This is a genomic window from Geobacillus thermocatenulatus (assembly GCF_002217655.1).
Classification (GTDB): Bacteria; Bacillota; Bacilli; order Bacillales; family Anoxybacillaceae; genus Geobacillus; species Geobacillus thermocatenulatus.
Map to the genome: position 1 here is coordinate 239,999 of NZ_NEWK01000001.1, position 57,671 is coordinate 297,669.

Below are 57,671 nucleotides of genomic sequence, written 5' to 3' on the forward strand. Positions count from 1 at the left end.
GGAATGCGCGTCATTGAATGGTTCCAGCGCGACAAAGGACACCGTCTCCCGTTGGAGCACGGAGCGCTTTTGGCGCTTCTGCGTGTTTCTTCATGGGGACGGCTTATCCATTCGGACATCGGTTAGAGAAGCGATGGTGGTATGTCGGCCGTAGCTGGATGGTTCGACTGGGTTGCGCGTTGTGGCTGCTGTCGTGTGAAGAGGCATCATGCAGAAAAAGGAGAGCTATTGTCGGTTGATGGATGCCGCCCCGCTAGTTTTGTCGAGCGGTTTTCCCAAGTGACAGACAGGAAATTCCCCGTTGTGCGCGAACGATATAGTAGACAAATTGGAGACAACGGGGGAGGGAATGCGCATGAGGCGAGGAATATGGCTCGCCCTGTTGTTTTGTTTGCTATGGCTGGCTGCGGCTGCTTGGCCGGTGGGGGCGAAAGGGGAGAGTGGGAAAACCGCTCAGTTGGCGGTGGTGACGGCGGATCAGGTGAACGTCCGCCAAGGGCCGGGGGTGCCATACCGTCCATTGGCGAACGTTCACCGCGGCGAGGCGTATCGGCTGATCGAGGTCAAGGATGGATGGGTGAACATCGAGTGGAAACCGAATCGAACCGGGTGGATCGCCGCGCGGTACGTCGCGTTGGCAAAAGAGACGGCCATCGTGCAAGAAAACCGACTCCGCCTTCGACAAGAGCCGAGCCGAGATGGGCGAATTATCGGGCATTTGGCGCGGGGAGAAACGGTATGGGTCATCAAGGAAGATGGGGAATGGACGGAAGTGATCGCAGACGGTGCGATCGGCTGGGTGTCTTCAGCATACCTCACTGCAGCTCGGGAGTCATCGATTTCGCATCAAACCGGAATCGTCAACGCCAGTTCGCTCAACGTTCGGGCTGAGCCGTCATTGAAGGCAGCGCGCGTCGGCCGCCTTGTCCGGGGCGAAGAGGTCGAGATTGTGGAAAAGAAACCGGGATGGTACAAAATTGCCTCCCAAACAGGGCTTGATGGGTGGGTGTCATCCGCATATGTGCAGGTAAAGGGTGGACAAGCCAATGAAAAGGAAGCGGAAGCGCCCCAGTCGGCTGACCGCTCGCTGCTTTCAGCCATCGCGCCTAGCGACTCCCGCCTTTATGTAGACAGCTGGACGCGCGGTCCTGTTCAGGCGCTGGCCGGAAAAACGATCGTTCTTGACGCTGGCCACGGAGGCAAAGACGGCGGGGCCCAAAGTGTCGATGGCATCAAGGAAAAGGAGTTGACGTTGGAAACCGCCAAGCTTTTGAAAAACAAGCTGCAATCTTACGGCGCCCGCGTCGTGCTGACGCGCTCTAGCGATGAGTATGTGCCGCTGTCGGCGCGTGTTGCCGCCGCCCGCCTGTATCAGGCGGACGCGTTTATTAGCTTGCATTACGACAGCGCCGCTGATCCAGATGCGTCCGGCATCACCATTTACTATTACGATCGGTTTGCGGACTACGAATTGGCGCAATCGTTCCAAGGGCTGTTCAGGCAACTTTCCGCATTGCCGTTTCGCGGCATCGCCTTTGGCGACTATTACGTGTTGCGAGAAAACGAGAAGCCGTCCGTGTTGCTTGAGCTCGGCTATTTAAGCAATCGGTCGGACGCTGCGGTTGTGGCGACAAACGGTTATCAAGAAGCGGTGACGACGGCCATCGTGAACGCCGTGCGCCATTATTTTCAATAGTACGCCCCTTTTCTAAAAAGTGGATAACGGATCTACTGCGGCATGACAAAAAGCGCCCCGGATTTTCGGGGCGCTTTTTGTCGCCTCGCCTTGTTTGGATCACCGCTGGCTGACTATAGAGGGCCATTAGCTTTTCAAGGCGTTTTCCTGAGGGCTGCAAGGGCGAAAGGGTGGAAGTTGGTTGACACAATAGTTAAAAAAGTATAATATTTACCCGTGGTGCTAGATAAACTTGAGCAAGCATAAAAATAGCCCTTGCTGGCGGATCTCCTGTAGAATGAAAGTGCGACCTGCCATTCGAAAGGAGAATCCCCATGCAAGAGCACTTTCATTTTACTACAGATCGAGCCAAGATTCAAAAGCAATATGCCGCCATTTTCGTTTTTGTTTCTGCTCAACTTTCATGCATTCAGGTGCATCTTCATCGTCGAAATCGCCATTTGGTCAAGCAAGAGGACGCTGTCATCATCGCCATTCATCTTTTAGGAAAGCTGCTCGGTTTTACATCCGAACGGGCATGGCATCGTTTTGTCACGGGAAATTTGTTCACAAACGGCTCGTTTCTTGAACGCTCCCGATACAACCGCCGTTGCCGGGCGCTTGGTTTCGCCATCAAATGGATCCGTCATGAGCTGGCAAAACGCGGTCAACATCATGCCTATGCCGTCGTGGACAGCTTGCCGCTCCCGTTGTGCCATACGGCAAGAATGCATCGCGTCAAACGGTTTCAAGAGATCGCCGACATCGGGTATTGCGCTTCCAAAAAGCAATGGTACTACGGGTTGAAGCTGCACCTTCAAGTGACCGATCAAGGGCTGCCAATGGGATATGTTGTCACCGAAGCGTCTTGTCACGACCGGGTGGCCGCTGAAACCGTCATGACGCAAATTCCACATCCGTATAACTTCGGTGACAAAGGGTATATCAGCCAAACGCTGCGAAAGAAGCTGTACGAAGAGCACCGAGTCGCGTTTTGGACGCCCGTCCGAAACAATCAGCGAATTCGCCAATCGGATGCATGGAAACAATGGATGAAGCGAAAACGTAAAGTGGTGGAAACCGTGTTTTCGATTTTAGTCGATTCGTATCGGATCACCAAGATTCGCGCGAACTCGGTTTCTGGATTTGAAACGGCACTGGATGGTATTTTACTGGCTTACTCACTTGTTGTTCTCGGGCTAGTTGAGCGCTAAAGCTCAACTAGCACCACGGGTTTATTTTTCTTTTTTCCTTCGTATAATTCAGCGTCGACGAGGTAACTTTATTTTTCGAGATATATCAAACGGTGTAAAGCCATCACATCTTTTGTACATATGACTGACTTCTATTTTTTCGTGTTAGAATTGTCAAACGACGAGACATCATGATCTAGGGCAACTCACGATGGATCGCCAATCGTCAAGCAAGCAGTCGCTCGTTCCTTTCGCTTGCTAATAGGTGCGTTGGTTCTTCTTACAAGACCACTCGATGTATGTTGAAACAAACATCTCATCATTTCGATATGGTTAAAATCAGTTTCTCCTTTTGCGGGTAAACCGATGAAAGAATGAATGACATCATTGATACTCACTTATTCTTTGAAGATGGATAATGTTCGTTTAGTACCATCATGTCAACGATTTAAGTGAATTGTAAAGATGATTGTTTCGAGGATTCGGGAGCCTTAATAAAATTTACATCAATGTTTTAAGGGGGATGATGATAATGGAGAAAAAGAAAAGTGAGTTTTTGGGATGGATGAAGGCGATCATTATTGCAATTTTATTAGCTGCTTTTGTTCGACACTTCATATTTGCGCCGATTATAGTAGAAGGAGAATCCATGATGCCTACACTACACGATCAAGATCGTATGATTGTAAACAAAATAAAATATTCTTTTGTAAAACCGAAAAGGTTTGATATTATTGTGTTCCATACAAAAGAAAAAAAGGATTACATAAAACGCATAATTGGGTTACCTGGAGATCGTATCGAGTATAAAAATGATATTTTATATATAAACGGGAAAGCGTATAAAGAACCTTATCTAGATGAATACAAAAAACAAAACAAGTTTGATGGTCCCCTTACGGAATCGTTTACTCTAAAGGATACTCCAATCGGTAGAAACACTGTTCCTGAAGGCTATTTATTTGTAATGGGTGATAATAGAAGATATAGTAAAGACAGTCGTCATATTGGGGCCATTCCGATGAATGATGTTGTTGGCCAGGCAAACATAATTTATTGGCCTTTTAAACATATCCGAATAGTAAAATAAGCATTTCAAAAAGGCTTTACGGCTTTTCAGTAAAACAACTGAAAAGTACCAATAAATTTATTTTAAAATTAAATCGTAGTTATCAACACTGATAGCCTCACATTTCGCACCCTCCCAACGAAAATCGGGAGGATTTTTTCGTTCCGATGTCGAATGAATCCTTGACACACAAGGAAAGTGAAGGAGTTTTTCTCTCATGAACGTTCAAGTCAAAAAGGTCTATCGTAATGATTATTTGAATATAATAAGTGCCCTATTCAAGAAACTGGGCCTGCCCCAATTGATTGACCATCTCGTTCCCGTTGATCCACAGTGCCAGACTCGAGTCAGCGATGCCGTTCAGGCCATCCTCTACAATCTGTTTGACGGCCGGCAAGCCCTCGTTCACGTGGAACGATGGGCTCAGGAGATCGATCTAGAGAAACTCATCCGTCCCGGTCTCCATCCTTCCTGGTTGAACGACGATGCCTTGGCTCGTCATCTCGACCGCTTGTATGAGGCCGACATTCACAAGGTGATCAGCACTTGCTTGATTCACATTTATCGCAAAGAAGGCCTTTCCCTCCGAGCCTTTCACGCCGATACGACGGACAAGACGGTTTACGGCGCGTATGAATCGGCCTCATTAGAGGCTTTGCAGATCACACATGGCTATAACCGCCATCATCGTTGGCAAAAACAGATCGGCTTCGGACTGGTCGGCAACGAGGACGGCATCCCGTTTTACGGCGATGTGCACGACGGCAACCTGCCTGACAAAACGTGGAATCCGGAGGTGCTGTCCCGTGTCCACGAACAGCTCAAACAAGCCAAGATGGAAGACGAATGGATTTACGTGGCCGATTCCGCCGCGATGACAAAAGACACTCTGGCGCAAACCAAAGCGGCCAACGCCTTTTTGATCACCCGAGGCCCTTCGTCGCTTCGGATCGTGAAACGGGCATTAGCGGAGGCCGATTCGCCTCACATCCCGTGGAGCGAACCCTTTACCCTGGCGGAGAGAAACGGCGCCACGTACCGGGTATGGGAAACATCCTCCACCTATGAAGGCCACCCCGTTCGGCTGATCGTCGTCGAATCGAGTGCGCTCGACCAGCGAAAAGGAAAGACGCTCGAAAAAGAACGAACCAAAGAAGCGGAGCTTCTTCGCGAGGAACAAGCCCATTGGGAGCGCCACCCTTTCTCCTGCCGGGAAGATGCCGAACAAGCCTTGGCGTCCCTCAAGGCGTCCCTTCGCCCCCGGTTTCATCGGGTTGAGGCCGCGGTCGAAGAGATCGTACGCCCGAAAAAACGGCGCGGACGGCCGACGGCGATGCTTCTCGGGACGGCGAAAATTTTCTCCCAGCTGCGCGATGACATTCGCGGTGAAATCCGCTTTTTGTTCCAACACGCGGAAGAATTGTTCCCCGGCGGGGCGGAGGAGATGGTGCAAGCTGGTGTCATGGACGGGGTGGACGTCGTCATCGGCACTCACCTTTGGTCGCCGCTCGAGCGCGGAAAAATCGGCATTGTGTATGGGCCGATGATGGCCGCACCCGACCGCTTTTTCATCCGCATCATCGGCAAAGGCGGCCACGGGGCGATGCCGCACCAAACGATCGATGCGATCGCCATCGGAGCGCAAGTCGTGACGAACTTGCAGCACATTGTCTCGCGCTATGTCGACCCGCTCGAGCCGCTTGTTCTGTCCGTGACGCAATTTGTGGCGGGTACGGCGCATAATGTCCTGCCTGGGGAGGTCGAAATCCAAGGGACAGTGCGCACGTTCGATGAGACGCTGCGGCGCACGGTGCCGCAATGGATGGAGCGCATTGTCAAAGGGATCACCGAAGCGCACGGCGCCTCGTATGAGTTTCGATTTGACTACGGCTACCGCCCGGTCATCAACTACGATGAAGTGACCCGCGTCATGGAGGAAACGGCGTGCGAGCTGTTCGGCGAAGAGGCAGTGGCCCGCTTGAAACCGAACATGGGCGGCGAAGATTTCTCCGCCTTTTTGCAAAAAGCGCCCGGCAGCTTTTTCTACGTCGGCGCGGGCAATGTAGAAAAAGGCATCGTTTACCCGCACCACCACCCGCGCTTTACGATTGACGAAGACGCGCTTGAGATTGGCGTGCAAATGTTTGTCGCGGCGACGTTGAAACTGTTGGCGGGGGCGGAATAGCTGTTTTCGCTTGACATATCCAAGATTGTCAGTTCAAACGTTTGATCCTTGGGTGGCGGGATTGATTGGCGCCGCTGGGTTGCTCACTGCCATGGTGCCAGGGTCGATGATTTTAGTGACAGCATCAACGTTGTGGTGAGTTGGATTCCGTTTGGCCCAGTTACGGTGAAAGAAGGAAAGCGGGCGATGTAGGAGGAAAAGTTGGCGATTGGACATCGTGCTTATCAATGGACGGGGAAAGCAAAGAAGGCATGGAATGCATCCGTGCCTTCTTACATGCTTTATGGTTGTCTAACGTGCATTGAATCGCAACTTTTCATTTAATGTAACATGAGCTTCATCCAAAGTTCGCTTGTTTGGTGAATAAATGATAAATAGCATTTCATCATGATGAATCGGACAGTCGCCGCTGGCTTGACAAAATTTTATCAAGCTGAAGGCAGCCTGCATACGAATGTCCTCTTGAAAATCCGTGTGAATCCCTTCCTCCAGTCCGAATGGATCTTGAAAGTTCGTCATGTTGTTCGACCCCTTTTTCCAATTAGTAGATGGATCACGCTACGTTTACGATGATCGGTCAGCATTGGCCGCTGTTGTGTTTGACTGCGCGGAATAGTTTGCTGCAAGGTGCATTGCATGAACCTTTTTAAATGGCATATGCAATCGATAAGAAAATTAACCAAGGCACCCCAAATTGTTTTACACGATGTAACCCATGTCGTCCAACGCCTGAAACAGCGGATTCGACAACTGACGAATCCCAACTAGATCCTCTCCATGCAGGAGCACATCCAGCGAGTAAATCAATACATCATGGGATGGATCGGATATTTTCAACTCATAAACACCCAATGCTCCGTCTCTTATTGCATCGAGGGTCGAGAGGCATTTTGTTTGCCTAGTCACTGTCGAACTCGGGTGCTTGAAAATAGATGAAAAATAAAGAATAAATTAGTTAGCTTATGAAAAAATAAATGTAAAACGCTTTCTTGATGATTTTTCCGTTTATTTTCAAAAAAATAGCTAATTTTAGCTGTTTGACGGTATGGTGGACCAAGAGTATAATGAGCCTCAAATTAAATAACCATTCATTCCCTAAAGATCGCTGAATCCGAATAGGAGCGGGGGAACCAACCGTGGCTTTGTGCGCCACATGGGGTGAATCCTGTTCAGGACGCCTGTTCTGAACGGGTAGGGTGACTCTCATCACCCGAATCCGTCAGCTAACCTCGTAAGCGTGTTGAGAGAAGGGGGGTATTTCCTATGGCTTGACATAGGCAGCCAGATACCCTCTGGCTGTCTTTTTTTGTTCTTTTTTATAAAAAATATGTAATTTATGTAAAAAATAATAAATTTGGTTTGTTGAGAAATCTTCGTGTATGTATAAGTCAATGTTTCCGAACTTTAAGCGGAAAGATGACAAAAGGCGGAGGGATCACTGATGTGGGATGTGATGATGGTTGTTTTGCTTGTCGTGAGCTTTATTCTCTTTTATGAATTTTCTGTTTGGTGTGATTCCGTGGTGAATGGAGGAGAAGAACAATGATCTGGATAGTAGGGATGGTGATATTGGGGGTATTTTGCTATCTCGTATACGCACTTATTTACCCGGAAAAATTTTGAACTGACGGTCAGATAAATTCAGTTATGAATTGGAATATGAGTGATCACGCGTGAGGGGGAAGAAACATGTGGCATGTCTTTTCGCAATATACACTTATTTTCTTGTTGTTGATCGTTATCGCGGTGCCATTGGGAAAATATTTATATGTGGCTTTCTTTGAAAAAGGAAAGATCGATCGTTTCTTTTCGCCCATTGAAGCGGTGATTTATCGATTATCAGGTATTCGCTCACTAGAAGAGATGACTTGGAAGTCGTATTGTACAGCATTGTTGATCGTGAATGCGGCATTGTTAGGTATATCCTATGGGCTTTTGCGTATTCAACATTATTTGCCGCTTAATGGGGCCAAAGTGGAAAATATGGAGCCGACTCTTACGTTTAACACTGTGGTTAGTTTTATGACAAATACAAACCTGCAGCATTATAGCGGAGAATCTGGATTATCCATTTTATCACAGATGTTATTTGTGACGATGATGATGTTCACGTCAGCCGCCACGGGACTGACTGTTGCTACTGCTTTAATTCGCGCGTTGTCTAAAAAAGGAAAAACGATAGGGAATTTTTATCAAGATTTTGTGCGCGCGAATGTGCGTGTATTGCTCCCGCTATCTGTCATCGTAACGATCTTGTTAGTGGCCTTTGGGGTTCCGCAAACCTTCTTGGCCCGCATGGCTGTATCAACATTAGAGGGAGGCACACAAACGTTAGCGCTGGGACCTGTCGCTTCGCTTGAGTCCATCAAACACCTCGGGACAAACGGAGGGGGATTTTTCGGAGCGAACTCGTCTCATCCGTTTGAAAATCCTCATCCGTTTACGAACGTAATCGAGATGTTATCGATGTGGTGCATTCCAGCGGCTCTGCCTTTTACGTATGGTCATGCTGTAAAAAATCGCAAACAGGGGTGGGTATTGTTTGCGACAATGTTCGTTTTGTTCGTCATGATGCTTGGGGTTGTGTACAATGCGGAACAATCTGGGAATCCCCTTGTGGGCAAATCAGGATTTGCAGCTGACCAAGGAAATATGGAAGGCAAGGAAGTACGTTTCGGCATTCCGCTGTCCAGTTTATTTACGGCGATCACGACAGCGGCCACAACCGGGTCAGTCAACAATATGCACGATAGTTTGACTCCGATTGGGGGGCTCGTTCCGCTGGCATTAATGATGTTAAATAACGTGTTTGGCGGCGATGGGGTAGGGTTTGTGAACATCATGATGTATGCGATGATTGCCGTTTTTTTATCAGGCTTGATGGTCGGGCGTACACCTGAATTTTTAGGGCGCAAGATCGAGCCAAAGGAAATGAAGCTGATCGTCATCGCGTTGTTGCTTCATCCTCTCATTATTTTGGCGCCGTCAGCCATAGCGTTAATGACGCACATGGGGACCGAGGCAATCAGCAATCCTGGCTTCCACGGCATTTCGCAAGTGGTGTATGAATATACATCTTCGGCGGCGAACAATGGGTCAGGATTTGAGGGATTGAAGGATAATACGGCATTTTGGAACATTTCGACTGGTGTTGTCATGCTTTTGGGGAGATATGTTTCCATTATTGCGATGCTTGCGGTCGCTGGGTCTTTGGTCGGAAAACAGCCAGTGCCCGAAACCATTGGAACATTCCGTACCGATACAGCCACATTCGGCGTCATTTTATTTGGGACAGTGTTCATTATCGGAGCACTTACCTTTTTCCCTGTTCTGATCCTGGGTCCGGTGGCGGAATATTTAACCATTCGCTAAGGAGGAAACGTCGAGATGAGAGGGAATGACAATCGCCAATCACTGTTTCAGCCAGAGCTTGTGCGGCAAGCGGCAATAGAGAGCGTCAAAAAGTTAAATCCTCTTGTGATGATGCGCAACCCAGTAATGTTTGTCGTCGAGATTGGAACATTGATCGTGTTGCTTATGCTTTTGTTTCCTCGCTTTTTTAGAATAGAGGATTGGAAATATGAATTAGCGGTATTCGTCATTCTTTTGCTCACGATTTTATTCGCTAATTTTGCTGAGGCTTTGGCGGAAGGACGAGGAAAGGCACAAGCGGAATCGCTCAAGAAAACGAAAGCGGATACGATCGCCAAGCGGATCAGCGCAAAAGGGGAAATAGAACTGGTTGCGTCCACACAGTTGCGAAAAGGGGATATTGTTCTCGTCGAAGCCGGTGATCTCATTCCAGGTGACGGCGAAATCATAGAAGGGTTGGCGTCCATTGATGAATCGGCCATTACTGGGGAATCCGCCCCTGTTATTAAGGAGGCAGGGGGAGATTTCAGTTCGGTGACAGGCGGCACAAAAGTCGTCAGCGATTGGATTAAAGTAAAAATCACAGCCGACCCCGGCGAGTCTTTTTTGGATAAAATGATCTCTCTTGTTGAAGGAGCAACGAGGCAAAAAACGCCGAACGAGTTGGCGCTGAACATTTTGCTTGTGACTCTCACGCTCATCTTTTTGATTGTCGTTGTCACATTAGTTCCGATTGCCCGTTATGTCGGCATCCATTTGTCGATAACAACCTTGATCATCTTGCTTGTTTGTTTGATTCCGACGACCATTGGCGGCTTATTATCGGCCATTGGAATCGCCGGGATGAACCGCTTGACACAATTCAACGTGTTGGCGATGTCCGGAAAAGCGGTGGAAGCGGCAGGGGACGTTACAACTATCGTGCTTGATAAGACGGGAACGATTACGTTTGGAAATCGAATGGCCGCCCAGTTTATTCCTGTTGGCGGGACTACAGAGGAGCAAGTACGGGAAGCAGCCGTTTTGTCTTCGATTAAGGATGAGACACCTGAGGGGCGTTCTGTTCTTGAATTGGCGAAACAGCAAGGATGGAAAGCAGATGTTGCTGAGTATGAACACGAGGAGTTTGTCCCGTTTACTGCCGAGACAAGAATGAGCGGCATGAACGTTCAAGGCATTCCGTATCGCAAGGGAGCGGTGGATGCCATTTCCCGTCATGTCAAACAGCTGGGCGGCCGCATTCCAAGCGATTTGAAAGAAAAAAGCGAACAAATCGCTAAACAGGGGGGCACGCCGTTGGCTGTCTCCGTTGGAGCAGACATCGTGGGCATCATCTATTTGAAAGATACCGTAAAACCGGGAATGCGCCAACGATTTGATGAATTGAGAAAAATGGGGATCAAAACGATCATGTGCACAGGAGACAACCCACTGACCGCTGCAACGATTGCCAACGAGGCAGGAGTGGATGAGTTTATTGCGGAAAGCAAGCCGGAAGACAAGATTCGTGTTATTCGGGAAGAACAAGCGAAAGGGAATTTGGTTGCTATGACGGGGGATGGTACGAATGACGCGCCGGCTTTGGCGCAGGCGGATGTCGGATTGGCCATGAATAGCGGTACGATGGCGGCAAAAGAAGCGGCGAATATGATTGATTTAGACTCCGATCCGACGAAAATTATTGAAGTGATATCCATCGGGAAGCAACTGCTGATGACCCGGGGGGCATTGACCACATTTAGCATTGCCAATGATATTGCCAAATATTTTGCTATTTTGCCGGCTGTGTTTGTGGCCAGCATTCCGCAGATGAAATCGATCGATATTTTGCATCTGCATTCGCCAGCGAGCGCCATTTTATCCGCGTTAATTTTCAATGCGGTGATCATCCCTCTGTTGATTCCGTTGGCGATGAGAGGGGTGCGCTATCAACCGATGTCATCGGAAAAACTTTTGCGTAGAAATATGTTGATTTATGGAGGCGGAGGAGTCATTGCTCCATTCATTGGCATAAAGGTCATTGATCTTGCCCTAGGCCTGTTTATGTAAAAGAGAGGAGGATTTGGCATGAGAAATATTCGCCTTGCTTTGCTCATGATCGTTTTGCTTGGGCTCGGGTATCCGGCAGCGATGACGGGCCTTGCCCAGTTGTTATTTCCTCATCAAGCGAAAGGAAGCATTATTTATGAGAAGGGAAGAGCCATCGGTTCGGAATTGATTGGACAATCATTTCAGGGGGACTCCTATTTTCACGGCCGCCCTTCGTCGATTCAATATGATGCAAGTGCATCAGGTTCACCAAATTATGGGCCTTCCAGCAAAGAAATGATGGAACGGATGGAGAAAGATGCAGAGCAATGGTTGAAAAAAGTTCCTGGAAAGACGAAAAAAGATATCCCTATCGATTTAATCACCAATTCAGGATCTGGACTCGACCCTCATATTAGCCCGGCTGCCGCATTGTTCCAAGTGCCGATGGTAGCAAAGGCAACGGGATTATCGGAGCAACAATTGACCCGTTTGGTCAAGCAGCACATTGAAGGAAGAGCGATGGGCGTTTTTGGTGAACCGCGGGTCAACGTTGTGCGCTTAAATATGGCTGTTCAAAAATTAGTGGAGGAGCGTTCCAAACGGAATGAATCATAAATATAGACGAATGACTCCGGAAGAGATATTGAAGAAAATCGAAAATATGAAGAAAGGCCGCCTCAAAATTTATATTGGGGCGGCCCCTGGTGTCGGGAAAACATTTCATATGTTGAGGGATGCTCACGATGTGAGAGAAAAAGGGATCGATATCGTCATCGGAATTGTTGAAACACACGGACGGGCTGAGACAGAGGCAGAAATCAAAGACTTGGAAATCATTCCTCGCAAGAAAATCCATTATAAAGGAAAAGAATTTGCGGAATTGGATGTCGACGCGGTGATTCGACGCAACCCGGATGTGGTGATTGTGGACGAATTGGCCCATACCAACGCCCCGGGCAGTAAAAACAAAAAGCGCTATCAGGATGTACAAGAAATTTTGCAGGCGGGAATTCATGTTTGGACGGCAATGAATATTCAACATCTAGAAAGTGTTCATGATATCGTTGAGCAAGTAACAGGGGTCCAAGTGAATGAACGCGTGCCAGATTTTATGCTTAGGGAAGCCGATGAAATCGAAGTGATTGATATCACGCCGGAAGCGTTGCGCGAGCGCATTAAAGAAGGGAAAGTATATGGGAAAGAAAAAATTGATCAGGCGCTCAATCATTTTTTTCGCAAGGGCAATCTCGTTGCCTTGCGGGAGTTGACGTTAAGAGAAGTGGCCGATGATATTGAGATGCGTTTGGAGAAAGAGAGAGAAGAACAGGGAATTGAAGAACCGACCGGCATTCATGAAAAAATTCTAGTGTGTGTCAACTATCGGCCAAACGCTGAAAAATTGATTCGACGTGGATGGCGGATCGCTCAACGATTAAACGCCGAGTTATACATTTTGCACATTAAGCAGAAAAGACAATCGCCAGAAAGGACGATAGCAGAATGGGAGAAAATGGCTAAGCAATTTGGCGCCACTTTTCTCGTTCGAGAGGCTGCCTCGCGCCGTGTTGCCCATCAAATCGTGGATGTATGTCGAGAATATAAAATCACCCAGATTGTGATGGGGATGTCTGCTCGGACGAGATGGGAGGAAATATGGAAAGGATCGCTCATTAATGTAATTATGCAGCAACTTAAACATGTTGATGTGCTTGTTGTATCTGACAGATAGAGAAGAGGGGCATCTTTGATCATAGTTCCAAAAGAAGACTCCCGTTCGCAATTCAAGCAATAAGCGGAAGATGAATGTCGGCTGGCGCCAGCCAAAACGTATGATAAAATCAATGTGCATTGCGTACAGGCTGTTGACGGACTTAAGCGGCTAAGCAGCGCACGAGACGAGAGGAAATTCAAAGTGCACGCTGTGCATAGCATTGTCGTCGACCTCCAATCGTGCAAAAACCCCGGGGGATCGACGACAATCTTTTTACACACTTCAAGCCTACAGCCATCGTACATGAACACGATTGACAGAATTTTTGGATTATGGTATTCTGAAAATAACTTTGGAGCAAAAAGATTGATATATCAAGTGCTTTCTGGGGTTTTTATCGTACCTATGAGGGATTGAAACAAGAACAAAACGAATTGTATGCACAAGGTCGCACGAAGTTTTTATCGTACCTATGAGGGATTGAAACTGGCAATAGGTTTTTCCGCCGACGACTCCCCATCCGTGTTTTTATCGTACCTATGAGGGATTGAAACGTATTGTGTTTCGCTGCAATTTGTGACAACGTATCGCCTGTTTTTATCGTACCTATGAGGGATTGAAACGACGGCATCTGAACCACCTCTCTTTGACTAAAAAATGTTTTTATCGTACCTATGAGGGATTGAAACGTAGGTGGAGGATGAGAGGATGCAGACTCCGGCTGTCCAGTTTTTATCGTACCTATGAGGGATTGAAACTCAACCCCACAGTCTGTCTAAAAAGTCATCGGTCGGTTTTTATCGTACCTATGAGGGATTGAAACTATTCTCTCGCTGTCTTGGCGATTGGCTGGCTTCCGTTTTTATCGTACCTATGAGGGATTGAAACGCTACATTTGAAAGCTCTTGAGTAATTTTCAACTTGTTTGTTTTTATCGTACCTATGAGGGATTGAAACTATTCTCTCGCTGTCTTGGCGATTGGCTGGCTTCCGTTTTTATCGTACCTATGAGGGATTGAAACGCTACATTTGAAAGCTCTTGAGTAATTTTCAACTTGTTTGTTTTTATCGTACCTATGAGGGATTGAAACGCTGCATTTGAAAGCTCTTGAGTAATTTTCAACTTGTTTGTTTTTATCGTACCTATGAGGGATTGAAACTATCCGCTCATTGATGACCCACATTCCGGACATTTGAGTTTTTATCGTACCTGTGAGAGATTGAAACCTTCGTGTTTTGTGCGAACGATCGTCGCAATAAACGCTTTTCATCACACCGTAAGCAACTCCATGGAGCGCACATAGGTTTAAATCTGTGCGGTGGAGAGAGGTTAAGAGTTGGCGAAGATGACTGAAAGAGATGAATCAGCATTCGCGGGCTATGTCTGTGCGATACCGGCGATCCGCTTCTGCCGTTTGTTTTAGGCAGGAGTTTTTTATTGTTATACAGCCGCTTTATGTCCATCCCGAATTGTCGTTCCAGGAAGAGAAAACGGCGCAATTTGTGTACGAGACGCTGCAATCATTCGGCCATCTTGAGTTGTCGCGGCCGACGAAAACGAGCGTCATGGCGCGGCTCATTGGCCAACAGCCAGGCCGGGTCGTCGCCATTCGCGCTGATATGGACGCATTGCCGATTCAAGAGGAAAACACGTTTGAGTTTGCCTCAACTCAAGATGAGGGATGAGAGTCCGAAAGCGCTTACGATATCAATTCCTGAAAATGGTTCGCTAACTAGTGATTGACAACACCCGTAGTGAACCGAAAAAATGTTCTCCACAAAGTCTTGACTGACTCCATTATTATGATTTCCTTGTAACTATAATAAAAAACATGCTATCCTTTCTGTAAAGAAACCATAACTCCTTATATTCACGACCTAAGCTTTGTTTGATGATTAAATTGACATCTGCGCTTTCAGTCAGATATGAATGTTGGCTTGCGTATTGTTGTCACCATCTATGCGAATGAGTAATCGGTAATCCATCAGCGTTTGGTACATCTAAAGACAGTGTGTAGGGATGAAGACATATGTCTTGGACATATTTATTTTTACCCGTGGTGCTAGTTGAGCTTTAGCGCTCAACTAGCACCACGGGTTAATATTTATAAAGGATTAGGATAATAATAATCGACTGTTATCCTAAATTGATACTATTGTTTTGTTATATATCAGAATATTTAATTCATTTTCAAAATAATAGAAATGAGGGATACAATGAAAACGAGAGATGTGCTGTTTACTGGATTGATGCTCTTTTCCCTCTTTTTCGGCGCGGGCAACTTGATTTTTCCTCCGTATTTAGGGATGGAAGCGGGAACGGCCGTATGGCCGGCGGTTCTTGGATTTATCGTCACCGGTGTTGGGCTGCCGCTGTTGTCGGTCGCGGCGGTGGCGTTCGCCAAAGACGGCATCCGTTCGCTCGGCAACGCTGTTCATCCGCTGTTCAGCCTTTGCTTTTCACTCGCTGTGTATTTGGCGATCGGCCCGTTTTTCGGCATTCCGCGCGCGGCTAGCGTCGCCTATGAAATCGGAGCGAAGCCGTTTTTCCCTGAGAGCGGATCTTTGGTGATGTGGCTGTTTACGGGTCTCTTTTTCGCCCTTGTGTACTGGCTCAGCTTAAACCCCTCGAAGCTTGTGGATCGAATCGGCCAGCTGTTGACGCCGATGTTGCTGCTTTCCATTGCTGTGCTTTGCCTTACCGGTTTAATCCGGCTTGACGACCCACAGGCGCTGCCGGCTGAGAAGTATGCCTCGGCGCCGTTTGTGAAAGGGATGCTGGAAGGGTATTTAACGATGGATACGATCGCGGCCCTTGCCTTTGGCATCGTCGTCATTCATGCGCTCCGTGACCGCGGGGTGGACCGGCCGGCGTTGCAGGCAAAAGCCACGGTGCAAGCCGGATTGATCGCTGGATTGGGACTCGCGCTCGTTTATGGCGGCATTGCCATCATTGGTGCTAGAATGGCTGGTGTCGGCTCATTTGCCAACGGAGCCGAGCTATTGTCATACGTGTCATCGCTGCTGTTTGGCAGCGGGGGGAAGTTGCTGTTGGGCGTGATCGTGGCGCTTGCCTGCTTAACAACGGCGGTTGGTCTAGTCGCTGCTTGTGCGCAATACTTTCAAGAGCTCACCCCGACTGTTTCGTACCGAACGTATGTCATTGTATTAACCTTATTTAGCTTTTTGATGTCAAACCTCGGCTTAAATGCGTTGATCGCTGTTTCCGTTCCAGTGTTGACGATGCTGTATCCATTGGCGATCGTGCTCGTCGCCCTGTCGTTTTTCCGCCGCTTTTACCGTGGTTCGGCGAAAGTGTACGGGATGGCGTTGCTCTTTACCGGCATGTTCAGCCTGTATGACGGTTTGAAAACGATCGGGCTGGAGACGGCATGGTTAGAACCGCTCCTCTCATGGGCGCCGCTGTTTTCAGTCGGGCTCGGCTGGGTTGTCCCTGCGCTGATCGGCGCTGCGCTTGGCTTGATGATCGATCGGCCGTCCGCAACGAAACGGAAACATGCGGCGTAAAGGGCTGACTCAAAAGGTCATGTACGCCCGGTCGGGGGAATAATATGAATGTGAACTACCCCCACTTAATTTTCTAGCGAAAATTTGAAGTGGGGGCTTCCAAAGAAGTTTGACTGCTTCAAGCAATCCTTATTCTTTGAGGCGTGTCCACTTCGCCGCTAGAGCATAAGACACTCAGGTCTACAGCTTTACTTTTCTTTAAGATGTTTAATGCGCCATTGACATCAGCATTAATTAGTTTGCCAGACTTTGTTCGATACAAGCCGCGCTTAATACGTTTGCCGCTGAACTTATATTCTTTTGGATTGTCGGCATTATATTCAGGAATCTCATCGCCGTCAAAAAAGCTGGCTTGAGACGTATAGGATTCTTCCTGTTTCAAGAATTCAATGCCGTAAAATTCACAAAGATATTCTAGTTTTTCTTTTATGTTACCGAGAGGAATATTGACAAAGTTTTGATTTGTCTTTTTTCCTAGATTAATATTGCGTTGCCATGTTTCCGCATAGCCAATGACAAGTTTGCCAATTTACAATCCGACGTTGTACATGTTCTTGGCAATATGGCACAGTTCTCGAAGAGTCAAGTATTCTTCTTTGGTCAAACCATTTAGCTGTTGTTTGATACAAAAATACATGTTTTCACCTCCCATCTAACTATATGATACTATATTTTACTGAATCTATCCTATTTTCAGCAAAATATAGTTAAGGCGATTCATCTCCCACTTACTCCGCTTCGCTTCGTTGAAGTGGGAGTCTTCTCGCCTAATTAAGATAAAATCCGTCTGATGTATATATATGGAAGAAGGGAGGATGCCTCGTTGCTTTTGGGGCATTCTCTTTTTTGTGTGGAAAATAGTTTTTTGTTCGAGCAACGGGGCGGAACCCGTGAAAACCGGCAGGCGATTCGATATAATGAGGACAAGCGACGATCGCCGCAATGGATGAAAAGGTGTGAGGAATCGTGAAGATAGCGATTGCGGGAACGGGATATGTTGGACTTGTGACCGCGGCTTGTCTGGCCGATAAAGGGCATGATGTGACATGCGTCGATGTGAACGAAGAGAAAATTCGCCTATTAAATGAAGGGATCGTCCCGATTTATGAGCCGGGGCTTGACTCGCTTATTCAGCGAAACGGCGTTCGCCTTCGCTTTACGACCAACGATGTGGAAGCGTATCAACGGGCGGAAGTGATCATGATCGCCGTCGGCACGCCGCCGCAGCCGGACGGGTCTGTGCGGCTTGATGATGTATGGGGCGCATTGCGACGCATCGCCGGGGCGGCCGAACGCGATTGCCTTGTCGTTATCAAGTCGACCGTGCCCGTCGGCACTGGCGATGAAGCCGCCCGTTTTTTGGCGGAAAACGGACGGCCGGAGGTGAAATTCGACGTCGTATCCAACCCGGAGTTTTTGTCGCAAGGAACGGCAGTGCGCGATACACTGCAGGCGCCGCGCATTGTATTGGGAGTGGATTCGGACCGGGCTGAACGGGTGATGAAGGAGCTGTACGCCCCGTTTGCCCTCCCGTACGTCGTGACGGACCGGAGAAGCGCTGAGATGATCAAGTATGCGGCCAATGTGTTTTTGGCGTTGAAAATTTCGTACATCAACGAGATCGCCAATGTATGCGAGTTGGTAGGCGCTGATATTCAGGCGGTGGCGGAAGGAATCGGCATGGATCCGCGCATCGGCCGCCGCTTTTTGCGCGCCGGCGTCGGGTATGGAGGCTCATGCCTGCCGAAAGATGCAAATGCCCTCTATTCCTTGGCGGCTTCCCACGGCTATTCGCTCAAAACGGTATGGGCGGCGATCGACGTCAATGAGAAACAAAAATGGAAACTTCTTGACAAAGCGCGTCTGCACATTGGGGATTTCCGCAACCGGACGGTCGCCGTGCTTGGCGCCGCATTCAAGCCCGGCACTGACGATGTGCGCGAATCGCCGGCATTGGCGAACATCGAACGGCTCATTGCCGAAGGAGCCGACGTGCGCGTCTGGGACCCGGCCGCCCTCGGTCATGTCTCGCGCCGTTTTGGCGATGCGGTTGTTTGTTGCGAGACGATCGAGGAAGCCATTCGCGGCGCGGATGTTTGTTTCATTTTCACCGAATGGCCGGCTGTGTTGCAATTTGACCTTCACTGCTACAAGACGCTGATGAAAACACCGCTTGTGGTGGATGGACGGAATTGCTACGACCCGAAGGCGGCCGAAGCCGCCGGCTTAATCTACGAGTCGATTGGGCGGCCGGTGGGGCATAGACAGCTGAAAGTGGATCGGGCTGTTGACGTTCTCCAGTGCGCCTCAGCTGCCTTTTTCCACAAACAAAGTGAATAGGGATGCCGCTTAATTGTCCCGTTCGCATCGCCACGACGGCTTTTTTGTAAAAAAGGGAATAAGGCGGTCTGTCCGTTCGATGGAAGTGGGATAGTAGACATGCCGGCGGGCGCGGGGCATCAATCGCCGTTTCAAAGAAAGAGAAGGTTATGTTTCCAGTGGTTTTATGGGAAAACGTGGGGTCGTGGCCCGCCACTTTGAAAGCGGAGACAGGCGGGGAAGAGAGCGGCTGAAGAAGCCGTCTTTTCCCACCGCTATGGGCAGGCGGCAAAAGGAGGGATGTATCATCCGCATTCGCTTAGGTCTGTTTGGTGCGGACGATTCGCTGTCAATTATTCAGGCGGTGGCGCAAGAGTACAAAGAGCTTGTTTGCGTTCCCGTTGTGTATTGGGATGAAAGTGAAGTGATCGATTTGATCCGCCCGCTCGCGTCAGAAGTTGATATGTGGCTGTTTTCCGGACAAGTGCCGTATTCGATCGTCAAGCAGTCCAGTGAGGTCGATGCGCCGCTGTTTTATGTGCCACATATTGGTGCCAGCTTGTACCGCACACTGCTGCAGGCGCACTATACGGAGCAGATTCCGGTCAGCCGGCTTAGTTTTGACACGTACGAGCGCCGCGAAATCGAACGGCTGCTCGAAGAGGCGGGCATCGAGGAGCCGATTCCATACGTCAAGCATTACGAGGGAGGCATTTCGGCCCAGGAACTGTCCGACTATCATTACACCCTTTGGAAACAAGGGAAAACGGAAGCAGCGGTCACCTGTTTGCGGACAGCCCATCTCGAACTGGAGAAACTCGGAATGCCGGTGTATCGGGTATTGCCTGCCCGCTCGGCGGTGGAAGCGGTCATCCAAACCATCATTCGCACCGGACAGATGCTGCAGGTGCAAGATGCGCAAATCGCCGTGCAAATGATTGAAGTCGATGCGATGCAGGCGGCCTCCCCAGAGACATTTTCGACCGATGACATATATCGTCTGGAGATGAAGACAACGGAAAAATTGCTACGGTATGCAAAAAAAGTCCAAGGGTCGCTGAAAAGCGCCGGGCCGGGCCGCTATGTCATTTTTACGACAAGGGGCGCATTAAAAGAGATCACCGATGGCTATAAAACGGTCCCCTCGGCGGAGGAGACGGAGCTCTTGTACAGCGAGGTCATCGCGTGCGGAATCGGCATCGGCCGAACGGCGTATGAGGCCGAAATTCAGGCTGGGAAGGCGTTTTTGCATGCGAAACAAAGCGGACGGGGTGCGTGGATGGTGGTGTTTGATGACGGAACGATCTCGGGTCCGTTAGGAAAAAGTGTGCACCTCCGCTATTCGCTCGGCGGCGGAGAACTGCGGCAGCTGGCGGAGCGGACGGGATTAAGCGCCGCGACGCTCTGCAAATTGAAAGCAATATTGCAAAAACGAGGAACCAACGAGATCGAAGCGCATGAGTTGGCCTCTTACATGGGGATTGTGCCGCGCAGCGCCCGCCGGATTTTAAACCAATTGGAGACCGTGGGCCTTGCCGAAGTGGCCGGGGAAACAAACCCGTATCCGCGCGGGCGTCCGCGCAAAGTATACCGCATTTTCTTATAATTGCTCGATCAGCTTCTGCCTTTAGCGACAGGCAGAAGTTTTTTGTTGTCTTGAAGGCGTTTGTATTATTTGTATTATTTGAAAATTTCATCTGTTTCCATTATAATTAAGGACATATCCGAAAATTATCCGTAATTGGCGTGAGGGGAGGATAGCTTGATTCAAGGGGAACGTCTTTGGCAACGGCTCATGGAACTAGGGGAGGTCGGCAAGCAACCAAGCGGCGGCGTCACGCGCCTCTCGTTCACTGCTGAAGAGCGGCGGGCCAAAGATCTCGTCGCTTCCTACATGCGCGAAGCCGGGCTTTTCGTATATGAAGACGCGGCTGGCAACTTGATCGGACGGAAAGAAGGGACGAATCCGGATGCCACGGTCGTCCTTGTTGGATCTCATCTCGATTCGGTTTACAACGGCGGCTGCTTTGATGGACCGCTCGGGGTGTTGGCCGGCGTGGAAGTCGTTCAGACGATGAACGAGCACGGTGTTGTGACGCACCACCCAATTGAAGTAGTGGCGTTCACTGACGAAGAGGGAGCGCGCTTTCGTTTCGGCATGATCGGCAGCCGCGCCATGGCCGGAACACTGCCGCCGGAAGCGCTCGAGTGCCGCGACGCGGAAGGGATTTCCCTCGCTGAAGCGATGAAACAGGCGGGGCTTGACCCGGACCGCTTGCCGCAGGCAGCGCGAAAACCAGGAACGGTGAAAGCCTATGTCGAATTGCATATCGAACAAGGACGGGTGCTTGAGGAGACAGGACTTCCAGTTGGCATCGTCACTGGCATCGCCGGTCTGATTTGGGTGAAATTTACCATCGAAGGAAAGGCGGAACATGCCGGCGCCACGCCGATGTCATTGCGGCGCGACCCGATGGCGGCGGCCGCCCAGATCATCATAGTGATCGAAGAGGAAGCAAGACGAACAGGGACAACGGTCGGTACTGTAGGACAGTTGCATGTATATCCGGGCGGTATTAATGTCATTCCGGAACGGGTCGAATTTGTGCTCGATTTGCGCGACTTGAAGGCTGAGGTGCGCGATCAAGTATGGAAAGCCATAGCCGTGCGGGCAGAGACGATCGCCAAGGAGCGGAACGTCCGCGTCACGACCGAGCGGCTGCAAGAAATGCCGCCGGTGCTATGTTCCGATGAGGTGAAGCGCGCGGCGGAGGCGGCGTGCCAAAAGCTTGGCTACCCGTCGTTTTGGCTGCCGAGCGGCGCAGCCCATGACAGCGTACAGTTGGCTCCGATTTGCCCAATCGGGATGATTTTTGTCCGCTCCCAAGACGGAGTGAGTCATAGTCCGGCGGAATGGAGTACTAAAGAAGACTGCGCCGCTGGAGCAGAGGTGCTTTATCATACAGTGTGGCAACTGGCCCAAGGGGAATAACGAAAAAGACAAACGAACAGGGGGAGACCATGGATGACAAGTGAAGAAATCAAACGACTCGTCGATGAAGTGAAAACGGACGTCATCGCCTGGCGCCGTCATTTGCATGCCCATCCGGAATTGTCGTTCCAAGAAGAGAAAACAGCGCAGTTTGTCTATGAGACGCTGCAATCATTCGGTCATCTTGAACTTTCGCGGCCGACGAAAACGAGCGTCATGGCGCGGCTCATTGGCCAACAGCCAGGCCGGGTCGTCGCCATTCGCGCTGATATGGACGCATTGCCGATTCAAGAGGAAAACACGTTTGAGTTTGCCTCAAAAAACCCAGGCGTGATGCATGCGTGCGGACATGACGGCCATACGGCGATGCTTCTCGGGACGGCGAAAATTTTCTCCCAGCTGCGCGATGACATTCGCGGTGAAATCCGCTTTTTGTTCCAACACGCGGAAGAATTGTTCCCCGGCGGGGCGGAGGAGATGGTGCAAGCCGGCGTCATGGACGGGGTGGACGTCGTCATCGGCACTCACCTTTGGTCGCCGCTTGAGCGCGGAAAAATCGGCATTGTGTATGGGCCGATGATGGCCGCACCCGACCGCTTTTTCATCCGCATCATCGGCAAAGGCGGCCATGGAGCGATGCCGCACCAAACGATCGATGCGATCGCCATCGGAGCGCAAGTCGTGACGAACTTGCAGCACATCGTCTCGCGCTATGTCGACCCGCTCGAGCCGCTTGTTCTGTCCGTGACGCAATTTGTGGCGGGTACGGCGCATAATGTCCTGCCTGGGGAGGTCGAAATCCAAGGGACAGTGCGCACGTTTGATGAGACGCTGCGGCGCACGGTGCCGCAATGGATGGAGCGCATTGTCAAAGGAATCACCGAAGCGCACGGCGCCTCGTATGAGTTTCAATTTGACTACGGCTACCGCCCGGTCATCAACTACGATGAAGTGACCCACGTCATTGAGGAAACAGCGCGTGAACTATTGGGCGAAGAAGCCGTCGCCCGCTTGAAACCGAACATGGGCGGCGAAGATTTCTCCGCCTTTTTGCAAAAAGCGCCGGGCAGCTTCTTTTACGTCGGCGCCCGAAACGAAGAAAAGGGGATCGTGTACCCGCATCACCATCCGCGCTTTACGATCGACGAAGACGCGCTTGAGATTGGCGTGCAAATGTTTGTCGCCGCGACGTTGAAACTGTTGGCGGGGGCGGAATAGCTGTTTTCGCTTGACATATCCAAGGAGGGAGAGAAGATGAAAAGCATCCGTTGGTTAATGATTGTCCCATTTATCGGCATGCTCGGCGGCGTTCCTTTTGTGAATCAAGTGACTCCGTACGTGTTTGGCATGCCGTTGCTTCTCTTTTGGCTGGTCGCTTGGGTGATCGCCACTTCGGTTATCATGGCCATCGTGTATCGTTTTGACCCTGCGGTGAAGGAGGATGAGCAGACATGAACTCGGCCTTAGTGATGATTTTTGCTTTCTTGTTGCTGTCTCTTTATCTAGGGGTGCAGGCGCGAAAAGGAAAAGACATGAATTTGGAGCAATGGACCGTCGGTGGCCGCGGGTTCGGAACGATTTTTGTGTTTCTCTTGATGGCCGGCGAGATTTATACAACGTTTACCTTCCTTGGTGGGAGCGGTTGGGCCTATGGAAAAGGGGGGCCGACGTTTTACATCATTGCCTACGGCTGCCTGGCCTATGTGTTATCGTATTGGATGCTTCCCCCGAGTTCGACAGTTTTGAGGTCATTTTAGGCAAATGGAAATGACCAAAATGCTGTTATATCAAGGGTTTCGTGATGCGGATCCTAGGAAAAAATACCGAATTTCATAGGCACACGATTTATTAATTTTTTCTTTTAAAAATAAATTTTATACGTTATAACTCACATTTCGCACCCTAACAAGGTCAAAACAAAGGATTTTTTATTTAGTTTTTCAGAATAACTTTTTGACCAACACAACGAGCGATGGCAATCCTTTTTTTACCATCGCTGGTCGTTCCGTATCACGTTACACGTAGATGCTCTCATCCATGCCCAATCCCTGCAGAATCCTTCGCTGATCAGGGGTAAGGGAGCGATCCAGTGAGCGTTGGATGCGCCCATCCGGCAGCTTGAACAGGACGACGTTCACATATTGAAACAGCTGAAAAATCGCCTGTCCCGTCGTCGGCCGTCCGCGCCGTTTTTTCGGGCGTACGATCTCTTCGACCGCGGCCTCAACCCGATGAAACCGGGGGCGAAGGGACGCCTTGAGGGACGCCAAGGCTTGTTCGGCATCTTCCCGGCAGGAGAAGGGGTGACGCTCCCAACGGGCTTGTTCCTCGCGAAGAAGCTCCGCTTCTTTGGTTCGTTCTTTTTCAAGCGTCTTTCCTTTTCGCTGGTCGAGCGCGCTCGATTCAACAACGATCAGCCGAACGGGGTGGCCTTCATACGTCGAGGCCGTTTCCCATACCCGGTACGTGGCGCCGTTTCTCTCCGCCAACGTAAAGGGATCGCTCCACGTCGTGTCCTCAGCATCCGCTTCGGCCAGCGCGGTTTTCACGATCCGGAGCGACGAAGGGCCTCTGGTGATCAAAAAGGCGTTGGCCGCTTTGGTTTGCGCCAGGGTCTCTTTCGTCATCGCGGCGGAATCGGCCACGTAAATCCATTCGTCTTCGATTTTGGCCTGCTTCAGCTGTTCATGGACACGAGACAGCACCTCGGGATTCCATGTTTTATCGGGCAGGTTGCCATCGTGCACATCGCCGTAAAACGGGATGCCGTCCTCGTTGCCGACCAGTCCGAAACCGATCTGTTTTTGCCAACGATGATGGCGGTTGTAGCCATGTGTGATTTGTAAGGCCTCTAACGAGGCCGATTCATACGCGCCGTAAACGGTCTTGTCCGTCGTATCGGCGTGGAAGGCTCGGAGGGAAAGGCCTTCTTTGAGATAAATATGAATCAAGCAAGTGCTGATGACGTTGTGAATGCCAGCCTCATACAGGCGATCGAGATGACGGGCCAACGCATCGTCGTTCAACCAGGAAGGATGGAGATCGGGACGGATGAGTTTCTCACAATCGACCTCCTGAGCCCAATGTTCCAAGTGAACAAGGGCTTGCCGGCCGTCAAACACATTGTAGAGGATGGCCTGAACGGCATCGCTGACTCGCGTTTGGCACTGCGGATCGACGGGCACGAGATGGTGTTTATTGCAAAATTAAAGTGCAGAGATGTGCAAAATTTCTATGCAAATGGTTATGCAGAGGGGCTTTACATGGAGGGGTAGCCATGATAACCTGTTTGGGTTTGCCAAATCTGTTACAGCTGGCCGCTTGGCAAAAGAATCATGGCTGCAGAGGCTCCATGTCAAGCCCTTAATAGCGAGAATTCAGATTGAATTTTTATGCGGTATAAACGAATTTATATACTGCAATACTCTGCACTTTTTTCTTGCAAAAAACAGATGGTCAATCAATTGAGGCAGACCCAGTTTCTTGAATAGGGCACTTATTATATTCAAATAAGAATTGCGATAGACCTTTTTGACTTGAACGTTCATAAGAGAAAAACTCCTTTACGTTCCTTGTGTGTCAAGGATTCATTCGACATCGGAACGAAAAAATCCTCCCGATTTTCGTCGAGAGGGTGCGAAATGTGAGTTAGCATCTAGTTTTTCTCTAAAAACTCGTAAATACATAGGTAGTTCAACAACTCCTGAAGAACCTGTAACGCCAACTAATATATTCAAGCTTAACACCTCCTTTACATTACAGTTTCTCTTGGCGTACCTTTTCTCACATTAATTAATAACGAAGATAAACTAGTAACTATACCCAAAGCACCTGCAATGAAGAAAAGATATTTTATATTGAAATAATCAACACTGACCCCAAAAATAAACTGGGCTACTGGCGTTGAAAGCATTGAAATCGCCATCATAATACTATTAACTCTTCCTAATAAATGAATAGGCACAGAACGTTGAACAAAAGTAGGTATAAGGACTCCTATAAAACCAGTAATTAAGCCAATTACAAAAACGAAAATTAGAATAATCAAAAAATTTTGGGTGAAACATAGTGCGGCAATACCAGTAGCTTGTAAAAGAAAAGATAAATAAATAATCTTCAATTCAACCTTGTGAATGCTTTTAACTGAAAAGATTAAACCAGTTAACAAACTTCCCATTGACATCGATGAATATATATATCCTAAATACTTAGCATCATCACTAACATTTTTAGCTAAAAAAGGGAACAATACATTAACCCCGTTTGCTCCAATATTTACAAAAAACATAGTTATAACCAAATAAAAAATCATTTTTTGTCTATTCAAAAAACTAAAACCAAGTCTTAAATCCGAAAAGTAAGAAGTTTTATCATTATTATCGTTTATATTTTCAAGATGACTATTTTTAGAGTCAATAAACAAAATTAAAAAAGTTGAAAATGCATATAAGATAGAAATGGCTATCAAGGAATGTTCTATTGAGATTGATTCAACCATCCAAGCGGCTATTAAAGGGCCCAAAATGATCGTTGTTCTTACAACAGTGAAGTATTGACTATTGAGACGACTCAAATATTCAGTAGCGACTAATCTTGGCTTTATTGATTCTGAGGCTGACCAATAAAAAGCATCAATCGCTCCAAACAAAACGGAGACCATTATGAGAATTACAAAAGAGATAGTATGATCCCATAACAGAATAGCCAAAACTAACACAATGATTGTCCTTATCATGTCTGACAACCACAGAAACAACTTTGCCCCTATTCGATCAATAACCGGTCCGCAAAGAAGCCCAGCAATAAATCTCGACAAACCTAGGGAAAATAAAACTGCTCCCATCAAAAAACCTGATTGTAAAACGTCAGCAATATACCAAGCTATAACAACACTGTATATGACGTCCCCCAAGTTTGAAAGAAACGTTGCTATACAAAATTTTGTAGCGTTCAAAATGATCACCCTTAGAAAGATTGAGACTAGGCATGTAACGCACTTGTGAAACAGAACAAAATCAAAACATAGGATAAGGGGTGGTTTTAATATAACTAAATATTCATTATATTACAGTTATTACAATAATTATTTTATCGGGAAAATACGGTAATGTAAAGAGTTTTTTGTAATACCTCGTCTCGTTTTGTCGGATATCGTTGAATGCAACATATCTTATGTTATGTTGAATAAAAAACACCACCCATAGAAGGTGGTATTTAGCTGATAGTTTCATTAAAATGTTTAGACAACTGTAGATAACCGGTCAAACTTACTTCCGGTAATTCCTTGGATTGATCCCATTCAAAATATCTTATATTTTGTATTAAAGAACTGTAGATGAGCAAATTTGCTAACATAAATTGACAATCAAACAAAAAAGGAGACATGAACGGGACTCCTTGAGTAAAATAGATGTGCTCACAACTACCCACAAGGAGGTTCATGTCTCATGAATAGATTAGCACATCACCAAGGAATCCACAAGTTTTTCCTAGTGTTAGAGTCAGTCAAGACTTTGTGGAGAACATTTTTTCGGTTCACTACGGGCGTTGTCAATCACTAGTTAGTGAACCATTTTCAGGAATTGATATCGTAAGTGCTTTCGGACCCTCATCCCTCATCTTGAGGTGATCATATTGTATTCCATTTTTTACATCCAACCACCATCCCGGAGCGCCGACAACGCTTGATGGATCGGCGTCCCGGATGATCGTTGCAGACACGGTATATTCTGACGCACCACATCCACCCACAACCGTCCTGCCTTCCGTTTGGCCTGTTCGATCCGCTTGGACTTCGTCGAGGCCGAGGCTGCCCTCCGGGGCTCTTCCTCCTCCAACTGCCCCTTTCTCCACCCGATCCCGTCGATTCGGGCCACCATCGCTTTTAGAAACGCCCGAAGCCCTTGGTCTTTCCAGCTGCGGCGGGATTTCACCCGATGCGCAAACCGGCTCATCACGCTCTCGGCGTGGCCCATCGGACGCATGCCGGTCGTCTCCACCCCTTGCTCGGACAGCCACTCCCGATCGTCCTGGATGCATCCCGGCATCGACTCGATCCGGCGGATCATGGCAGCCAGCTGTTGTTCTTTCGCTTCGTCCTCCAACGTGCCGACCGTGCTGTTCAGCTCCACGAGAATCCCTTCTTCGTCTTGTTTTGCCAGCTTCTTTCGCACGTGTAAATTAGCACATTCTTTCAGAATCCCTTTTTCAAATTATTTCAGATGGATTCCGAAATAATGTGCAAAATTTTTGCCGATTATTCCGGACTTTGCACATTCTTTCGGAACGTTTGCACGCTCTTTCAAATGAAGATTTCCAGCGCGCCTGATGGAATGATGGAAAAGAGAAAGCACAAAAGAGGCCGATTCGGCTCCTTTCGTGCTAATACCCCCATTTCCTCTAAGGCCATGCGCACCACTTCCTCGTCAATGACGGTATTGTCAAAAGTTTATCCTCCACACTCACGGTTTTCCCTTGAGTTTCAACGGTTGGAAGAAAAAAAGCTTGCCACCCCCGTTGTTTTCGGCCATCATTGAGGTAACCACACACTCAACAGCCAAAACAAAGGAGTGACAAGCTTTGTTACCTCAATGATTAGCCTATTTGCTTCAAATCATCAAGACCCAATATCAAATCATTGTGTATCTCATGGGTGTGATCGTGGGAAAATCCCTGAATCGTAAGGACTTGGACGAACCCGTCCAAAAACCGTACCGAAAACTTCAGATCGATGACCTTCCGATCATCGATGTACCGGAAACCCTTGATTACCGGAAGTTGTTGGCGGACTACGAAGCCCAGCACGGACGTCCTTTGCGGCCCATCCAGCGCCGCGCGAAGGCGAAACACCGTGTTCCGGATTCGTTGACCTGCCCTCGCTGCCAGGCTCCCTCTTCTTACCTGTACGCCAATAACGGCGGAAAAGGGCAATACCAATGCAAAGTGTGCCAGTGCCGGTTCAACCACCGAAATCGGTTCACCAAGCAAGCGGTCTTTCGCTGCCCGCACTGCAAAAAGACGCTGGAAAAAATCAAGGAACGCAAAGAATACAACATCTATAAGTGCAAGAACAACGCTTGCCCGTTTTACCAGGCCAACCTTCGCCGGATGACGAAGAAGGAGCGCCAACAGTTTCAACAGGATCCTCAAGCCTTCAAGGTGCGGTATTTGTTTCGAGAGTTCTTGTTTGACTTTCTCCCGTTGGCTTCCTCGTCGCTCATCAAGCCGAAGGTCGATTTGTCCCGGCTGGCTGCGTCGCCGCACGTGTTGGGGCTCGTGTTGACGTACTACGTCAACTTTGGGATGTCCTCGAGGGAGACCGCCGCCGCCATGAAGGACATCCATGGCGTCTCGATCTCCCATCAGACGGTGCTCAACTACGCCAACAGCGTCGCGCTTTGGATCAAGCCCTTTGTCGACCGGTTCCCGTATGAGCTGTCCGGTTCGTTTTGCGGGGACGAGACGTATATTCGCGTCAAAGGGCGCTGGCATTACCTGTTCTTTATGTTTGACGCCGTCAAAAAGATCGTGCTGTCGTATCGCGTCTCGCCCAACCGGGACACGCTCTCGGCCATCAAGGCCATCGATGATGTCCTCAGGAAGCTAGCGTCCCTCCCAGACGACTTGTCGTTCGTCGTGGATGGCAACCCGATTTACCTGCTGGCGCAACACTTCTTCGCCCAACACGGGATTTCATTTGACGTCCGCCAAGTGATCGGGCTGACCAATGAGGATCCGGTCTCGGAAGAGTTTCGCCCTCTCAAGCAGATCATCGAGCGATTCAACCGGACCTTTAAAGGCAACTACCGCCCGACCCATGGGTTTGGTGCGGAAGAAGGCTCGGTGTCCTTTGTGACGCTGTTTGTGGCGTATTTCAACTTTCTGCGCCCACACAGCGCGCTCGAAGGCCGGGTGCCGGTCGTCATCCCGGAACTGGCGGATCTTCCGCATATGCCGGCCCGGTGGACGAAGCTGATCGCCATGGCACAAGCGTTTCTCCAACAAGAGGCGGCCTGACTTTTTTGTCCGCCGGAGCCCGTTGAACAGAACTCCTGCCGGATTCGGCGAAGCGAACCCTTGACCAACCGAACACCGCCAAAGGTAAAATTCGGTCATGGCAAGGGCGGCTTTCTTATTGCCTTCTTTTTTGTCCCCGTCGCCCTTGACGACTCTTCCGCACCTTTGGCGGGTGTTGGTCAAGGGCGAATCCGGCCCTCCGCATGCCCCACGATGCTCAATGGGATGATCTGTGTGGAGTTTTCATAGAACTTTTGACGCTACCTCAATGACGTCCTTTTTCAGCTGATGCCCGTACAACAGGCACATCGTGGCCAATGCGTTGATCACACGGGGACAGCCTCGCGATTGCAGAACGATCGCCTCCAACGACGATGGGGTGAAGATCGGATGCTTTTTCTACGTCGGCGCGGGCAATGTAGAAAAAGGCATCGTTTACCCGCACCACCACCCGCGCTTTACGATTGACGAAGACGCGCTTGAGATCGGCGTGCAAATGTTTGTCGCGGCGACGTTGAAACTGTTGGCGGAAGTAGAGTAGGATGCTTCCGCTTTTTTGTACATCATAAAGGCGGATCGATATATTGCATCTCATATTTCGCAACCTTTGCATAATATACAAAAAATAACCAGAATATTCGCATAAAAATAATTTTTTATAAAAAATGTAAAATAATTAATTTTTATTCGGTCAAATCGGGCTTATTTCGAATTTTTATTCAGGGTGCGAAATGTGAGTTGCATGCTCTTTCTCTGTCGCTAATTCACATGGTTGAACTTGGTGTAGCTCACATGAGTGGATAAAGGAAATAAAGAGAGCATGGGGACTCTTTGCCTTCCTTAATGTTTGTTTTGGACTTCGATTCGATCAAGACGACAAGGCTAGGCGATTTTGACAATTTTTGTGATCGGTGCTAGGTCGAGGTCTTGGTTGTAAAGAGCGTGGACAAAATCGCCGTCAAGCGTAGCGAAGTAGTCATAATGATGATATGTTGCAATGGCGTAGTGCAAGGCATCATAGGCTTCGAGCTGAAGGAGCCGCATTTGAGCCAAGGCTAAATCTTGAATGTTGGCATCTGTTGTTAGGAATTCGATGCGGAAATGTTGCCTTATGGCAGATAAAAATTCATTATATCGATCAATGGAACTGTTGTAGAAGATTTGCAACTTGTTTCTTTGTGAGGGATAATTCATTTTCACGAATTTGATTAATTCTGAAATATTAATAGAAACGTTCTTCTTGTAGAATTTTGGAATATGTTTTTTCCAAACGTTATATAGGAAGGGTACGCTTTCTTCTAATTCTCCAAGGGGATGATTTTGGCGAGACTTTGAATGTAAATTGGATTGATTTTTATGGTAGATTTCTAATGGTAATAGAATTTCTTGAATGAATAAGTTATGTACCACTTCCCCAAATACATGTGTACTTATCCCTAATTTCGTTACACCTTCGTTATGCCATTTTTGAAGGATTTCACATACCTTATCTCCCCTTGGATCATCGGAGTCCATATAGGCCAAAATAAAACAAGCATCGATGTATATAGACGCTTGTCCAAAATGTTCATCTATGGCATCTTCATATGTCATCACAAACGACATAATCGGCTACCGTCCTTGTTTGTAGATGTCTACTAATTTTTTGCCAAAGGGAGAAGGTTTGGCTATTTTTTTTCGTAATTCGGCAAATGAAAGATCCTTATTCGGTTTGTTGGCCTGTTCCGTGCAAGATAGTGTCACCCTCATTTTCGTTTCCAAAGCGGAGGGCATATTGATCACCTCATTGATTCTCCTTTCTAAAAATTATAATGCTGGCCAGAAAAAATGTACAGATTTTTCTTTTACTACTATACCCTTGTTCATGAAAACATAAACACGGAGAGAATCTCCCTTAAAAGGGGAATGGGTGAAAGAAAAGGGGAACGGAAAAGAAGTCTTCTTTCCAGCCTGTGAGCGAACGATTTTAAAACAACGGTGAAGAAGCTTTCAAAAAAGAAAATGGAAAAATATCACCATCCCTGTTATGATGGTAAAGGGTTTAGCGAACAAGGTGTCTACTTTCGTTTGTTGTTTAGGTACCTTGTTTTGTTGGTAAAAAGGTGTTGGCAGGTGAAACGATGAGAGATTTCCTTTCCCGCTGGCTTCCTGTCATTCTCTGGTGTGTCGTCATTTACACGTTCAGCGAGTCTTCCTGGTTCACTGGGGCGAATACGGCGCATGTGCTGCAGATGATTTTATCGTACTTGCCGTTTGGCGGCGGGGATGAAGAGGGGCCGCCATTTTTGAACTTTTTGATTCGCAAAGCGGCGCATTTGACGGAGTTTGGCATTTTGGCCGCGCTTGTGTGGCGGGCGCTGTTGCCCAAGCGGTTTGCGTATGCAGGCGCTTGGCTGTTTGCGACCGCCTACGCGGCGACCGATGAGTGGCACCAATCGTTTGAACCAGGGCGGACGGCGACGCCAAAAGACGTGGCGATTGATTCGTGCGGGGCGCTGATTGCGCTTTTGATCGTCTTTGTTTGCCGCCATTGGTTAAGGACAAAGCATTGTGCGGTCAAACGCGGCGTATAATAGAATGAGCTCTCCCGATGTATCGGCTTAGATGTAAAAGGAAAGAATGGCAAATAACAAGTTTGCGAGAAAAGGGAGAGAGAGCCATGGTCGCGTTTATCGCGGGAATGTTTGTCGGCTCGTTCGTGATGCTCGTCATCATGAGCATGATGGTGGCCGCGAAACGGGCGGATGAAGCGAGCGAACGGTGGAGGGAAAAGTGAGAAGTCCCTTGCGGCAGGCAAGGGATTTTTTTTGAAAATGCTGTGCGATCATGTTTACGTCAGCTTGCAAAAAAGGCCGCACATTGTTTGAGAACCGCCGTGAAAGACCGACGAAGTACAACGGATTCGAAAAGTTGAAGGGGATAAAATTATGTTTTTTTGTAAGGTTTTTTAGTTTGAGAAACGTTGCTGGGGAGCAACATTTCCCCTTAAATCACTAGTATTTAAAAAAAGCTTGATGGCGCACAAAAAATAGGATATACTATGTGTAACCGGTTACACATAGACAGAAAAGAAGGAAGCGAACATGGCAACGATTCGTGATGTGGCAAAGCGTGCAGGTGTCTCCGTCGCCACCGTTTCGCGGGTGTTAAATCAAAATGGATATGTTAATGAGGAAACGGAAAGACGGGTTAGACAGGCGATGAAAGAGCTCAATTATAAACCGAATGAAGTGGCGAGAGCTCTGTTTAAAAAGACATCGAAAACAGTCGGACTCATTGTCCCTGATATTACCAATCCGTTCTTTCCCGAACTCGTTCGCGCGGTGGAAGATGTGATGAATATTTATGACTATACGGTCATTCTATGCAATTCCGATGAGAAAGTAGAAAAAGAACGAGAATACATCGAAGTGTTAAAGCAAAAATATGTGGACGGCGTCATTTTGACCACGAATCAGTTCGCGCCGGAAGAAGTCGAGGAATGGGATGTTCCGATTGTCGTGCTCGACCGTCCGTTGCATGAGCGTTATCCGTCGGTGGTCGCGGATAATTACGAGGGAGCTCGTTTAGCGACGCGGCATTTGTATGAAGTGGGCTGCCGGCGGATTGCCCATATTCAAGGGCCCAACCACGTGGTGAACGCCATGGAGCGTTTCCGCGGCTATCAAGATGAAATGAGGGCGTTAGGGTTGGGAGATCGTCAGCTCGTCATTCAAGGGAATTACCAGTTGAAGCAGGCGAAAGAAGCGGTGATGGCCGCGTTGGCTGAACATGATATGGACGGGATCTTTGCCGGCAACGACGCGATGGCGGTCGGTGCTTTGAAAGCGGTTCAGCAATGCGGGCTGCGGGTTCCGGATGATATTGCCATTATTGGCTACGACGGCATCCCGCTGACGGAAATGACAACACCCGAACTATCGACCGTGTCTCAGCCTATTTACGAAATGGGGGCCATGGCGGCAAGAATTTTAATTAAACAAATTGAGGGAAAGCCCCTTGAAAAGCTCCATTATCAACTTCCGGTTCAACTTGTGGTGCGGCAGTCGACGTCAAGGAGGGGATTGACTTGAACAAACCAACCATTACGGTGATCGGCAGCCTCAACATGGACTTAGTCACTGTGGCGGCGCGATTTCCAAACCAAGGAGAGACGATTTTAGGCGAACAGTTTCTCACCACTCCCGGCGGCAAAGGGGCGAATCAGGCGGTGGCAGCCGCCCGCCTCGGCGCCAACATTCGGATGATTGGCGCAGTGGGGGATGATGCGTTTGGTCAAGAGCTCATCCGTTCGTTACAAAATGAGGGCATTTCCGTCGATTATGTGAAACCGGTTACACATGGGAGTACAGGCATTGCTTCCATTACGATTTCTGAGCGGGACAATCGGATCATCGTCGTTCCTGGGGCGAATCATGCGCTTACGCCGGAAGATCTCGATTCATGTGAATCCGTGATCGCCGAAAGCGATGTTTGCTTATTGCAGCTCGAGATTCCGCTTCCCGTTGTGGAACGGGCGGTTTCGATCGCTCATCGCCATGGCGTGCGCGTCATCGTCAACCCCGCTCCGGCCCAGCCGCTGCCGCCGTCGGTGCTTGAGCAGGCGAGTTTCTTGACGCCCAATGAACATGAACGGACGATTTTGTTCGACAAGATGGACGAAGAAGCGTTTGCCGATAAGCTGATTGTCACCGAAGGGGCAAAAGGGGTGCGCATTTGGCAAGATGGACAAGAACGGCTCATTCCAAGTTTCCAAGTTCCCGTCGTGGATACGACGGGCGCGGGCGATACGTTTAACGGTGCGCTTGCCGTGGCGTTGGCAGAAGGGAAGCCGCTTGATGAAGCGTGTCGGTTTGCCAATGCGGCGGCGGCCTTGTCGGTGACGAAACTTGGGGCGCAAGCTGGGATGCCGAGACGGCAAGAGGTCGAATCATTTTTGTCCAGACAGAAGGAGAGTCACTGATGAAAAAAAGCGGGATTTTGAATAAAGAATTGAACACGCTGCTTGCCTCGCTCGGGCACACCGATACGATCGTGATTGCCGATTGCGGGTTGCCGATTCCGAACGAACAGGCGCGCATCGACTTGTCTCTCGTCAAAGGGTTTCCGCCCTTTTTATCCGTGTTGGATGCGGTTGTTGATGAATTGGAAATTGAAGCAATCGTACTAGCCGAGGAGATCAAAGACCAGAATCCGGATTTATACGAAAGCATCAGGGCAAGAATGGGTGGTGTGCCTGTGCAGTTTGTTCCCCACGAACAATTCAAAGCGATGACGAAGCAGGCGAAAGCGGTGATTCGCACAGGAGAGGCAACCCCCTATGCCAATATCATTCTGCGTTCCGGTGTAAGTTTTTCATCGAAAGATTTCTGAAGGAAAAGGAGGGCAGAAACGATGAGGCCCTTGATTGACATGCGGTCGATTCAAAAATCGTTTGGCGCCAATATCGTTCTGAATGGCGTTGATTTTGAAGTGCTTCCTGGAGAAGTGCATGCGTTGATGGGAGAGAACGGAGCGGGGAAATCGACGCTCATCAAGGTGTTGACCGGCATTTATGAGCGGGATGGGGGAACGATTGTTGTCAACGGGCGCGAAGTGCATTACCGTCATCCGAAAGAGGCGGAACGCGACGGGATTGTCGTGATTCATCAAGAGTTGAATGTCATTCCAACATTGACGGTGGCCGAAAACATTTTTCTTGGCCGCGAGCCGAAAATCGGGAGAACGGGTGTCATTCGTTATAAAGAAATGGAGCAACAGGCCGCTTCCTATTTGCGGAGATTAGGGATGGACCTTGACCCACGAGAACTCGCCGGTCGGTTGTCTGTCGGAAAACAGCAAATGATCGAAATTGCCAGGGCCATTTCGACGAATGCGAAGTGCCTTATTATGGATGAACCGACAGCGGCGCTGACGGAACGGGAAATTCAGGCTTTATTTTCTGTTATTCGCACCTTGAAACAGCAAGGCGTCGCGGTTGTTTACATTTCACATCGGATGGAAGAGATTTTTACCATTTGCGACCGGATTTCGGTTCTCCGCGATGGCCAGTTCATCGGAACGAAACGAGTAAAGGAAACGAACTTCGATGAAATTGTTCAAATGATGGTCGGCAGGCAAATTGGGGAACGCTTTCCAAAACGGCGCGTCACCATTGGAGAAGAACGGCTGCGCGTAGAGCGGCTCACGAAAAAAGGGTTGTTTGAGAATGTATCGTTTTCTGTGCGAGCCGGTGAAGTGCTTGGTGTGGCGGGACTGATGGGATCGGGGCGAACCGAGATCATGGAAGCGATTTTCGGAGCCAGACCATTCGATGAAGGAGACATCTATATCGACGGGCGTCCTGTGCGCATCCGTTCTCCGCGCCAAGCCGTCGAACATGGCATCGCCATGATTACCGAAGACCGAAAGCAAAAAGGGCTCATTCTCGAGATGAGCGTCCATGAGAATTTGACCTTGCCGAAGTTGGAACAATTAGCAACAGCGGGATTCATCCAGTCATCGAAAGAACGGGACGTGGTGTTGACATACATTCATCTGTTGAATATTAAAGCCTCTTCCCCAGATTTACCCGTGAAAGCATTGAGCGGCGGGAATCAACAAAAAGTCGTATTCGGCAAATGGCTGGCGATGAACCCGCGCATCCTCATTTTGGATGAACCGACTCGCGGCGTGGATGTTGGGGCAAAGAAAGAGATTTATGAAGTGATCAATGAATTGGCTGCCCAAGGCGCCGCGATCATTATGATCTCTTCTGAACTGCCGGAAGTATTGGGCATGAGCGACCGCGTCATGGTCGTCCATGAAGGGAAAGTGCAAGCGATCTTGGAAAACGACGGGTTGGATCAAGAAACCATCATGCGGGCGGCGACAGGGGGGAATCGATGATGGGAGCAAAGCGAAAATGGGATGTGAAAAAACTAGGGCCTTTGATCGGGCTGTTTCTGCTATGCATCGTGCTTTCCATATTGAGCGATGACTTTTTGACGATGGACAACTGGCTCAATCTCCTGCGGCAAGTATCGATTAACGCGCTCATCGCCTTTGGCATGACGTTTGTCATTTTAACGGGAGGCATTGATTTATCGGTCGGTTCGGTGTTGGCGTTATCAAGCGCGATCACAGCAGGAATGATGGCGCAAGGGGTCAATGGATTTGTTGCGATATTCGTCGGCTTATTAGCAGGCGCGGCCATGGGCGTCTTGAACGGAGTCTTGGTCACCAAAGGAAAAGTGGCTCCTTTTATTGCCACGCTGGCGACCATGACGGCGTTTCGCGGCTTGACTCTCGTTTACACGGACGGTCGCCCGATTACAGGGTTTGCGTCTGATGACATCCTGTTTCAGATGATGGGGCGCGGTTATTTCTTCGGCATTCCCGTACCTATTATATTGATGCTCACGGTCTATATCGCTTTGTATGTAGTATTGAAAAAGACTACATTTGGCCGCCATACGTACGCGATTGGCGGGAACGAAGAAGCGAGCCGTCTATCGGGACTTCGCGTTGATCGACTCAAAATATATGTGTATGCCCTAACAGGGGCGTTATCTGCTTTGGCGGGGCTCATTTTAACTTCCCGTTTGAATTCCGCGCAGCCGACAGCGGGAACGGCGTACGAGTTGGATGCCATTGCGGCCGTTGTTTTAGGCGGCACCAGTTTGTCAGGAGGAAGAGGCTGGATTTTCGGCACGTTAGTCGGCGCCTTGATTATCGGTGTATTGAACAATGGATTGAACTTGCTCAATGTGTCGTCGTTTTACCAGCAAGTCATCAAAGGAGCGGTCATTCTTCTTGCGGTGCTGTTAGACCGCCGCAAAGAAGTATGATAGATGTTATCAAAAAATAAGGGGGAGTATGAAAATGCGAAAAGCAGTTGGTTTGTTAGCCACATTGTTGCTTGCAGGCGGCGTGTTGGGTGGATGTTCGCTCGACCAGAACAACGCATCGAGCGACAAAGGGAAAACGAAACAGGATGGGGAAGTGAAAATCGGTTTGTCCATTTCCACCTTGAACAACCCGTTCTTTGTCACATTAAAAGAAGGGGCTGAAAAAGCCGCCAAGGATGAAGGGGCAGAGCTGATTGTGGTTGATGCCCAAAATGATTCGGCGAAACAAATTAACGATATTGAAGACTTGATCCAGCAGAAGGTCGATGTGCTTTTGGTCAACCCGACGGACTCGAGCGCCGTGGCTTCTGCGATTGAATCCGCCAACAGCGCCAACATCCCGGTCATTACGGTCGACCGCAGCGCGGACGGCGGGAAAGTGGTCACCCATATCGCTTCTGACAATGTGGCTGGTGGGAAAATGGCGGCCCAATTTCTTGTCGATCACTTGAAAAACGGTGGAAACATTGTGGAATTGGAAGGGATTCCTGGTTCCTCGGCCGCTCGTGAACGTGGAGAAGGATTTCACCAAGTCATTGACAAAGCAGCCAATATGAAAGTTGTGGCCAAACAAGCGGCAGATTTTGACCGGGCGAAAGGACTGGCGGTCATGGAAAACATTTTGCAAAGCCATAAAGACATTCAAGCGGTTTTTGCGCATAATGATGAAATGGCCTTAGGAGCTTTAGAGGCGTTGCAAGCACATGGAATGAACAACGTCCTTGTGGTCGGATTCGATGCGACAGATGACGCAGTCAAAGCCGTGAAAGAAGGCAAAATGGCAGCCACGGTCGCACAAAAACCGGCATTAATTGGCGAAAAGGCGGTAGAAGCCGCCATTCGCGTTCACAAAGGGGAGAAAGTGGAAAAATTTATTCCGGTTCCGCTCGAATTGGTTCAAGGGCAATAACGCGTAATATTCTTTCGCGTGAACGAGATGTGCGCCGCAGAGGGAGCTCCCGTTGAGGCGACTGTTTGCACATCTCGTTTTTTTGTGGTTGTTTCAACGTTTGGAATCGTCAAGTGACATTTTAAGTTCGACAGGTTAAAGGACATTGCAGGCACATGAAAAAGGTCAAAATGCTGTTTGCCGAGTCACGCCAAACTTGGGGTGAAGAAGATAAGTTATACCAGAAAATGATTGTGCCCAAGAAGAAAAACAAAGAGGAGGGTTTCATGCGGACGTTTTGTGGCTGCGCAAAAAGGTGGACAGCTGGCTTTGTTCCTCCTGGTATTGTGGCGGTCATGTGATAATGAAACGACTTTTGGTCCATAATACAAGGGACGAAATGTAAAAAGAAAGGGACTCGCCATGCTTCGCGAACTCGACTGGATGACGTACATCATGATCATTTTGGCCAGCTATCGGTTTACCCATTTGATTGTGTTCGACAAAATTACCGAGTTTCTGCGCAATCCGTTTATGAAGAAAGAAAAAGTCAAAAGTGAGGACGGGCATACGGAAATCAAGAAAGTGCCGACCTCCAAATTTGGCTACTTGTTGAATTGTTATTGGTGCGCGGGGGTGTGGAGCGCGATGTTGATCGCGCTTGGCTATTTTTTCATTCCGACTATCGCTATGCCGCTGATTTTCATTTTTTCGATTGCAGGGGCGCAAGCGATTTTGGAAACATTCGTCGGGGTGGGGACGAAGGCAATCGATCTTCTGTCAGCGGTGAAAAAGCGGATGGACTAAGGTGTGTCGGCGGCAGAGGGCGGGAAACATTTGCGGGCGTACGGCGGAAACATGCGGCACGCCCGCTTTTCTTGCTTTTGTCGATACATCATGGTTGACTTATATAAGTACTTAATTATATAATGATTGGCGGAAACCATTTCATTGGTTGGCGTGGCCGTTTCATGATGGTTGTTCGTTTTTATATAAGCAAATCATGATATGATGATGAACGGAGGGGTGATATGCCGCAACTCGCGATGGAGATGGAAGCGACAGCCCGGGTATTAAAGCTGCTTGGTGATCCGACGCGGCTGACGATTTTGGCGATTTTGAATAAGCGGGAATGCTGTGTGTGCGAGCTGCTGGAGGTGTTTTCGACCAGCCAGCCGGCGATCAGCCAGCATTTGCGTAAGTTAAAAGATGCCGGGCTGATCAAAGAAGAGCGGAGAGGGCAATGGGTGTATTATTCGCTCCGGCCGCAAAGTGAATACTACTCGCTGTTGCAAGCGGTGTTGTCGTACGTTCCGGACCAAGGCGAAAACATTCGCAAAATCGAGACAGCGAATCCGACGGCCCGCTGCGGGTGCTGATGTTGAATGACGAGGTGAATGATGGTGGATTGTTGCGAACCGAAGCGGTTGTCGTTTTTAGACCGCTTTTTGACGGTATGGATTTTTCTTGCGATGGCGGTCGGGATCGCAGTCGGAATTTGGGCTCCTGGGTTGGTGGATGGATTGAACCGCCTGCAAGTGGGGACAACGTCGATTCCGATTGCGATCGGCTTGATTTTGATGATGTATCCGCCGCTCGCGAAAGTGCGCTACGAAGAGATGGGGCGCGTGTTCAAAGATGTGAAGGTACTCGTCTTATCCCTCGTGCAAAACTGGGTGATCGGTCCCATTCTCATGTTTTTGTTGGCGGTCGTCTTTTTGCCTGACAAGCCGGAGTATATGATTGGTTTGATTTTAATCGGGCTCGCCCGCTGTATCGCCATGGTCATCGTCTGGAATGACTTGGCGCGCGGTGACACAGAGTACGCAGCGGGACTTGTCGCCTTCAATTCACTGTTTCAAGTATTGTTTTTCTCGCTATATGCGTACGTGTTTGTGACAGTCATTCCGGAATGGCTCGGGCTTAAGGGGGCGATTGTTGAGATCACGATGGCGGAAGTGGCGAAATCGGTGTTTATTTATTTGGGAATTCCGTTTTTCGCCGGCATGGCGACAAGGTTTACGCTTGTGAAAGTGAAAGGCCGGTCATGGTATGACACGGTATTCGTTCCGAAAATCAGCCCGCTGACGCTCGTTGCGCTTTTGTTCACGATCATCGTAATGTTTTCGCTCAAAGGCGATATGATCGTCAACTTGCCGTTTGATGTCGTCCGGATTGCCATTCCGTTGCTTCTTTATTTTGTTATCATGTTTTTTGTGTCGTTCTTTTTGGCGAGAAAATGGGGGGCTGGTTATCCGGTGTCGACGACGCTCGCGTTTACGGCGGGAAGCAACAACTTTGAGCTGGCCATTGCCGTCGCCATTGGGGTGTTTGGCATTCATTCGGGCGCGGCGTTTGCGGCGGTCATCGGTCCGCTTATTGAAGTGCCGGTGATGCTCGCGCTTGTCAACGTCGCTTTAGCGTTTCAGCGAAAGTATTTTTCCTCTGCTGCTCCAGAATCAAAATAAAGGTGGGAATCAACGATGAAGAAAAAAATCATTTATTTCTTATGCACAGGCAACTCATGCCGCAGCCAAATGGCGGAAGGCTGGGCCAAACAACTGTTAGGCGATGAATGGGATGTGTACAGCGCCGGGATTGAAGCGCACGGGCTCAATCCGAATGCGGTCAAGGTGATGAAAGAAGTCGGCATCGATATTTCGAAGCAAACGTCTGATGTCATCGACCCGGACTTGCTGAACCGTGCTGATTTGGTCGTGACGCTGTGCGGCCATGCGGCCGACCATTGTCCGGTCACTCCGCCGCACGTGAAGCGCGTCCATTGGGGCTTTGACGATCCAGCGAAAGCGGAAGGGACAGAAGAGGAGAAGCTGGCGGTGTTCCGCCGCGTCCGCGATGAAATTGGCGCGCGCATCCGCCGGTTTGCCGAGACGGGTGAATAGGGACGGGGCGGCAAGGCGCAAAGAGCGGGGAAACTGTCTTGCATAGGGTGCGCAGCAGCTGCTCGTCGAAGTGCGGCCGGAAACGGGGAAGTGGCTGGGCGGACGAAAACCGCTCGGCGTGACAAAGATGGTGAGAAGCCATCTTGTCGATCCATCGAACGTTTTGACAGACGAAATGAGCACATCGATGAAGGCGGTGCCACGTCAGGTCACTGGGGGAGAAACGAAATGGAGTTATTTCATCAGTTAGCTCGCCGAAACATCAAAATCCGCAAACAGTCCGGTTTCGGAGCGCAATGGCGACAACAGTGGGAAAAGGTGTTTGCCGGCCATTTGACTGTGGAAGAAAAACAACACATCCACCTTCATAATCGGAATGGAGTCAACGGCTACTTATGGCATGTGTTCAGCTATGGGATGAGAGGCTGTTTCACAGGAGAAGAAGCGGAAATGGCGTTTGATCAAGAAGAGAAAACGTGCTGCTATCTTTTCTTTCAACATGGCGACGATGCGTTCACCGTGGAGGATGCGTCCGGATTGAAAGCCGCCGATCTGGCAGCGGAAAACGACAAAATCGATCTATATGTGGTGGACAGCGAGTTCAACTGGACGTTTGTCATGACGCATGAAAGCGGATGGCTTGGCCCGTATTTTAGCAGAAGGTAACAGCCATGGCTTATCGGCGGCCAAGGAAATCCAATGAGACAGAAAGAAAAAGAGTTCCAACCGAGCCCCAGGAAGACTAGGTTGGAACCTTTTTATTATCGCTCGTCGGCCGGGAACACGATGCCGGTTTGTTTTCGCGCTTCGTCCATGATTTCCATCGTCCAAAGCGAATGGCGGTGTGAGTTGATGGACGACTCCCGTTCCCCGCTTTCGATGAGACGGATAAACTCTTCCGCCTCGTAATACATCGGCGGTTTGTCTTGCGGGACGGTGATGTCCTCGACGCGCCCGTCGCGGTAGCGGATTTCCGCTTTGGTCGGCGTATGGATGGCGTCAATGATCATACTTCCTTCTTCTCCTTGGATTTCCGCCGGCAAGTAGGAATTGGCGATTTTCGAATAAAAGACGATCCCATCCATCCCCCCGTAGTCGAAGACGATTGTTCCTTCGCCGTCTACCCCCGATTCAAGCTTGAGGCTTTGTGCTTTGAGGCTCTTCGGCTTGCCAAACAGCACCACCATCGGGTACAGGCAGTAGACGCCGATATCCATCAATGCTCCGTTCGAAAAAGCCGGATTGAAGGCGTTGAGCACCGTTCCTTGTTTATAAGCGTCATAGCGCGACGAGTATTGGCAATAGTTCGCCACGTAGCGGCGGATGCGGCCGAGTTTCGGCAAGTGCTCGCGGATGGACCGAAAAGTGGGGAGCAACGTCGCCTTCATCGCTTCCATCAACACGACGCCGTTTCGATTGGCCGCTTCGATCATCGCTTTGACTTCTCTCGCATTGGAGGCGAGCGGTTTTTCGCACAAGACGTGTTTGCCGTGATTCATGAGCCAAATCGCCTGCTCGGCATGGAGTGCGTTCGGGCTCGCGATATAGACGGCATCAATGTCGTTGCTTTCGGCCAGTTCGTGCAAGTCGGTGAATGTCCGTGGCGCACCGACTTTGTCGGCAAACTGCTTTGCGGTCTCCTCGGTTCGCGAGTAGACGGCGGCGAGTTCGAAGGAATCGACGAGGCGCGCGGCGTCAAGAAATGCTTCGGTGATCCAGTTTGTGCCGATGGTTGCGAATCGAATCATCATCATTCCCCTTTCGCTCTTGTCGCCTTTCATTTTAGCACAATTTATCGAGAGAGTATGGGTTCTTGTGTGCGGGATTGGATCACTGACTTGTCCAAAAGCAGTGAAGGAAGGAGTTGTTGTAATCGGTGAGAAACGAAGAAAAAACCATTATGATCACGCCCTAACATATATCTCGTATTTAAGATATACTATAAAATAGTTGACATGTATTTTTTTTGTTTTTTATGATTATTTTGGGAATTCATTTTTGCTAGGAGGGATACGATGAACAAAATACAAAAGGTCGCACATTGGGTAGTCAGTTCTATAGCAGACGATTTGAGGAGTAATACGATTTCTAACATTGTTGGGATGGCTACAGGTGGAATAGGAAATGGAGTGAGAGCGTATAAAGCTGCAACGACGGGATTTACGATGTTAGAAAGAAAAGTGGCGTCCGAAACTGCAAAAGGAGCCGCCAAGGGAATGGTAGCGGGATATTTCGCAGGAAGTTATGTAGTCGGGAGCATGAACAAAGTCGCTGCTGTAGAAAAATGGTTTGACAGCACAAAAGCGGGGAAGGCAATTGACAATGGTATAACGAAGGTTGAAAATAAACTTCATAAATTAATTGGCGGTGGTCGTTATTAAGTTGTGTAGTGTAAATAGCTGTGCCGAGCTTGATAGTGATCGCAATCCGTTATATATAAAAAAAGTTTTCACTCCACTTGATAAATATTGTATTGTTCATTGCGTTGTTTCAAATGTACAAGAAAAAGATAGATTTGTTGAAATGATATGGCATCACCCGCATGGAGAAGCGATTTTTGGAGTTAAGATAGAACTTGATCAGAAAAAAGCGATACAAAAAGTATTTTCCATTGTACATTTTTCGTTTTTTCTTCATTTAGAAAAACCAGATGGTATTTGGGCGGTTCATATTATGCCCTTTGACTTCAAGTGGGATTTGGAGATAAGGACGTTTGGTTTCCGAGATAATGGTACTTTATCTACTTATGATTTTAAAGTTTGAACGATGAGGTTCACTTCCACAATATACGATATGTTTTGCATAGGCTTTTATCCAACATGATCTTTACTTGTGCCGCAAGAAGGACAAATTCCGACACAGCCAAACCCAAACTTTTGGTGGAGAGCTAAAGAGGAAGCCGTTATGAAAAAAAATTACATTGCATTCTTTGCATTTCTTGTGTGTCTTTTATATATAAGTTGGTTGGAAGAAGGGTGGAAAGGCCTTTTCCTTCTTTTTTTGAAAGGCGTTGTTATTTTTATAACGATCTATGGTGTGGTGTTTGTTATGGTCTGGTCGATTATGAAGTTAGTTGTTTTTTTTAAAAGGCGTCTATAGTGAGCGATCATTTGAATGAAATCTTTGTAATATTATGGCCATCCCGTAGTGGGGTGGTTTTTATAATAGGCAGAAAAGATGGAACTCATATTTCGCGGCCTTTGCATAACATACAAAAATAAAATATGGGATATTACAGGTTCATTACCAAAAGATGTACTTGGCTTTTAAAGGGGGAGATTATGAAAATATTATCCAAAGATATTAATGGAATAGTAACAAATAAATCCCATTCAAATTTTTATAATCTATAATCCTCCTTCATTTTCAAGTATGCTTTGTGGTGAAGATCCTTATTTTTTAATTACAAAAAATGTAAAACCAACCTCCTTTTCACCCAATGCCGCCGATTTGCGCCTGTATGACATAATGTTGCGAAAAACGGCCTCCCCGCCGTTTTGGACCCGCTCTCGGTGTTTGGGTAGAATCAAATCGAGAGTTGTTATTTTGCGATAATGGAAGCAACTGTCGTTGATTGTCGAAGCGGGCGAAAAATGTCTGCTCTCCTTATATTGACAGCTTGATAATCTATAGACTATCATAAATCTTGTAGGTTGGAAAATTTGAAATATTCGTTTGATATTTTGGCAGAAAAAACGAATTTTTGCCACATTTTTTGTAAGCGCTTAACTTCTGTCTTTCCTCACGATCGCCGCACCATGGATGCTGCACCATTGTGTTTGTTTCCCATCACAACATGAGAACAAGGGGAAGGGGATATCACATGATCTACGAATTTAAATTGCCCGACATCGGCGAAGGGCTGCATGAAGCGGAAATCATCCGTTGGCTCATTCGCGAAGGGGATGTGGTCAAGGCCGATCAGCCGATCGCCGAAATTCAAACGGACAAGGCGATGGTCGAAATGACGACGCCGGTCGCTGGCAAAGTGGTGGCGCTTGCCGGGCCGGAAGGGGCGACGGTGAAGGTTGGGGAGCCGCTCATTGTCGTGGAAACCGAGGCGGCGGTGACGTCTGAAGCGGCGTCGACTGACCATTTGGCTCAGGAGCCTGCGTCTGCTGTTCATATAGAAGCCCCGCGCCCAGCGGCGGGGCGCAAGCGGGCGATTGCCGCGCCGTCTGTGCGCAAGCGGGCGCGAGAGTTGGGCGTTCCGATCGATGAAGTGGAAGGAACGGGCGAAGGCGGCCGGGTGACGCTCGCCGACTTGGAGCGATATGTCCGCGAGCGGGAAGCAGCCGTGGCGGTGGCAGAGCAACGTGAAAGGAGCGGGGCCGCGGTTTTGCCAGTTGGGGGCGCGGCGATAGAGCAAAAGGCGGACAAAGCCGCATGGACGTCCATCGCCAGCATGGAGCTTGTGGTTCCAGAAGAAGAGCGCATCCCGCTTCGCGGCTTGCGCAAAAAAATCGCCGAAAAAATGGTGAAATCGGCGTACACGGCGCCGCATGTGACCGGCATGGACGAGGTGGACGTGACGAAGCTCGTCGAGATCCGCAAAAACCTGGCCAGCGAGCTGGCCAAGGAGCAGATCAAGCTGACGTATTTGCCGTTTATAATCAAAGCGGTGACAAGGGCGCTGAAGCAATATCCGATGTTTAACGCTTCGCTCGATGAAGAGACGAATGAAATCGTCTTGAAAAAGCGCTACCACATCGGCATCGCGACGGCGACGAAAGCGGGGCTTGTCGTCCCTGTCATCCGTGACGCCGATCAAAAATCGATCCGCGAGCTCGCCGTTGAGATCGCCGAGCTGTCGGAAAAAGCGCACCGCCAGGCGCTTCGCCTTGACGAGCTGCAAGGAAGCACGTTTACGATCACGAGCACCGGCGCGGGCGGAGGGTGGTTTGCGACGCCGATCATCAACTATCCGGAAGTGGCGATTTTCGGAGCGCATGCGATCAAACGGCGCCCGGTTGTCGTCGGCGATGAAATTGTCATCCGCGATATGATGGGAATGTCGCTCACCTTTGACCATCGCATCATTGACGGCGAGCCGGCCGGGCGGTTTATGCGGACGGTGGCCTACTATTTGGAACATCCGGAAGTGCTGCTTTTGGATGCGCGGTGAAGGGCGGGCCTTTGCCCCATGTTGGAAAAGGGCGAGATGGGAAAAGGAACGAGCCGCCTATGAAAACAAAAGTGGGAGGGAAGCCCATGTTTGATCCGGACCAATTGTCGGTCGAGATCGTGCAAATTTTGGACGAAAACGGAAACGGCGACGAGAGGCAGCTGGCGGCGTTTTCCGATGAATGGCTGCTTCGCGCTTATCGGGAAATGCGGCGGGCGCGCGTCATTGATGAGCGGCTGTTGCGCATGCAGCGGCAGGGGCGGATCGGGACCTACGCCCCGTTCAGCGGCCAAGAGGCGGCGCAAATCGGCAGCGCCCTTGCGCTTCATAAAGACGATTGGATTTTCCCGAGCTACCGCGAAGTGGCGGTATGCTTGATGCATGGCATGCCGCTTGAGCAGTTTTTCCATTACGTGCAGGGCCGCTTGTCAGGGAAACGGATGCCGGATGAGGTGAACATTTTCCCAACGCAAATCATCATCGCCGCGCAGACGCTTCATGCGGTCGGATGCGCGTGGGCGTCGAAATTGAAGGGCGAACCGCACGTATCGGTGGCGTATTTCGGCGACGGGGCGACGTCGGAGGGCGATTTTCATGAAGCGATGAATTTCGCCGCGGTGTACAACGTGCCGGTCATCTTTTTCTGCCAAAACAACCAATACGCCATCAGCGTGCCGTACCGGAAGCAGACGGCCAGCCGGACGATCGCGCAAAAGGCGCTTGCGTACGGGATGAAAGGAGTGCTGGTCGACGGCAACGACGTGCTGGCGGTTTATGAAACAATGAAACAGGCGGTCGAAGCCGCCCGCCGCGGCGAGGGGCCGATGTTGATCGAAGCGCTCACCTACCGGCTCGGGCCGCACACGACGGCGGACGACCCGACGAAATACCGCCGGCCGGAAGAGGTCGAGACATGGCGGACGAAAGATCCGCTTCACCGTCTGCGCGTGCTTTTGGAACGGCGCGGATTATGGACGGAAGCGCAGGAAGACGCGTTTGTCGCCCAAGTGAATGACGAAGTGACGGCGGCGTACGAGGCGGCCATCGCCAGCAAGTCCGGTTCGATTGTCGATGTGTTCGATTATGTGTACAGCGAGGCGCCGAAATTGTTGGCCGAGCAAAAAGACGAAGTGATGCGGCGCAAACAACGGAGCGGGGTGAGATAAATGGCGGAATTGACGATGATCGAGGCGATCAATGAAGCGATGCGCCAGGAGATGGAGCGCGATCCGCGCATCATCGTGCTGGGCGAAGATGTCGGCGAAAACGGCGGCGTCTTCCGGGCGACGGACGGGCTGCTTGCGCAGTTTGGCGAGGAGCGCGTGTTTGATACGCCGCTTGCGGAATCGGGCATTATCGGCACGTCCATTGGACTGGCGATCAACGGCATGCGGCCGATTGCCGAAATTCAGTTTCTCGGGTTTGTGTACCAGGCGATGGACCAGTTGGCGGCCCAGGCGGCGCGCATCCGCTTCCGCTCGGCCGGACGGTTTTCGTGCCCGATCGTCGTGCGCAGCCCATACGGCGGCGGGGTGCGGACGCCCGAATTGCACTCCGATGCGCTTGAGGCGCTGTTTACCCATTCGCCGGGCTTAAAAGTCGTCATGCCGTCCAATCCGTACGATGCGAAAGGGCTGCTCATTTCCGCCATTCGCGATGAAGACCCGGTTCTGTTTTTGGAGCCGATGAAGCTGTATCGGGCGTTTCGCATGGAGGTGCTGGAAGAACCGTACACGATTCCGCTCGGCCAAGCACGGGTTGTGAAAGAAGGAGACGATGTGACGATCATCTCTTGGGGGGCGACGGTGCCGCTTGCCGCCAAAGTCGCCGCCGAGATGGAAGCGAAAGGGGTCAGCGCGGAAGTGATCGACCTTCGCTGCCTGCAGCCGCTTGATCTTGATGCGATCATCGCCTCGGTGGAAAAAACGGGGCGGGTGATGATCGTCCATGAAGCGGTGAAAACGGGCGGGTTTGGCGCGGAAGTGGCGGCCTTGATCAGTGAGCGGGCGCTGTTCGCTCTCTCGGCCCCCATCGTGCGCATCGCCGGCTACGACACGCCGTATCCGGTGCCGTCGGTCGAGGATGATTGGCTGCCGAACGCCGAGCGCATCGTGGAAGGGATCGAAACGCTGCTGCGATACTAAACGAACCATGCCATCCGGGTCGATCGATCCACCATCAGAGTGCGTCAAGAGAAAAGGCGGCGCATCGATGGGTGGCGCCGCTTGATCCGATCGGATGAGGAGGAGAACGATGAACGTATACGAATCACTGCTTGAATTGATCGGCGACCGCGAGCGGGTGAGCGTCAATGAGACGGTGCTCGAACACCACAGCAAAGGCATCGCCTACCATGCGCCGCACAAGCCAGATGTCGTCGTGTTTCCGAAAACGGCGGAGGAAGTGAGCCGGGTGATGGCGTTTGCCAACGAGCATCGCATTCCGGTCACACCGTTTGGCGCCGGCACGAGTTTGGAAGGGCACGTCATTCCGGTCCAAGGCGGGATTAGCCTTGATTTGACATTGATGAACCACATCATCGACATTCGCCCGGACGATTTTCTCGCTATTGTTGAGCCCGGAGTGACACGGCTGCAGCTGAATGAGGCGCTGAAGCGATACGGGTTGTTTTTCCCGGTCGATCCGGGGGCGGACGCGACGATCGGCGGCATGGCGGCGACGAACGCGAGCGGCACGAATTGCGTGAAATACGGCGTCATGCGCGATCAAGTGCTCGGATTAGAAGTGGTGCTCGCTGACGGTTCAGTCATTCAGACGGGAAGCCTTGCGGTGAAATCGTCGGCCGGCTATGACTTGACCGGCTTGTTCGTCGGATCGGAAGGGACGCTTGGCGTATTCACCCGCCTCGTCGTCCGCCTGCACGGCATTCCAGAAGCGACGAACGCCATCAAAGTGTGCTTCCCGTCTCTTGAGACAGCGGCAGAGGCTGCGTTTGCCATTTTGCGGTCCGGCGTCGGTCCGGGCAAAATCGAGCTCGTGGACGAGGCGACGATCGCCGCGGTCAATGCGTATAAAAAAACCGATTATCCGGTGAAACCGACGTTGTTTATCGAGCTGAGCGGCAGCCCGTCAAGCGTCGAGGACGGAACAAAGCTGGTCAACGAATTGTGCGAAGCGGAGGGCGCGGTTTCGTTTGTGGTCGAGACCGACTCGCTCGCCCGCGCGAAGCTGTGGGAAGCGCGCCACCATGCGGCGTTCGCCATTCAAGCCGCCTATCCAGGCAAGGCGATGCTCTCCACCGATGTGTGCGTGCCGCTGTCCGAGCTGCCGGGGGCGATCGCCGATACACGTCGGCTCGTTGATGAGCAGAAGATGACCGCCGCGATTTTCGGCCACGTCGGCGATGGCAACTACCATACCGTGCTTGCTTTTGATCCGAACGATGCCGAGGAGATGGCGCGGATCGAGCAGGTACACACCCATATCGTCCGCTATGCCTTATCGCGCGGCGGCACGTGCACGGGAGAGCACGGCATCGGCATTGGCAAACGGGCGTTTTTGCGTGAAGAAAAGGGAGACGCCGTGCTTTGGATGAAACGGTTGAAACAGCTGTTTGACCCGAACGGCATTCTCAATCCGGGGAAGATTTTTTGATCATAGTGGACGCTCTACATCCCTGCCTGTTGGCGGGGATGTTTCTTTTGATTGGTGGGCGGTGCAAAGGAGAAATCTGCTAAGTGTTCCAACAACATTAACGTGTTGCTCACAACTTCGCACCCTCTCGGAGAAAATCGGTAGGACTTTTTCGTATCGATGTTGAATGAATCCTTGACACACAAGGAAAGTGTAAGAGTTTTTTCTTGTAATTGAATAACGATGCGTTGGCACGCCATCTCGACCGTCTGTATGAGGCTGGCATTTACCGCATCTTTCAGCGCCGGGTGCGTCAGTTTATTACACTAGAACACCCATTGAAGGGTTCTGGAAGCCTGAAGCTGACCCGGCCGACGGGCAGCTGTACGCGCGTTTTTCTTGCAAACAATAAGCGTTTTGTTGGTAAATACCACTTGTCCATCCGTGCTCTTGTTTGGGAGGCGTTGCTCGAATCACTTGCTTACAGAGAAGAAGCGACATGAAAAACACACGTCATGGACGGCGATGTATGGGAGCCAGACGTGTGTTTTTCATATCGATGTGCCTATGCCTTGTGGTTTCGTTTGTTTTGCTGGTACAGTTGTACGATTTGTTCTTCCTGTTCACGAATGATGACTTTGGGGACAGGTGTTGGTCTTTTGTTTTCATCAATGGCGACCATCGTTAAAAAGCATGTGGTGGTTAAGTGATGTTCACCTGTAAATAAATCTTCTGTTTCGACTTTGACGAATACTTTCATCGATGTGCGTCCGGTCGAGTAGACGAATGCTTCAAGCTTTAAAATATCGCCAACTTTCGCGGATGAAATGAAATCAACTTTGTCGATCGAAACGGTGACGACTGCTTTTCGTGCATGGCGCATAGCCGATATTGCCGCAATTTCATCAATGTAAGCTAAAACGGTGCCGCCAAAAATGGTGCCTAGATGGTTCGTATCAGAAGGCAATACGAGCCGCATTTGAATCGTTTTTGATTGCTCGACGCTTACTTCCATGACGGTTTCCCTCCGCAAGCCAAAAGTCGCTCCCGGTATTCGTGTGCGGCTTCCACCATCGCTTTGAGTGCGGCAATGGCTTCTTTTTCTTTTCGCGTTTTTAATCCGCAATCGGGATTGACCCAAAATTGTTCTGGACGAAGGACGCGAAGGGCCCGTTCGATTTGCTCGCTTATCTCTTCCTTTGTCGGAATGCGTGGGCTGTGAATGTCATAAACCCCTAAGCCGATTTCTTTTTTGTACTCATATGTTTCAAATGCAGCAATAAGCTCGCCATGGCTTCGCGACGATTCAATGGAAATGACGTCGGCATCAAGTTCATCGATGACGTGCATCATATGTTCAAACTGTGAATAGCACATATGGGTATGGATTTGCGTTTCCTCTTTCACCGATGAGGTGGCGAGACGAAACGCCATAACGGCATCTTCCCAATAGGATGCATGTTTCTCTTTTTTGAGCGGCAATCCTTCCCGTAACGCTGGCTCATCGACTTGAATGATGCGTATCCCTTCCTTTTCTAACTGCAATACTTCCTCACGAATGGCGAGGGCGAGTTGTATCAGCACATGTTTTCGTGGAATATCATCGCGAACGAATGACCAGTATAACATGGTTACCGGGCCTGTCAGCATTCCTTTGACAGGTTTATTGGTCAGCGACTGAGCATACACCGTTTCTTCTACAGTCATCGGTTGTCGGTAGGCCACATGGCTAAAAATAATGGGTGGGCGGACACAACGTGATCCATAGGATTGCACCCAGCCGTTTGTCGTGCATGCCATGCCTTGCAGTTTTTCACCGAAAAACTCTACCATGTCTGTACGTTCAAATTCGCCATGGACAAGCACATCGAGCTGAAGTTGCTCTTGAATGTCGATCCATTTTGCGATTTCTTTTTTTATAAACGACTTATATTGACTGTCGTTCCATTCGCCTTTTTTCCACTTCATCCGAGCTTGGCGCACGTCGCTCGTTTGCGGGAAGCTTCCAATCGTCGTTGTCGGCAACAGCGGAAGTTGCAAATGGGCTTGTTGTGCTTTTCGTCGTTCGCTGTAAGGTACTCGACTTAACGGAATGGTTAAAATGTCATTTGTTGGTTCTTGTTGTTTGCGGAATTTGGCTAAATAACTGTTTGTTTGTTCGTCGTATTGGATTAGCTCGTTGATTGTTGTGTTTCCGTTCATATACTCTGTCAACATACGTATTTCATCTAATTTTTCATCGGCAAATGATAAAGCCCCAGCAAGCTCCGTCGGCAATGCATGTTCATGTTTTGTCGTGACGGGAACATGCAGTAAGCTGCAAGACGGTTGAATGATCAGTTGTTCGGCAACGTTTGCTAGATGGTGAAGGAGCGTCGCTTTTTGGGTAAGCGAGCTTTTCCATACATTGCGGCCGTCTACAATCCCAGCAACTAATATTTTATCTCTCGGAAATCCGTACGTGTTTATATTTTTCATGTTCTCGCCATCGTCATGCACGAAATCAAGTCCAATGCCTGCGACAGGTAAAGCAACGATTTCCTGGTAATGTGATACGCTATCAAAATATGTTTGTAAAATAAGGTTCATATTTGGCACATCGCGATAAAAAACGTCGTATACATGATGAAATGCATCGATGATGTCATCATCTATATCTTGAACGAGAATCGGTTCATCGATTTGGACGAATGACACGCCCGCTTCGCTTAGTTGTTTGAATAATTCTACATAAACAGGAACTAATTGTTCGAGATGTTTGCGCCACTCGTGTCGCTCGTATTGCTTAGAAAGCAAAAGAAACGTAATTGGTCCGAGCAACACAGGTTTTGTTTCTAAATCGAATGTTTCTTTGACAAGGTTGTATTCTTTCAATAGGCGATTCTCCACTAATCTTGGCTTTGTTTGTCCGATTTCAGGCACAATGTAATGGTAATTTGTATTAAACCATTTCGTCATTTCAAGCGCATGTTGCCCATTTGTCCCACGGGCCATTGCAAAATATTGCTCAAGCGGATCGTCTATTTGTTGAAATCGTTCTGGAATATACCCGAACATCAATGCGGTATTTAACACGTGATCGTATAAAGAAAAATCTCCAATTGGAATGAGATCAATGCCTTTCTCAAGTTGTTTACGAATGGAATCAAGTCGAATCGCTTCCATTGTTTTTGTGAATTGCTCTTTGTCTATTTGCCCACTCCAAAAAGATTCCAATGTCTTTTTCCATTCCCTTTTCTCCCCAATGCGCGGATACCCTACATTTGAACTACGGATGGACAAGTGAAGCACCTCCAGTTATTTGATCCCAATCAAGCAAAAAACCCTCTTCCAGACAGAAGGAGGGCATAGCTAGCTTGTATTGAGATACATGAAGTGCCTCAAGATCATATGTCCTCACTCCTCCCTATGACGCGTAGGTCGAAAGTGCATACAACAGGCAGGTCTCCTGACTTAGCTTCATCGCTGTTTATCTCCTTCCCATTTCACATGAAACAGTGGATTGTGATAAACAGCTCTGCATCACAGTGGCGCGACCGTGTTGGATTTTCACCAAGCTTCCCTTTTAAGATTCACAGCATGTGTGAACCACCTGTTGCGTGAACTTATTATGTTATTGTGTAAAATTCATAATAAACGAACTTTTTGTTTTTTTCAACCGAAATTTTTTTGTGGATGATTTTGAGAGAATGTGATGTCATATTAAATGGTTATATTTTTCTTTTAAGTTAATATTGATATTTTATTGATAATTTTATGTTAAAAAATATTGTTTTTTTGTTATAGTTTTACATGGTATCGATACTACATTATTTCTATAAACTATAAATTAAGGGGGGTATTTTCATGACTCTTAATTACAAGATTGAGATTTTAGAAACCGTTGTCGCTCCTGGTAAAGGATCTATCGCCTATGAAATTGGGTACTACACAGGCAAAGTAGTTAGTTGGATTGTAACTTTTGGCGGTCTTTTTGATAATTAAAAACGGTTTTCTATGCATACATAGCTATGTTTGCTAGTTTTTCAGTTTAAAGAATCTTTCCCCTAGGGGATTTTTACAGGGAGCTTTGGATGAATGTAGTGTAAGAAATAATCTAGGCGAGGAGGAAAGAAAAAATGATGAATTTTACGGTTGAATCCCTAGAGTCGGTTGTTGCTCCTGGTAAGTGGGAGATGATTAAAGATTTTATTAGAGGTTTTATTGACGGATTTTTCGGTTTATAGTGTTATATTTGGGGAAGATATCACATTATTAGGATCTTCCTTATAATTTTTAAAAAACTGTACTTTAGTGGGAAGTGAAACGTATTGAATATAGATATCAAAAACATAGAGATGAAAGAGAGATCCGTAAAAAGAAATTTATAAAAGTTTTCGGCATTCTGAATATAGTGTTTGTACTTATCTCAATAGTTATTGGGTTTATAGGTATATATTATGTATCCACTAACATTGAGGGATATTTCAAATATGTGATTCTTTTCTTCGAAGGAGTAACATATGTTTTAGTTTTAATATTTTTTGGGCTATTCCTTTATAAGTTGTCCAAACGGAAATCTTTAAATTGAAGGGAATGGAAATCATTGATCACTATTCGGAATATAAAAAAATGCTACAAATTAAACAGAGAAAACATTGAAGTATTGAAAGGAGTTTCCTTACACCTTCAAAAAGGGCAGTTGATTTTTTTGTTAGGTGAGTCAGGATGTGGAAAATCTACTTTGTTGAATATTATTGGTGGGTTAGACTATGCGGATGATGGGGAATACACTTTTAACTCTATAAATGTTCGGGAATTCAACGAGAAGGAATGGGCGCGCTTACGACGGGAAAAGATTGGATTTGTGTTCCAAAGCTTTAACCTTATTCCTCATCTAAGTGCTCTAGAAAATGTAGAGATGAGCATGATTTTATTAGGATTATCAAAAGAAGAAAGAAAAAGAAGAGCGATAGAACTTCTCAATACGGTAGGATTAGGGGATAAATTAGATTATTTGCCTAATCAGTTGAGCGGAGGACAAAAGCAACGTGTAGCCATAGCGAGAGCACTAGCAAATGATCCCGACATTATCTTAGCAGACGAACCAACAGGAGCGTTAGACTCAGAAAACTCTATGCATATTATGGAGATATTAAAGAGGATTTCACAACAAGGGAAAATCGTGTTAGTTGTGACACATTCTCAAGAGTTAACTTCATATGCAGATAGGGTTATAAGAATGAGGGATGGTGAAATCATTGAAGATGAGCACGCTTTGGTTACGGAAGAAATTGGAGATGTGTATGAGGATAGTGTAGCAAGTAAGGGAAAAAAACTAGATTTACTTACAACCTTAAAACTATCGTTTAGAAATATAAAAAATAAAAAATGGAGAAATATTTTAACTGCTATAGGCGCATCGATTGGCATTTTCGGATTATCTATCATTATGGCTTTAGGGAATGGCGTTAAAGACAAGTTATCTAGTTCGATAGATGAAGCCACAGCAAAATCGTCTTTAAGTGTAGCAAATGAACAGTTTGCGGTGTTGAACGAGAACGATATCGCGCGATTGGGGGAAATAAAAGGAGTAAGGGATATATATCCATATAATCCATTTCAAATAAGTATTAAAACGAAAGAAGGGAATAAAGCTACTTCGTCAGCTGAGAGTTTGGCTCCTAGAAAATATGCTGAAATAATATATGGTAAAAAATATATTGTGACAGGAAAGTTTCCAAACGATCAAAGGGATGAAATTGTGATACCTGAGCGCATAGCCAAAAAGCTGTTCAAAGATTCTGCAGAAGCTATTGGAAAAAACGTTTCCCTTGTTGTACAGTTAATGTCTTTAAAAGAAATTTATCCGACAGTTAACGTTCATGCAACGGTAGTAGGGGTGGTAAAGAATAATTCTATACCTCTGCTGGATACGGTAGGGATTTCTTATGGATTGTCACAGAAGATTATGAAAGAATCGATAGGAAATAGTACAAGTGCTTTATCTTTCACTATTATTCCATCATCTATCAATGATATAGACCTTTTAAAGAGTAAAATTAAGCAGATGGGGTATAAAGTGCAGACAGATGAAGAAAGTCAAAATGAAATTAATGAGTATATTTCCTTAGCAAGTATTGCATTGGGAATGTTGTCTGGCATATCGCTTATCGTTTCATCCATTATGATTGGCATTGTTTTATACGTGAGCGTTTTAGAACGTACACGAGAGATTGGGATTTTAAAAGCACTCGGTGCATTTCGTTCAGATATTCGCCGCATATTTGTCACAGAAGGAATGTTGATCGGTATTATTGGGGGAGCTTTTGGGGTTTTAGGCTCTATTGCTGTGGGGAAAGCAGCAAATTATATGATCATAACGTTCATGAAAAAGAGTAGTTTGGACATTTTTCAGTTTAGTTTTGTACAAACTGTACTTCTTATTATTTTTAGTGGACTGTTAGGTATTTTGGCTTCTTTTGTCCCTGCAAATAAAGCTGCGAAGCAACCTGCTGTGGAAGCATTGCGACATGAGTAAGAAAATAAGATGTGGAGCGTGAAAATGATGAAGTGGATGAATGTTATATTTATTCTATCGGTTATTTCTTTTATTTTGTACAAGTTGATTTCGGGGGAGACGATTAGCAGTACTGCGTGGATCATTTCTACTTTTCTTGTCATCACGAATTTTATTGGTTTGATAAAGGGACGTAGAGAGAGTAGACAATTGTAATCTGTATACATCCAAGTGCAACCAATGGTAGTGTGAGAAGATGAAAGCTGCCAACGACTCTTTGATGATCATCAGAGGCCGTCGCTATTCCGAATTGTCAAAGCTGCTCTGATAGAAGCGAATGCCCAATTCAGTTTGGCCCTGCGAGTGTCTGTTCATCGCACCGGAACACCTGCTACAGAAGGCCAGAAGTTGCCCCGGTCGACAGGAAAGGCGGTTTTTCAGCTGTTTCAATATGTGAACGTCGCCCTGCTGGAGCTGTCGGATGGATGCATCCAACGCGCACTGGATCGTTTCATCAATTTGGATCAGCGAAGGGTTCTGCAGGGATTGGTCATGGATGAACGCATTTACGTGTTGACAAGCGATGGCAGAAAAGGAGGATTGCCATCGCTTGTCTTGTTGGTTAAAACGTGATTGTAAAAAAATCTGCTGTTTCTACTTTCGAACCTTTGCATAATATAC

At 48.5% G+C, this 57,671-nt stretch carries 46 protein-coding genes, 8 pseudogenes, 1 CRISPR repeat array and 2 riboswitches; of the genes and pseudogenes, 44 read left to right on the forward strand and 10 right to left on the reverse strand.

Annotated elements, in window-relative coordinates; genetic code table 11:
* The first annotated feature begins 355 nt into the window (after positions 1-355).
* The 4 genes from B9L19_RS01255 (at position 356) to B9L19_RS19630 (ending at position 6,122) form a co-directional block, all read left to right on the forward strand.
* Complete coding sequence (locus tag B9L19_RS01255; protein WP_053004377.1) at positions 356-1,696, forward strand: N-acetylmuramoyl-L-alanine amidase family protein; 1,341 nt, start codon at positions 356-358, stop codon at positions 1,694-1,696.
* Between the two features lie 314 nt (positions 1,697-2,010).
* A complete protein-coding gene (locus tag B9L19_RS01260) occupies positions 2,011-2,889 on the forward strand; it encodes an IS982 family transposase (protein WP_014195145.1) in 879 nt (292 codons plus the stop codon).
* A gap of 511 nt (positions 2,890-3,400) precedes the next feature.
* The gene (gene lepB, locus B9L19_RS01265) at positions 3,401-3,958 is read left to right on the forward strand and encodes a signal peptidase I (RefSeq protein ID WP_014195146.1); all 558 of its coding nucleotides are present in this window, start codon (positions 3,401-3,403) and stop codon (positions 3,956-3,958) included.
* A 196-nt stretch (positions 3,959-4,154) separates the two neighbouring features.
* Entirely contained in the window at positions 4,155-6,122 is a 1,968-nt protein-coding gene (locus tag B9L19_RS19630; protein ID WP_089113815.1) for an IS1634 family transposase, read from the forward strand.
* 323 nt (positions 6,123-6,445) lie between these two features.
* Here B9L19_RS19630 and B9L19_RS01275 read toward each other — a convergent pair.
* A pseudogene (locus B9L19_RS01275) lies at positions 6,446-6,641 on the reverse strand (tryptophan 2,3-dioxygenase family protein); the annotation flags it as partial.
* Positions 6,642-6,821: 180 nt separating this feature from the next.
* Positions 6,822-6,959: a hypothetical protein gene (locus tag B9L19_RS19225; RefSeq protein ID WP_227412737.1), complete on the reverse strand. Its 138-nt coding sequence runs from the start codon at positions 6,957-6,959 to the stop codon at positions 6,822-6,824.
* Between B9L19_RS19225 and B9L19_RS19230 the strand changes: the two genes are divergently transcribed.
* From B9L19_RS19230 to brnQ, 8 genes and pseudogenes are all read left to right on the forward strand, one after another.
* Positions 6,900-7,058 (forward strand): group II intron maturase-specific domain-containing protein, encoded by a 159-nt coding sequence (locus tag B9L19_RS19230; RefSeq protein ID WP_227412636.1) that lies wholly within the window; start codon positions 6,900-6,902, stop codon positions 7,056-7,058. The genes B9L19_RS19225 and B9L19_RS19230 overlap by 60 nt on opposite strands.
* Before the next feature lie 157 nt (positions 7,059-7,215).
* Positions 7,216-7,374, forward strand: a riboswitch (cyclic di-AMP (ydaO/yuaA leader).
* 308 nt (positions 7,375-7,682) lie between these two features.
* On the forward strand, positions 7,683-7,745 hold the full coding sequence (gene kdpF, locus B9L19_RS19730) for a K(+)-transporting ATPase subunit F (RefSeq protein ID WP_367779365.1): 63 nt from the start codon (positions 7,683-7,685) through the stop codon (positions 7,743-7,745).
* Between the two features lie 66 nt (positions 7,746-7,811).
* Positions 7,812-9,494, forward strand: a complete 1,683-nt coding sequence (gene kdpA / locus B9L19_RS01290; RefSeq protein ID WP_011232718.1) for a potassium-transporting ATPase subunit KdpA — start codon at positions 7,812-7,814, stop codon at positions 9,492-9,494.
* A gap of 15 nt (positions 9,495-9,509) precedes the next feature.
* The gene (gene kdpB, locus B9L19_RS01295; RefSeq protein ID WP_011232717.1) at positions 9,510-11,543 is read left to right on the forward strand and encodes a potassium-transporting ATPase subunit KdpB; all 2,034 of its coding nucleotides are present in this window, start codon (positions 9,510-9,512) and stop codon (positions 11,541-11,543) included.
* Between the two features lie 18 nt (positions 11,544-11,561).
* Entirely contained in the window at positions 11,562-12,140 is a 579-nt protein-coding gene (kdpC, locus tag B9L19_RS01300; protein WP_011232716.1) for a potassium-transporting ATPase subunit KdpC, read from the forward strand.
* Positions 12,130-13,254, forward strand: a complete 1,125-nt coding sequence (gene kdpDN, locus B9L19_RS01305; protein WP_011232715.1) for a KdpD-like non-kinase potassium sensor — start codon at positions 12,130-12,132, stop codon at positions 13,252-13,254. The genes kdpC and kdpDN overlap by 11 nt, the downstream gene beginning before the upstream one ends.
* 372 nt (positions 13,255-13,626) lie before the next feature.
* Positions 13,627-14,463: direct repeats of the CRISPR family, unit length 30 nt; unit sequence GTTTTTATCGTACCTATGAGGGATTGAAAC.
* A gap of 132 nt (positions 14,464-14,595) precedes the next feature.
* A pseudogene (locus B9L19_RS01310) lies at positions 14,596-14,904 on the forward strand (amidohydrolase); the annotation flags it as partial.
* 549 nt (positions 14,905-15,453) lie between these two features.
* Complete coding sequence (gene brnQ, locus B9L19_RS01315; protein WP_014196898.1) at positions 15,454-16,764, forward strand: branched-chain amino acid transport system II carrier protein; 1,311 nt, start codon at positions 15,454-15,456, stop codon at positions 16,762-16,764.
* A gap of 118 nt (positions 16,765-16,882) precedes the next feature.
* On the opposite strand, the pseudogene B9L19_RS01320 reads toward brnQ, so the two are convergent.
* A pseudogene (locus B9L19_RS01320) lies at positions 16,883-17,293 on the reverse strand (zinc ribbon domain-containing protein); the annotation flags it as partial.
* A 437-nt stretch (positions 17,294-17,730) separates the two neighbouring features.
* Here B9L19_RS01320 and B9L19_RS01325 point away from each other — a divergent pair.
* The 6 genes and pseudogenes from B9L19_RS01325 to B9L19_RS01350 form a co-directional block, all read left to right on the forward strand.
* On the forward strand, positions 17,731-19,104 hold the full coding sequence (locus B9L19_RS01325) for a UDP-glucose dehydrogenase family protein (RefSeq protein ID WP_047752540.1): 1,374 nt from the start codon (positions 17,731-17,733) through the stop codon (positions 19,102-19,104).
* A 256-nt stretch (positions 19,105-19,360) separates the two neighbouring features.
* Positions 19,361-20,689, forward strand: coding sequence for a helix-turn-helix domain-containing protein (locus tag B9L19_RS01330; protein ID WP_014196895.1), 1,329 nt, complete (start codon positions 19,361-19,363; stop codon positions 20,687-20,689).
* Between the two features lie 156 nt (positions 20,690-20,845).
* Positions 20,846-22,075 carry a hydantoinase/carbamoylase family amidase gene (locus B9L19_RS01335; RefSeq protein ID WP_033026504.1) on the forward strand — a complete coding sequence of 410 codons (1,230 nt, stop codon included), beginning with the start codon at positions 20,846-20,848 and terminating at the stop codon, positions 22,073-22,075.
* A 33-nt stretch (positions 22,076-22,108) separates the two neighbouring features.
* Complete coding sequence (locus B9L19_RS01340) at positions 22,109-23,293, forward strand: M20 family metallopeptidase (RefSeq protein ID WP_020279264.1); 1,185 nt, start codon at positions 22,109-22,111, stop codon at positions 23,291-23,293.
* Positions 23,294-23,329: 36 nt separating this feature from the next.
* Entirely contained in the window at positions 23,330-23,530 is a 201-nt protein-coding gene (locus tag B9L19_RS01345; protein WP_011232711.1) for a DUF3311 domain-containing protein, read from the forward strand.
* Positions 23,527-23,802 (forward strand): annotated as a pseudogene (locus B9L19_RS01350) (sodium:solute symporter family protein); the annotation flags it as partial. The gene B9L19_RS01345 and the pseudogene B9L19_RS01350, both read left to right, overlap by 4 nt.
* Positions 23,803-24,090: 288 nt before the next feature.
* Here B9L19_RS01350 and B9L19_RS01355 read toward each other — a convergent pair.
* The 3 genes and pseudogenes from B9L19_RS01355 to B9L19_RS01370 form a co-directional block, all read right to left on the reverse strand.
* Positions 24,091-25,263 (reverse strand): annotated as a pseudogene (locus B9L19_RS01355) (IS1634 family transposase); the annotation flags it as partial.
* A 563-nt stretch (positions 25,264-25,826) separates the two neighbouring features.
* On the reverse strand, positions 25,827-27,038 hold the full coding sequence (locus B9L19_RS01365; protein WP_020278768.1) for an MFS transporter: 1,212 nt from the start codon (positions 27,036-27,038) through the stop codon (positions 25,827-25,829).
* A gap of 685 nt (positions 27,039-27,723) precedes the next feature.
* Positions 27,724-28,248, reverse strand: a pseudogene (locus B9L19_RS01370) (UPF0236 family transposase-like protein); the annotation flags it as partial.
* Positions 28,249-28,678: 430 nt separating this feature from the next.
* Here B9L19_RS01370 and B9L19_RS01380 point away from each other — a divergent pair.
* A complete protein-coding gene (locus B9L19_RS01380; RefSeq protein ID WP_033012449.1) occupies positions 28,679-30,091 on the forward strand; it encodes a DDE-type integrase/transposase/recombinase in 1,413 nt (470 codons plus the stop codon).
* 388 nt (positions 30,092-30,479) lie between these two features.
* Positions 30,480-30,632: pseudogene (locus B9L19_RS01385) on the forward strand (amidohydrolase); the annotation flags it as partial.
* Between the two features lie 341 nt (positions 30,633-30,973).
* Here B9L19_RS01385 and B9L19_RS01390 read toward each other — a convergent pair.
* A complete protein-coding gene (locus B9L19_RS01390; protein WP_011232705.1) occupies positions 30,974-31,696 on the reverse strand; it encodes a PIN domain-containing protein in 723 nt (240 codons plus the stop codon).
* 515 nt (positions 31,697-32,211) lie between these two features.
* On the opposite strand from B9L19_RS01390, the gene B9L19_RS01395 reads away from it, so the two are divergent.
* From B9L19_RS01395 to B9L19_RS01460, 14 genes are all read left to right on the forward strand, one after another.
* Complete coding sequence (locus B9L19_RS01395) at positions 32,212-32,664, forward strand: VanZ family protein (RefSeq protein WP_011232703.1); 453 nt, start codon at positions 32,212-32,214, stop codon at positions 32,662-32,664.
* Positions 32,665-32,750: 86 nt separating this feature from the next.
* Complete coding sequence (locus B9L19_RS19235; RefSeq protein WP_013146530.1) at positions 32,751-32,867, forward strand: DUF3789 domain-containing protein; 117 nt, start codon at positions 32,751-32,753, stop codon at positions 32,865-32,867.
* A gap of 307 nt (positions 32,868-33,174) precedes the next feature.
* On the forward strand, positions 33,175-34,164 hold the full coding sequence (locus B9L19_RS01400; RefSeq protein ID WP_011232701.1) for a LacI family DNA-binding transcriptional regulator: 990 nt from the start codon (positions 33,175-33,177) through the stop codon (positions 34,162-34,164).
* Positions 34,161-35,054: a ribokinase gene (gene rbsK, locus B9L19_RS01405; protein WP_011232700.1), complete on the forward strand. Its 894-nt coding sequence runs from the start codon at positions 34,161-34,163 to the stop codon at positions 35,052-35,054. Before B9L19_RS01400 ends, rbsK begins: the two co-directional genes overlap by 4 nt.
* Positions 35,054-35,464 (forward strand): D-ribose pyranase, encoded by a 411-nt coding sequence (rbsD, locus tag B9L19_RS01410; RefSeq protein WP_011232699.1) that lies wholly within the window; start codon positions 35,054-35,056, stop codon positions 35,462-35,464. Before rbsK ends, rbsD begins: the two co-directional genes overlap by 1 nt.
* A 21-nt stretch (positions 35,465-35,485) precedes the next feature.
* Complete coding sequence (locus B9L19_RS01415) at positions 35,486-36,979, forward strand: sugar ABC transporter ATP-binding protein (RefSeq protein ID WP_014196887.1); 1,494 nt, start codon at positions 35,486-35,488, stop codon at positions 36,977-36,979.
* Positions 36,976-37,920, forward strand: coding sequence for a ribose ABC transporter permease (gene rbsC / locus B9L19_RS01420; RefSeq protein WP_025038926.1), 945 nt, complete (start codon positions 36,976-36,978; stop codon positions 37,918-37,920). The genes B9L19_RS01415 and rbsC overlap by 4 nt, the downstream gene beginning before the upstream one ends.
* 34 nt (positions 37,921-37,954) lie before the next feature.
* A complete protein-coding gene (gene rbsB / locus B9L19_RS01425; RefSeq protein WP_011232696.1) occupies positions 37,955-38,890 on the forward strand; it encodes a ribose ABC transporter substrate-binding protein RbsB in 936 nt (311 codons plus the stop codon).
* A gap of 155 nt (positions 38,891-39,045) precedes the next feature.
* The gene (locus B9L19_RS01430; protein ID WP_014196885.1) at positions 39,046-39,231 is read left to right on the forward strand and encodes a hypothetical protein; all 186 of its coding nucleotides are present in this window, start codon (positions 39,046-39,048) and stop codon (positions 39,229-39,231) included.
* 61 nt (positions 39,232-39,292) lie between these two features.
* The gene (locus B9L19_RS01435) at positions 39,293-39,676 is read left to right on the forward strand and encodes a DUF1360 domain-containing protein (RefSeq protein WP_014196884.1); all 384 of its coding nucleotides are present in this window, start codon (positions 39,293-39,295) and stop codon (positions 39,674-39,676) included.
* A gap of 224 nt (positions 39,677-39,900) precedes the next feature.
* Positions 39,901-40,248: an ArsR/SmtB family transcription factor gene (locus tag B9L19_RS01440; protein ID WP_014196883.1), complete on the forward strand. Its 348-nt coding sequence runs from the start codon at positions 39,901-39,903 to the stop codon at positions 40,246-40,248.
* Positions 40,249-40,269: 21 nt separating this feature from the next.
* On the forward strand, positions 40,270-41,337 hold the full coding sequence (gene arsB / locus B9L19_RS01445) for an ACR3 family arsenite efflux transporter (RefSeq protein WP_014196882.1): 1,068 nt from the start codon (positions 40,270-40,272) through the stop codon (positions 41,335-41,337).
* Positions 41,338-41,352: 15 nt separating this feature from the next.
* Positions 41,353-41,772 (forward strand): arsenate reductase (thioredoxin), encoded by a 420-nt coding sequence (gene arsC / locus B9L19_RS01450; RefSeq protein WP_014196881.1) that lies wholly within the window; start codon positions 41,353-41,355, stop codon positions 41,770-41,772.
* 228 nt (positions 41,773-42,000) lie between these two features.
* A complete protein-coding gene (locus B9L19_RS01460; RefSeq protein WP_014196879.1) occupies positions 42,001-42,438 on the forward strand; it encodes a DUF4275 family protein in 438 nt (145 codons plus the stop codon).
* 95 nt (positions 42,439-42,533) lie between these two features.
* Here the strand turns inward: B9L19_RS01460 and B9L19_RS01465 are convergent, their stop codons facing one another.
* Positions 42,534-43,520, reverse strand: coding sequence for a Gfo/Idh/MocA family protein (locus B9L19_RS01465; protein ID WP_047752546.1), 987 nt, complete (start codon positions 43,518-43,520; stop codon positions 42,534-42,536).
* A gap of 267 nt (positions 43,521-43,787) precedes the next feature.
* On the opposite strand from B9L19_RS01465, the gene B9L19_RS01470 reads away from it, so the two are divergent.
* From B9L19_RS01470 to B9L19_RS01505, 7 genes are all read left to right on the forward strand, one after another.
* Positions 43,788-44,153 carry a hypothetical protein gene (locus tag B9L19_RS01470; protein ID WP_089113817.1) on the forward strand — a complete coding sequence of 122 codons (366 nt, stop codon included), beginning with the start codon at positions 43,788-43,790 and terminating at the stop codon, positions 44,151-44,153.
* A 1-nt stretch (position 44,154) separates the two neighbouring features.
* A complete protein-coding gene (locus B9L19_RS18485; RefSeq protein ID WP_141104705.1) occupies positions 44,155-44,535 on the forward strand; it encodes a hypothetical protein in 381 nt (126 codons plus the stop codon).
* A 1,060-nt stretch (positions 44,536-45,595) separates the two neighbouring features.
* Positions 45,596-46,897: a dihydrolipoamide acetyltransferase family protein gene (locus B9L19_RS01485; protein ID WP_025948864.1), complete on the forward strand. Its 1,302-nt coding sequence runs from the start codon at positions 45,596-45,598 to the stop codon at positions 46,895-46,897.
* Between the two features lie 86 nt (positions 46,898-46,983).
* On the forward strand, positions 46,984-48,063 hold the full coding sequence (pdhA, locus tag B9L19_RS01490; protein WP_025948863.1) for a pyruvate dehydrogenase (acetyl-transferring) E1 component subunit alpha: 1,080 nt from the start codon (positions 46,984-46,986) through the stop codon (positions 48,061-48,063).
* Positions 48,064-49,041, forward strand: a complete 978-nt coding sequence (locus B9L19_RS01495) for an alpha-ketoacid dehydrogenase subunit beta (RefSeq protein WP_025948862.1) — start codon at positions 48,064-48,066, stop codon at positions 49,039-49,041.
* A 109-nt stretch (positions 49,042-49,150) separates the two neighbouring features.
* Positions 49,151-50,512, forward strand: coding sequence for an FAD-binding oxidoreductase (locus B9L19_RS01500; protein WP_025948861.1), 1,362 nt, complete (start codon positions 49,151-49,153; stop codon positions 50,510-50,512).
* A 212-nt stretch (positions 50,513-50,724) separates the two neighbouring features.
* Entirely contained in the window at positions 50,725-50,994 is a 270-nt protein-coding gene (locus tag B9L19_RS01505) for a hypothetical protein (RefSeq protein WP_082131163.1), read from the forward strand.
* 62 nt (positions 50,995-51,056) lie between these two features.
* On the opposite strand, the gene B9L19_RS01510 is transcribed toward B9L19_RS01505, so the two are convergent.
* Positions 51,057-51,506, reverse strand: a complete 450-nt coding sequence (locus tag B9L19_RS01510) for an acyl-CoA thioesterase (RefSeq protein WP_025948860.1) — start codon at positions 51,504-51,506, stop codon at positions 51,057-51,059.
* A complete protein-coding gene (metE, locus tag B9L19_RS01515; protein WP_025948859.1) occupies positions 51,497-53,773 on the reverse strand; it encodes a 5-methyltetrahydropteroyltriglutamate--homocysteine S-methyltransferase in 2,277 nt (758 codons plus the stop codon). Before metE ends, B9L19_RS01510 begins: the two co-directional genes overlap by 10 nt.
* 139 nt (positions 53,774-53,912) lie before the next feature.
* A riboswitch (cobalamin riboswitch) is annotated at positions 53,913-54,102 on the reverse strand.
* A gap of 235 nt (positions 54,103-54,337) precedes the next feature.
* On the opposite strand from metE, the gene B9L19_RS18895 reads away from it, so the two are divergent.
* The 3 genes and pseudogenes from B9L19_RS18895 to B9L19_RS01525 form a co-directional block, all read left to right on the forward strand.
* Complete coding sequence (locus tag B9L19_RS18895) at positions 54,338-54,475, forward strand: hypothetical protein (protein ID WP_167372759.1); 138 nt, start codon at positions 54,338-54,340, stop codon at positions 54,473-54,475.
* 601 nt (positions 54,476-55,076) lie between these two features.
* Positions 55,077-57,011 (forward strand): ABC transporter ATP-binding protein/permease, encoded by a 1,935-nt coding sequence (locus tag B9L19_RS01520; protein ID WP_047752548.1) that lies wholly within the window; start codon positions 55,077-55,079, stop codon positions 57,009-57,011.
* A gap of 378 nt (positions 57,012-57,389) precedes the next feature.
* Positions 57,390-57,563: pseudogene (locus tag B9L19_RS01525) on the forward strand (IS1634 family transposase); the annotation flags it as partial.
* Between the last annotated feature and the right edge of the window lie 108 nt (positions 57,564-57,671).

What these genes read in the sequence shown, in the direction of transcription:
- B9L19_RS01255 (WP_053004377.1), top strand. Translation starts at nt 356, where the DNA reads ATGAGGCGAGGAATATGGCTCGCCCTGTTGTTTTGTTTGCTATGGCTG.
- B9L19_RS01260 (WP_014195145.1), top strand. Translation starts at nt 2,011, where the DNA reads ATGCAAGAGCACTTTCATTTTACTACAGATCGAGCCAAGATTCAAAAG.
- lepB (WP_014195146.1), top strand. Translation starts at nt 3,401, where the DNA reads ATGGAGAAAAAGAAAAGTGAGTTTTTGGGATGGATGAAGGCGATCATT.
- B9L19_RS19630 (WP_089113815.1), top strand. Translation starts at nt 4,155, where the DNA reads ATGAACGTTCAAGTCAAAAAGGTCTATCGTAATGATTATTTGAATATA.
- B9L19_RS19230 (WP_227412636.1), top strand. Translation starts at nt 6,900, where the DNA reads ATGCAGGAGCACATCCAGCGAGTAAATCAATACATCATGGGATGGATC.
- kdpA (WP_011232718.1), top strand. Translation starts at nt 7,812, where the DNA reads ATGTGGCATGTCTTTTCGCAATATACACTTATTTTCTTGTTGTTGATC.
- kdpB (WP_011232717.1), top strand. Translation starts at nt 9,510, where the DNA reads ATGAGAGGGAATGACAATCGCCAATCACTGTTTCAGCCAGAGCTTGTG.
- kdpC (WP_011232716.1), top strand. Translation starts at nt 11,562, where the DNA reads ATGAGAAATATTCGCCTTGCTTTGCTCATGATCGTTTTGCTTGGGCTC.
- kdpDN (WP_011232715.1), top strand. Translation starts at nt 12,130, where the DNA reads ATGAATCATAAATATAGACGAATGACTCCGGAAGAGATATTGAAGAAA.
- brnQ (WP_014196898.1), top strand. Translation starts at nt 15,454, where the DNA reads ATGAAAACGAGAGATGTGCTGTTTACTGGATTGATGCTCTTTTCCCTC.
- B9L19_RS01330 (WP_014196895.1), top strand. Translation starts at nt 19,361, where the DNA reads ATGGGCAGGCGGCAAAAGGAGGGATGTATCATCCGCATTCGCTTAGGT.
- B9L19_RS01340 (WP_020279264.1), top strand. Translation starts at nt 22,109, where the DNA reads ATGACAAGTGAAGAAATCAAACGACTCGTCGATGAAGTGAAAACGGAC.
- B9L19_RS01345 (WP_011232711.1), top strand. Translation starts at nt 23,330, where the DNA reads ATGAAAAGCATCCGTTGGTTAATGATTGTCCCATTTATCGGCATGCTC.
- B9L19_RS01390 (WP_011232705.1), bottom strand. Translation starts at nt 31,696, where the DNA reads ATGTCGTTTGTGATGACATATGAAGATGCCATAGATGAACATTTTGGA.
- B9L19_RS01395 (WP_011232703.1), top strand. Translation starts at nt 32,212, where the DNA reads ATGAGAGATTTCCTTTCCCGCTGGCTTCCTGTCATTCTCTGGTGTGTC.
- B9L19_RS19235 (WP_013146530.1), top strand. Translation starts at nt 32,751, where the DNA reads ATGGTCGCGTTTATCGCGGGAATGTTTGTCGGCTCGTTCGTGATGCTC.
- B9L19_RS01400 (WP_011232701.1), top strand. Translation starts at nt 33,175, where the DNA reads ATGGCAACGATTCGTGATGTGGCAAAGCGTGCAGGTGTCTCCGTCGCC.
- rbsD (WP_011232699.1), top strand. Translation starts at nt 35,054, where the DNA reads ATGAAAAAAAGCGGGATTTTGAATAAAGAATTGAACACGCTGCTTGCC.
- B9L19_RS01415 (WP_014196887.1), top strand. Translation starts at nt 35,486, where the DNA reads ATGAGGCCCTTGATTGACATGCGGTCGATTCAAAAATCGTTTGGCGCC.
- rbsC (WP_025038926.1), top strand. Translation starts at nt 36,976, where the DNA reads ATGATGGGAGCAAAGCGAAAATGGGATGTGAAAAAACTAGGGCCTTTG.
- rbsB (WP_011232696.1), top strand. Translation starts at nt 37,955, where the DNA reads ATGCGAAAAGCAGTTGGTTTGTTAGCCACATTGTTGCTTGCAGGCGGC.
- B9L19_RS01430 (WP_014196885.1), top strand. Translation starts at nt 39,046, where the DNA reads ATGAAAAAGGTCAAAATGCTGTTTGCCGAGTCACGCCAAACTTGGGGT.
- B9L19_RS01435 (WP_014196884.1), top strand. Translation starts at nt 39,293, where the DNA reads ATGCTTCGCGAACTCGACTGGATGACGTACATCATGATCATTTTGGCC.
- B9L19_RS01440 (WP_014196883.1), top strand. Translation starts at nt 39,901, where the DNA reads ATGCCGCAACTCGCGATGGAGATGGAAGCGACAGCCCGGGTATTAAAG.
- arsB (WP_014196882.1), top strand. Translation starts at nt 40,270, where the DNA reads ATGGTGGATTGTTGCGAACCGAAGCGGTTGTCGTTTTTAGACCGCTTT.
- arsC (WP_014196881.1), top strand. Translation starts at nt 41,353, where the DNA reads ATGAAGAAAAAAATCATTTATTTCTTATGCACAGGCAACTCATGCCGC.
- B9L19_RS01460 (WP_014196879.1), top strand. Translation starts at nt 42,001, where the DNA reads ATGGAGTTATTTCATCAGTTAGCTCGCCGAAACATCAAAATCCGCAAA.
- B9L19_RS01465 (WP_047752546.1), bottom strand. Translation starts at nt 43,520, where the DNA reads ATGATTCGATTCGCAACCATCGGCACAAACTGGATCACCGAAGCATTT.
- B9L19_RS01470 (WP_089113817.1), top strand. Translation starts at nt 43,788, where the DNA reads ATGAACAAAATACAAAAGGTCGCACATTGGGTAGTCAGTTCTATAGCA.
- B9L19_RS01485 (WP_025948864.1), top strand. Translation starts at nt 45,596, where the DNA reads ATGATCTACGAATTTAAATTGCCCGACATCGGCGAAGGGCTGCATGAA.
- pdhA (WP_025948863.1), top strand. Translation starts at nt 46,984, where the DNA reads ATGTTTGATCCGGACCAATTGTCGGTCGAGATCGTGCAAATTTTGGAC.
- B9L19_RS01495 (WP_025948862.1), top strand. Translation starts at nt 48,064, where the DNA reads ATGGCGGAATTGACGATGATCGAGGCGATCAATGAAGCGATGCGCCAG.
- B9L19_RS01500 (WP_025948861.1), top strand. Translation starts at nt 49,151, where the DNA reads ATGAACGTATACGAATCACTGCTTGAATTGATCGGCGACCGCGAGCGG.
- B9L19_RS01510 (WP_025948860.1), bottom strand. Translation starts at nt 51,506, where the DNA reads ATGGAAGTAAGCGTCGAGCAATCAAAAACGATTCAAATGCGGCTCGTA.
- B9L19_RS18895 (WP_167372759.1), top strand. Translation starts at nt 54,338, where the DNA reads ATGACTCTTAATTACAAGATTGAGATTTTAGAAACCGTTGTCGCTCCT.